General features: G+C 58.0%; 50 protein-coding genes and 5 pseudogenes (2 of these 55 running past the window's edge). 26 read left to right on the top strand and 29 right to left on the bottom strand.

Annotated features, from left to right (window positions below):
- Positions 1–61, bottom strand: the start of a protein-coding gene (locus ACYZT7_RS11680) for a LysR family transcriptional regulator (RefSeq protein ID WP_462041128.1). The gene continues 866 nt to the left of window position 1, outside the view; the window shows 61 of its 927 coding nt (coding positions 1–61); its start codon is at positions 59–61; its stop codon lies off the left edge, out of view.
- Between the two features lie 143 nt (positions 62–204).
- On the opposite strand from ACYZT7_RS11680, the gene ACYZT7_RS11675 reads away from it, so the two are divergent.
- A complete protein-coding gene (locus ACYZT7_RS11675; RefSeq protein WP_462041127.1) occupies positions 205–609 on the top strand; it encodes a RidA family protein in 405 nt (134 codons plus the stop codon).
- A 202-nt stretch (positions 610–811) separates the two neighbouring features.
- On the opposite strand, the gene ACYZT7_RS11670 is transcribed toward ACYZT7_RS11675, so the two are convergent.
- A complete protein-coding gene (locus ACYZT7_RS11670) occupies positions 812–2329 on the bottom strand; it encodes a nucleobase:cation symporter-2 family protein (protein ID WP_462041126.1) in 1518 nt (505 codons plus the stop codon).
- Positions 2330–2582: 253 nt separating this feature from the next.
- Here ACYZT7_RS11670 and ACYZT7_RS11665 point away from each other — a divergent pair, with 253 nt between their 5' ends.
- Complete coding sequence (locus ACYZT7_RS11665) at positions 2583–2864, top strand: BrnT family toxin (protein WP_462041125.1); 282 nt, start codon at positions 2583–2585, stop codon at positions 2862–2864.
- A 3-nt stretch (positions 2865–2867) separates the two neighbouring features.
- Positions 2868–3200 (top strand): BrnA antitoxin family protein, encoded by a 333-nt coding sequence (locus ACYZT7_RS11660; RefSeq protein WP_462041124.1) that lies wholly within the window; start codon positions 2868–2870, stop codon positions 3198–3200.
- A 65-nt stretch (positions 3201–3265) separates the two neighbouring features.
- Here ACYZT7_RS11660 and ACYZT7_RS11655 read toward each other — a convergent pair whose 3' ends face one another.
- The 3 genes from ACYZT7_RS11655 to ACYZT7_RS11645 form a co-directional block, all read right to left on the bottom strand.
- Positions 3266–4093 carry an arylamine N-acetyltransferase family protein gene (locus tag ACYZT7_RS11655; RefSeq protein WP_462041123.1) on the bottom strand — a complete coding sequence of 276 codons (828 nt, stop codon included), beginning with the start codon at positions 4091–4093 and terminating at the stop codon, positions 3266–3268.
- 111 nt (positions 4094–4204) lie between these two features.
- Complete coding sequence (locus tag ACYZT7_RS11650) at positions 4205–4999, bottom strand: exodeoxyribonuclease III (RefSeq protein WP_462041122.1); 795 nt, start codon at positions 4997–4999, stop codon at positions 4205–4207.
- Between the two features lie 98 nt (positions 5000–5097).
- Positions 5098–7668: a bifunctional diguanylate cyclase/phosphodiesterase gene (locus tag ACYZT7_RS11645; protein WP_462041121.1), complete on the bottom strand. Its 2571-nt coding sequence runs from the start codon at positions 7666–7668 to the stop codon at positions 5098–5100.
- A gap of 245 nt (positions 7669–7913) precedes the next feature.
- On the opposite strand from ACYZT7_RS11645, the gene ACYZT7_RS11640 reads away from it, so the two are divergent.
- Positions 7914–8396 (top strand): HIT family protein, encoded by a 483-nt coding sequence (locus tag ACYZT7_RS11640; RefSeq protein ID WP_462041120.1) that lies wholly within the window; start codon positions 7914–7916, stop codon positions 8394–8396.
- A gap of 91 nt (positions 8397–8487) precedes the next feature.
- The gene (locus tag ACYZT7_RS11635; RefSeq protein WP_462041119.1) at positions 8488–8805 is read left to right on the top strand and encodes a hypothetical protein; all 318 of its coding nucleotides are present in this window, start codon (positions 8488–8490) and stop codon (positions 8803–8805) included.
- Between the two features lie 151 nt (positions 8806–8956).
- Here the strand turns inward: ACYZT7_RS11635 and ACYZT7_RS11630 are convergent.
- The 3 genes and pseudogenes from ACYZT7_RS11630 to ACYZT7_RS11620 form a co-directional block, all read right to left on the bottom strand.
- A pseudogene (locus ACYZT7_RS11630) lies at positions 8957–9892 on the bottom strand (DUF1254 domain-containing protein); the annotation flags it as partial.
- A 142-nt stretch (positions 9893–10034) separates the two neighbouring features.
- Entirely contained in the window at positions 10035–11606 is a 1572-nt protein-coding gene (locus tag ACYZT7_RS11625; RefSeq protein WP_462041118.1) for a sensor domain-containing diguanylate cyclase, read from the bottom strand.
- A 66-nt stretch (positions 11607–11672) separates the two neighbouring features.
- Positions 11673–11991, bottom strand: a pseudogene (locus ACYZT7_RS11620) (class II aldolase/adducin head domain-containing protein); the annotation flags it as partial.
- A 51-nt stretch (positions 11992–12042) separates the two neighbouring features.
- On the opposite strand from ACYZT7_RS11620, the pseudogene ACYZT7_RS11615 reads away from it, so the two are divergent.
- A pseudogene (locus tag ACYZT7_RS11615) lies at positions 12043–12228 on the top strand (LysR substrate-binding domain-containing protein); the annotation flags it as partial.
- Positions 12229–12322: 94 nt separating this feature from the next.
- Here the strand turns inward: ACYZT7_RS11615 and ACYZT7_RS11610 are convergent.
- A complete protein-coding gene (locus tag ACYZT7_RS11610) occupies positions 12323–14074 on the bottom strand; it encodes a L,D-transpeptidase family protein (RefSeq protein WP_462041117.1) in 1752 nt (583 codons plus the stop codon).
- An 81-nt stretch (positions 14075–14155) separates the two neighbouring features.
- On the opposite strand from ACYZT7_RS11610, the gene ACYZT7_RS11605 reads away from it, so the two are divergent.
- From ACYZT7_RS11605 to tal, 9 genes and pseudogenes are all read left to right on the top strand, one after another.
- Positions 14156–14857: a murein L,D-transpeptidase catalytic domain family protein gene (locus ACYZT7_RS11605; protein ID WP_462041116.1), complete on the top strand. Its 702-nt coding sequence runs from the start codon at positions 14156–14158 to the stop codon at positions 14855–14857.
- 82 nt (positions 14858–14939) lie between these two features.
- A pseudogene (locus ACYZT7_RS11600) lies at positions 14940–15287 on the top strand (hypothetical protein); the annotation flags it as partial.
- A gap of 24 nt (positions 15288–15311) precedes the next feature.
- Entirely contained in the window at positions 15312–16289 is a 978-nt protein-coding gene (locus ACYZT7_RS11595; RefSeq protein WP_462040127.1) for an IS5 family transposase, read from the top strand.
- A gap of 565 nt (positions 16290–16854) precedes the next feature.
- A complete protein-coding gene (locus tag ACYZT7_RS11590; protein WP_462041115.1) occupies positions 16855–17766 on the top strand; it encodes a hypothetical protein in 912 nt (303 codons plus the stop codon).
- A 209-nt stretch (positions 17767–17975) separates the two neighbouring features.
- The gene (gene dusA, locus ACYZT7_RS11585) at positions 17976–18971 is read left to right on the top strand and encodes a tRNA dihydrouridine(20/20a) synthase DusA (RefSeq protein ID WP_462041114.1); all 996 of its coding nucleotides are present in this window, start codon (positions 17976–17978) and stop codon (positions 18969–18971) included.
- Positions 18972–19008: 37 nt separating this feature from the next.
- Positions 19009–19245, top strand: a complete 237-nt coding sequence (locus ACYZT7_RS11580) for an AbrB/MazE/SpoVT family DNA-binding domain-containing protein (protein WP_462041113.1) — start codon at positions 19009–19011, stop codon at positions 19243–19245.
- Positions 19246–19289: 44 nt separating this feature from the next.
- Complete coding sequence (locus ACYZT7_RS11575) at positions 19290–19610, top strand: hypothetical protein (protein ID WP_008151354.1); 321 nt, start codon at positions 19290–19292, stop codon at positions 19608–19610.
- Positions 19597–19908: a helix-turn-helix domain-containing protein gene (locus ACYZT7_RS11570; RefSeq protein WP_033061895.1), complete on the top strand. Its 312-nt coding sequence runs from the start codon at positions 19597–19599 to the stop codon at positions 19906–19908. The genes ACYZT7_RS11575 and ACYZT7_RS11570 overlap by 14 nt, the downstream gene beginning before the upstream one ends.
- Positions 19909–20116: 208 nt before the next feature.
- Entirely contained in the window at positions 20117–21043 is a 927-nt protein-coding gene (gene tal / locus ACYZT7_RS11565; RefSeq protein ID WP_462041112.1) for a transaldolase, read from the top strand.
- Positions 21044–21170: 127 nt separating this feature from the next.
- On the opposite strand, the gene rssC is transcribed toward tal, so the two are convergent.
- The 3 genes from rssC to ACYZT7_RS11550 all read right to left on the bottom strand — a co-directional run bounded on the left by rssC (position 21171) and on the right by ACYZT7_RS11550 (position 23876).
- The gene (gene rssC / locus ACYZT7_RS11560) at positions 21171–21653 is read right to left on the bottom strand and encodes an anti-sigma factor antagonist RssC (RefSeq protein ID WP_007935262.1); all 483 of its coding nucleotides are present in this window, start codon (positions 21651–21653) and stop codon (positions 21171–21173) included.
- Positions 21650–22834: a two-component system response regulator RssB gene (gene rssB / locus ACYZT7_RS11555; RefSeq protein WP_461964740.1), complete on the bottom strand. Its 1185-nt coding sequence runs from the start codon at positions 22832–22834 to the stop codon at positions 21650–21652. Before rssB ends, rssC begins: the two co-directional genes overlap by 4 nt.
- Positions 22835–23186: 352 nt before the next feature.
- Entirely contained in the window at positions 23187–23876 is a 690-nt protein-coding gene (locus ACYZT7_RS11550; protein ID WP_462041111.1) for an MlaA family lipoprotein, read from the bottom strand.
- 200 nt (positions 23877–24076) lie between these two features.
- Between ACYZT7_RS11550 and ACYZT7_RS11545 the strand changes: the two genes are divergently transcribed.
- Positions 24077–24697 carry an HAD family phosphatase gene (locus ACYZT7_RS11545; protein ID WP_462041110.1) on the top strand — a complete coding sequence of 207 codons (621 nt, stop codon included), beginning with the start codon at positions 24077–24079 and terminating at the stop codon, positions 24695–24697.
- Between the two features lie 110 nt (positions 24698–24807).
- Positions 24808–25071: a DUF4404 family protein gene (locus ACYZT7_RS11540; protein ID WP_462041109.1), complete on the top strand. Its 264-nt coding sequence runs from the start codon at positions 24808–24810 to the stop codon at positions 25069–25071.
- 172 nt (positions 25072–25243) lie between these two features.
- Here the strand turns inward: ACYZT7_RS11540 and queF are convergent, their stop codons facing one another.
- Both queF and copI read right to left on the bottom strand, forming a co-directional pair.
- Positions 25244–26074, bottom strand: coding sequence for an NADPH-dependent 7-cyano-7-deazaguanine reductase QueF (gene queF, locus ACYZT7_RS11535; protein ID WP_462041108.1), 831 nt, complete (start codon positions 26072–26074; stop codon positions 25244–25246).
- 61 nt (positions 26075–26135) lie between these two features.
- Positions 26136–26672: pseudogene (gene copI / locus ACYZT7_RS11530) on the bottom strand (copper-resistant cuproprotein CopI).
- 155 nt (positions 26673–26827) lie between these two features.
- On the opposite strand from copI, the gene ACYZT7_RS11525 reads away from it, so the two are divergent.
- Complete coding sequence (locus ACYZT7_RS11525; protein ID WP_462041107.1) at positions 26828–27508, top strand: heavy metal response regulator transcription factor; 681 nt, start codon at positions 26828–26830, stop codon at positions 27506–27508.
- A complete protein-coding gene (locus tag ACYZT7_RS11520) occupies positions 27508–28854 on the top strand; it encodes a heavy metal sensor histidine kinase (protein ID WP_462041106.1) in 1347 nt (448 codons plus the stop codon). The genes ACYZT7_RS11525 and ACYZT7_RS11520 overlap by 1 nt, the downstream gene beginning before the upstream one ends.
- Positions 28855–28890: 36 nt before the next feature.
- On the opposite strand, the gene ACYZT7_RS11515 is transcribed toward ACYZT7_RS11520, so the two are convergent.
- The 3 genes from ACYZT7_RS11515 to ACYZT7_RS11505 all read right to left on the bottom strand — a co-directional run bounded on the left by ACYZT7_RS11515 (position 28891) and on the right by ACYZT7_RS11505 (position 32143).
- Entirely contained in the window at positions 28891–30135 is a 1245-nt protein-coding gene (locus ACYZT7_RS11515) for a lipoprotein-releasing ABC transporter permease subunit (protein WP_462041105.1), read from the bottom strand.
- Positions 30136–30201: 66 nt separating this feature from the next.
- The gene (gene lolD / locus ACYZT7_RS11510; RefSeq protein ID WP_282377618.1) at positions 30202–30885 is read right to left on the bottom strand and encodes a lipoprotein-releasing ABC transporter ATP-binding protein LolD; all 684 of its coding nucleotides are present in this window, start codon (positions 30883–30885) and stop codon (positions 30202–30204) included.
- 7 nt (positions 30886–30892) lie between these two features.
- Positions 30893–32143: a lipoprotein-releasing ABC transporter permease subunit gene (locus ACYZT7_RS11505; RefSeq protein ID WP_449646010.1), complete on the bottom strand. Its 1251-nt coding sequence runs from the start codon at positions 32141–32143 to the stop codon at positions 30893–30895.
- Positions 32144–32237: 94 nt separating this feature from the next.
- Between ACYZT7_RS11505 and ACYZT7_RS11500 the strand changes: the two genes are divergently transcribed.
- Positions 32238–32819 (top strand): PilZ domain-containing protein, encoded by a 582-nt coding sequence (locus ACYZT7_RS11500; protein ID WP_462041104.1) that lies wholly within the window; start codon positions 32238–32240, stop codon positions 32817–32819.
- A 14-nt stretch (positions 32820–32833) separates the two neighbouring features.
- A complete protein-coding gene (locus ACYZT7_RS11495) occupies positions 32834–33556 on the top strand; it encodes a glycerophosphodiester phosphodiesterase (protein ID WP_461973187.1) in 723 nt (240 codons plus the stop codon).
- Between the two features lie 42 nt (positions 33557–33598).
- On the opposite strand, the gene sthA is transcribed toward ACYZT7_RS11495, so the two are convergent.
- The 3 genes from sthA to ACYZT7_RS11480 all read right to left on the bottom strand — a co-directional run bounded on the left by sthA (position 33599) and on the right by ACYZT7_RS11480 (position 37813).
- On the bottom strand, positions 33599–34993 hold the full coding sequence (sthA, locus tag ACYZT7_RS11490) for a Si-specific NAD(P)(+) transhydrogenase (protein WP_046055269.1): 1395 nt from the start codon (positions 34991–34993) through the stop codon (positions 33599–33601).
- 207 nt (positions 34994–35200) lie between these two features.
- Entirely contained in the window at positions 35201–36181 is a 981-nt protein-coding gene (locus ACYZT7_RS11485) for an FAD:protein FMN transferase (protein WP_462041775.1), read from the bottom strand.
- A 168-nt stretch (positions 36182–36349) separates the two neighbouring features.
- Positions 36350–37813: a glyceraldehyde-3-phosphate dehydrogenase gene (locus tag ACYZT7_RS11480; protein ID WP_462041103.1), complete on the bottom strand. Its 1464-nt coding sequence runs from the start codon at positions 37811–37813 to the stop codon at positions 36350–36352.
- Between the two features lie 362 nt (positions 37814–38175).
- Between ACYZT7_RS11480 and mfd the strand changes: the two genes are divergently transcribed.
- The 3 genes from mfd to ACYZT7_RS11465 are packed head-to-tail and all read left to right on the top strand — an operon-like array spanning position 38176 to position 44916.
- On the top strand, positions 38176–41625 hold the full coding sequence (gene mfd / locus ACYZT7_RS11475) for a transcription-repair coupling factor (RefSeq protein ID WP_462041102.1): 3450 nt from the start codon (positions 38176–38178) through the stop codon (positions 41623–41625).
- A gap of 10 nt (positions 41626–41635) precedes the next feature.
- Positions 41636–42214 (top strand): CsiV family protein, encoded by a 579-nt coding sequence (locus ACYZT7_RS11470; protein WP_462041101.1) that lies wholly within the window; start codon positions 41636–41638, stop codon positions 42212–42214.
- Between the two features lie 11 nt (positions 42215–42225).
- Positions 42226–44916 (top strand): DEAD/DEAH box helicase, encoded by a 2691-nt coding sequence (locus ACYZT7_RS11465; RefSeq protein ID WP_462041100.1) that lies wholly within the window; start codon positions 42226–42228, stop codon positions 44914–44916.
- Positions 44917–45034: 118 nt separating this feature from the next.
- Here the strand turns inward: ACYZT7_RS11465 and ACYZT7_RS11460 are convergent, their stop codons facing one another.
- From ACYZT7_RS11460 to ACYZT7_RS11445, 4 genes are all read right to left on the bottom strand, one after another.
- Positions 45035–48343 (bottom strand): SNF2-related protein, encoded by a 3309-nt coding sequence (locus tag ACYZT7_RS11460; protein WP_462041099.1) that lies wholly within the window; start codon positions 48341–48343, stop codon positions 45035–45037.
- A gap of 45 nt (positions 48344–48388) precedes the next feature.
- Complete coding sequence (locus ACYZT7_RS11455; protein ID WP_462041098.1) at positions 48389–49126, bottom strand: S-methyl-5'-thioinosine phosphorylase; 738 nt, start codon at positions 49124–49126, stop codon at positions 48389–48391.
- A gap of 12 nt (positions 49127–49138) precedes the next feature.
- Entirely contained in the window at positions 49139–50149 is a 1011-nt protein-coding gene (gene nagZ, locus ACYZT7_RS11450; protein ID WP_462041097.1) for a beta-N-acetylhexosaminidase, read from the bottom strand.
- A gap of 158 nt (positions 50150–50307) precedes the next feature.
- Entirely contained in the window at positions 50308–51015 is a 708-nt protein-coding gene (locus ACYZT7_RS11445) for a TetR/AcrR family transcriptional regulator (protein WP_462041096.1), read from the bottom strand.
- Positions 51016–51244: 229 nt separating this feature from the next.
- On the opposite strand from ACYZT7_RS11445, the gene lexA reads away from it, so the two are divergent.
- Positions 51245–51853, top strand: a complete 609-nt coding sequence (lexA, locus tag ACYZT7_RS11440) for a transcriptional repressor LexA (RefSeq protein WP_007933171.1) — start codon at positions 51245–51247, stop codon at positions 51851–51853.
- 10 nt (positions 51854–51863) lie between these two features.
- Complete coding sequence (gene sulA, locus ACYZT7_RS11435; protein WP_462041095.1) at positions 51864–52337, top strand: SOS-induced cell division inhibitor SulA; 474 nt, start codon at positions 51864–51866, stop codon at positions 52335–52337.
- Between the two features lie 93 nt (positions 52338–52430).
- On the opposite strand, the gene ACYZT7_RS11430 is transcribed toward sulA, so the two are convergent.
- The 5 genes from ACYZT7_RS11430 to fadA form a co-directional block, all read right to left on the bottom strand.
- Positions 52431–52664 (bottom strand): hypothetical protein, encoded by a 234-nt coding sequence (locus ACYZT7_RS11430; RefSeq protein WP_140893639.1) that lies wholly within the window; start codon positions 52662–52664, stop codon positions 52431–52433.
- Positions 52665–52817: 153 nt separating this feature from the next.
- Positions 52818–53342, bottom strand: a complete 525-nt coding sequence (locus ACYZT7_RS11425; RefSeq protein ID WP_462041094.1) for a DUF6586 family protein — start codon at positions 53340–53342, stop codon at positions 52818–52820.
- Between the two features lie 140 nt (positions 53343–53482).
- On the bottom strand, positions 53483–56110 hold the full coding sequence (gene topA, locus ACYZT7_RS11420; protein ID WP_462041093.1) for a type I DNA topoisomerase: 2628 nt from the start codon (positions 56108–56110) through the stop codon (positions 53483–53485).
- A gap of 114 nt (positions 56111–56224) precedes the next feature.
- A complete protein-coding gene (locus ACYZT7_RS11415; RefSeq protein ID WP_046047845.1) occupies positions 56225–56461 on the bottom strand; it encodes a DUF1653 domain-containing protein in 237 nt (78 codons plus the stop codon).
- A 100-nt stretch (positions 56462–56561) separates the two neighbouring features.
- Positions 56562–56993: the end of an acetyl-CoA C-acyltransferase FadA gene (gene fadA / locus ACYZT7_RS11410; RefSeq protein WP_462041092.1), read on the bottom strand. 744 nt of this gene lie beyond the right edge of the window; only the last 432 of its 1176 coding nucleotides appear in the window; its start codon lies beyond the right edge, outside the window; it ends in the stop codon at positions 56562–56564.

The following is a 56993-nucleotide window of genomic DNA, read 5'->3' as shown; positions in this document are numbered from 1 at the left end:
TGGTGAAGCTGCCAACTTCCACCACCCGGGCAAATGCCTGCATCGCATCGAAACGGTCCATTACTGCCCCGGATAGCTATCGGATTGTTTGGGGTTTACGAACAGTGATAGCTACAGTTGCTCGTTTATCGGGCAAGCACAAGTCCTTAAAGTCCTTTCATCGTTAGTTCAGGGTCGGTTTTGACCCGTTGATGGAGGCAAGATATGACAAAGCGTGATGTTGTTTTTCCGCCCGGACGCCAGGCGCTTTATGAGCGCAATCGCTATTCGCCGGCGATCCGCTCCAATGGCTTCTTGTTCGTTTCGGGGCAAGTCGGTAGTAACGAAGACGGCTCGCCCGAACCCGACCTGGAGGCGCAGGTCCGGCTCGCGTTCAACAATCTGAACGCGATCCTGGTCGCTGCCGGTTGCACATTTAACGACGTGATTGACATAACCATCTTCATCGTCGATCCCGAATCGAAGTTCGAAGCGATCTGGAAGGTTGTCCCGGAGTTCTGGGGTCACTCGCCGCACCCGACGTTAACCGCCGTCGGCGTAACGTGGCTCTATGGCTTCCAGTTCGAGATCAAGGTGATCGCCAAGCTTCCAGAAACCACCAAGAGCTGATCTGACCAGCGATAGCGACCGCCTGCCGCGCTTTCATGACGACACACACGATGGGCCGGCGATCGCGCTCGATGCATTCCGCAAAGGGCAGACCTCGAGTCCAGGCCGTGCCAGACAGCAATATCGAAAAGCCCCTGAATCGAAAGGTTCAGGGGCTTTTTTGTGGGCGACAGATCTACAGCCCTTTTAGCGAGTGCAGCCGTCAGACATGCTCACTGCTTTTCGAATGCACCGCCCGCGGCTCCGTGGAACCATGGCCCGCCTCCACCACCGGAATCTCATTCCCGTCGCAGTCACGCAGTTTACCTTCGCTGAAGTAATCCCCTTCGCGCAACGCTGCCAGATCCTGATAACGCAGGACGCGTTCAGTACCGGCCGCGAACACCGATTGCTGATCCGAGTTACCGGCGGTGAGGTGGTTGAAGGTCAGGTTGAGCACGATGGCCATGATTGCCGAGGAGCTGATGCCTGAGTGGAAGATCGTGGCGAACCAGCTTGGGAAGTGGTCGTAGAAATTCGGTGCCGCGATCGGAATCATGCCGAAGCCGATGGAGGTCGCGACAATGATCAGGTTGACGTTGTTGCGGTAGTCGACCTTGGACAGCGTACGAATACCGCTGGCCGCCACGGTGCCGAACAGCACGATACCGGCGCCGCCGAGAACAGAAGTCGGTACCGCGGCGATGACCCGGCCCATAAACGGCAGTAAACCGAGGATCACCAAAAACAAGCCACCGGTAGCCACCACGAAGCGGCTCTTGATGCCGGTCACCGCCACCAGCCCGACGTTCTGGGCGAAGGCGCTTTGGGTGAAGGAGCCGAAGATCGGCGCGATCATGCTCGACAGCATGTCGGCGCGCAGGCCGTTGCCCAGGCGTTTGGAGTCGACCTTGGTGTCGATGATTTCACCCACCGCCAGGATGTCAGCCGAGGTTTCCACCAGGGTCACCATCACCACGATGCACATCGACAGGATCGCGGCGAAGTGGAAGGTCGGCATGCCGAAATGGAAGGGTGTCGGGAAGCCGAACATTGGACCCTGGGTGACCGACGAGAAGTCTGCCATGCCGAGGAACACTGCGATCACCGTACCGATGACCATGGCCAACAGAATCGACAAACGAGAGATGGTCGCGCTGCCGATCTTGCTCAACAGCAGAACCAACACCAGCGTCACGGCCGCCAGACCAATGTTCGCCATGCTGCCGAAGTCCGGGGCGTGGCTGTTGCCGCCCATGGCCCAACGAGCGGCTACCGGCATCAGCGTCAGGCCGATGGTGGTGATCACGATGCCCGTCACCAATGGCGGGAAAAACTTGGTGATGCGTGAGAATACCGGCGTGATCAGCAAACCTATCAGGGAGGCGGCAATCACCGCCCCGAGAATCGATTGAAATCCGCCCTCCCCGCCGCTGCTGACAATCGCCACCATCGTCGCGACTCCAGAGAACGACACGCCCTGCACCAGCGGCAACTGACAACCGAAAAACGGTAAACCGAGGGTTTGCAGTAATGTCGCCAAGCCCCCCGCAAACAATGAAGCAGCAATCAACAAACCGATGTCCGCTGGCGAGAGCCCGGCCGCCTGGCCGATGATCAAAGGCACCGCGACAATGCCGCCGTACATGGTCAGAACGTGTTGCAGGCCGTAAGCCATATTCGCGCCGACACCGAGATTTTCGTCCTCAGGCCGTAGGTGTGAAACAGGGGGCGTTTTCATGGTGTGGGGGGTTCCCTGGTTTTTGTTGTGCGCATACTGTATGCAAGAGTCAGGACAAATGTCTATAGAGTTGTATACAACTAGCCAGTCAGATTACGGACACCTGTCCACGCGGTCCTTTACCTGCGCAGCCTCCCCCCCAAAACTTTTGAAATACATCCTTTCTTTGCCTCCTCCCTCGCCCGCTAGTCTTTGGAGTTCCAAGCGACCGTCGGCACGGACGCCTCTCGCTTATACATATAAAGTATGCATAATGAAGCCATTCGAAATTCAGTATCACAAGGCAAAGAACGCAGCTAACAAATTAAAGCATCAAGGAATCAGCCTCGCGGAAACCGAGGCCGTGTTTTATGACGAGAGAGCCCTCTCGTTGCAAGACAACCATCACGATGAGCCTCGGTGGATCATCATGGGGCTGGATGCCAAAGGTCGTTTATTGGTCGTTGCGTACACCTATCGCGATCCGAATTTCGTTCGAATCATTTCCGCGCGCATCGCCACAAAAAACGAGCGCCGGCGCTATACGGAGGTTTGATCAATGAAAGACGAGTACGACTTCAGCAATGCCAAACGCGGAGCAGTTGCTTGCGGCAAAGGCAAAACCCGAATTACCATCATGCTGGATGATGTCGTCATAGAGGCTGCTCGCTCTATGGCCGAGAGCGAGGGATTTGGCTATCAGACTGTGATCAACAACACCTTGCGCCAGGCCTTACTCACCGATAAAGGCAAAACGGCGGAGCCGGATCAGTGCACCGCTGTGGCGAACGCGGGACATTTCAAAGAAGGGATTACGGCCTGCGAATTGCGCAGTCTGGAGAAAAAACTCTCAGAGGTACTCAGCGAAATCCACCGAGTGATGGAGTCTTGATCCTGCCTCATGAGCACTGTCGAGCGATTCACGCCCGCGTGCCACTGTTTGGTAGTAAAGCTGAGCTAGCTTGATTCAATCAGCCCCCCAAACACCCGCTTCAACCCGGCATGCACCGGCACCCGAATTGCGAACTCACGCTCCAGCAACCCGATCAACTCATCCACATTCGCCACTTGCCGTCTTTCAGTCTCACTGCCGATACGATGAATCGCAAAATTGCCGTTATTCAGCGTGCGTCGCCATCCCTCCCCTGTGCGCGCCACCATCAACTGTCTGGTAAAAGATGATTCGGGATGGGTCGAGACGTACCAGTTGCCAACGACGTAATCGATGTCTTCCTGGCGCTGCAAATCGAAAATGTACATCGCCCGCCATTCGCCCGCGACATTGGCAAGGAGGGTGTAGCCATCCTGGTGCTGTTCGATGCGATAGGGTTCGTGAGGTGTGAGCTGTTCAGCCGAGGTATCGAGCATCAGCGGTGCGGTGGGCACCATGCCGCCGAAGCCGACGTCAGTGATGTAGCGCACGCCGTCCAGGGTTACCAGGCTCAAGCGGTGCGTACGGGCGGTCCACGCGCCTTCGGGCTGGCCCATGACCACTCGGCCGGAGATGCCGCGAGCATCGAAGCCCAGTGCCTGGAGCAAGGCCAGAAACAGGTTGTTGAGTTCGTAGCAGTAACCGCCGCGACCGTCGTGCAGGACCTTTTGCTCAATGGACGGCAGGTCGATGAGTACCGGCTGACCCGACAACGTACTGAGGTTTTCGAACGGGAAGGCGCCGGTGTGACGCAGCTGAAGTTGGCGCAGGGTTTCCAGGGTCGGCGCCGGAGGTGCGTCGAAGCCCAGGCGCTGCAGGTACAACGCAAGATTGCTCAGGTGTGGCTCGCTCATTGCTCAGTCCTTATGCTGGGGCCGCGGATTTCTCCACCGATGGGCGCCATGTATAAGGGATAAAGCGGCTCGACTGACAATTGATTTAGCCAATCGCCGCACACGTCAAGATCAACGCCGCTTGCGCGAACTCAAGCGAATCCACGTCGGCGCATGATCGCTGGCATGCGGCTCGTTGCGAACCCAGGCATCCACTCCCGCCTCATGCAGATAAGGGCTCAGCGCCGGGTTAAGCAGCAAATGATCGATGCGCAGGCCTGAGTTTTTCTGCCAGTGCTGGCGAAAATAATCCCAGAACGTATAGAGCCGATCCTCCGGATACAGTTGGCGCAAGGAATCGGTCCAGCCCTGGGCCAGCAGGCGCTGATAACACTCGCGGCTTTCAGGTTGCAGCAACGCATCCTTCAGCCAGGATCGCGGGTTGTAGATGTCCAGGTCGGTAGGCACCACGTTGTAGTCACCGGCCAGCACCACGGGATGCTCACTGGCCTGAAGCGTTTGCGCGTAGTGGATCAGCCGCTCGAACCACGCCAGCTTGTAATCAAACTTCGGCCCCGGCTGCGGGTTGCCATTGGGCAAGTACAGGCAGCCCACCAGAATCCCGTGCACGGCGGCCTCCAGATACCGGCTACGGGTGTCGCTGTCATCGCCCGGCAAACCTCGACAACTCTCCAGCGGCTGTGCACCCCGCGCCAAAATCGCCACCCCGTTCCACGAAGACTGACCTTGCCAGATCGCGCCGTAGCCAGCGGCCTCAAGCTCGGCGGCGGGGAATGCACTGTCGACCGACTTGAGCTCCTGCAAACAGGCAATGTCCGGCTGCTCTCGCTCAAGCCAGGCCAGCAAGTTCGGCAGTCGGGCGCGCATGCCGTTGACGTTGAACGTCGCGATTCTCAGGTTCTTCATGTTCCAACGCTCGCAATGGCGGGTCGATATCCAGTTGTGACCGGGGTGCGCCCCGGCAGTTGCCACCACGAGCGAGACAGGCGACTAAAGGCACGCCCCTACACTGGAAACTCGTCATGCGACGCCTTGAGCAACGGAAGCAAGGCCTGTTTCTCCATAGGCCGACTCAAGTAGAAACCCTGCACTTCATTGCACTGGTCCGAGACCAGGAAGTCCAGTTGCTCCAGGGTTTCGACCCCCTCTGCCGTCACGGTCAGGCCCATGGCCTTGCCCAGGTTGATGATTGCCTGCACCACGGCGCGGTCATTGCCGCCGCTGCTCATGGACGAGATGAATCGCTTGTCGATCTTGATCCCGTCGAACGGGTACGTGCGCAGGTAGCCCAAGGACGAATAGCCGGTGCCGAAGTCGTCCATGTTCAACCGCACACCCAGCTCCTTGAGCGCATTCATGGTCGCCAACGCGCCCTCGACATCGATGAGCATCACGTTTTCGGTGATCTCCAGCTCCAGGCGACTGGCCGGTAAACGGGTTTGGATCAACGCTTCCCTGACGTCCTCCACCACATCGCTGCGGGCAAATTGAACCGGCGACAAATTGACCGACACCATCAACGCACCGGGCCAGGTCAGGGCCGTTTCACAGGCCTCGCGCAACACCCAACGCCCCAAAGGCACGATCAGGTCAGTCTGCTCGGCCAATGGGATAAACGCGTCGGGGCTCAGCAGCCCCTGTTCCGGATGCTGCCAGCGCAGCAACGCTTCCACCGAGACGACCTGCTTGCCGCCCATGTTGTAGCGCGGCTGGTAATGCATCACGAACTCGTTGTTCTGGATCGCCCGGCGCAGGTCGTTTTCCAGTTGCCGACGGTGCTGGATCTGATCGTTCATGTGCGGCGCAAAGTAGCACCAGGTCTTCTTGCCGTTGGATTTAGCCTGGTACAGCGCAATGTCGGCACACCGGATCAGCTCATTGGGAATGTGACCCTGACGCCGACTCAAGGCGACACCGATGCTCGCCCCAATGTGTAGCGTGTGATGCTCGTAATGAATCGGCTGGTGCAGGCTCTCGAGCAAGCGCTCGCAGAACCGGTCGATTTCAGCGTGGCTGTCCATGCCGTTGAGCACCAGCACAAACTCATCGCCACCGAGCCGAGCGACCAGATCAATGTCCCGCGTGCACTCGCGCAATCGGGTGGCAACTTCCAGCAGCACTGCGTCGCCGGCCGGGTGGCCGAGGGAATCGTTGATCGGCTTGAAGTTATCCAGATCGATCATCAACAGCGCCAGCGCCGCCGAATGCTCTTTCTGCGCCAGGGCCTCATCGAGGAAACGCGCCAGTTTGTTGCGATTCGGCAGCCCCGTCAGGGCATCGTGCAACGACAGGTGCTGGATCTGGGCATGGGCGGCGACTTCATCGGTGATGTCGCTGGCCGTCCCGCGATAGCCCAGCACTGCGCCCTTGCGATGGATCGGTCGTGCCGAAACCCGGCAAATACGCTGTTGCCCCAACTGGTCGCGATAGGAGCAGCGCAAATGGCTGACAGGCTGTTCTTCATTGAGCTTATGCAGCCACAGCGACAAGGGAATCGTATCGCAATTGAGCAGTTGCTCGATGTTCTGCCCTATCCATTGCTGATCGGAATAACCAGTGACGGTGGCGAAACGTCCTGACAGATAAGAGATGCAATGTTTGTCGTCGATTTCCCAGATCCAGTCGGAAGCGGCTTCAGCCACTGCACGAAAACGTTCTTCACTGGCTTCCAGCGCCTGGTTCGATAAATCGAGGCTGGTGTAGCTGGCATCCACGTGCCCGGACGTGCGTAAGACATACCGGAAGAAACAAGCCGTTAACAACGCCAGCACCAACAGCGCGCCGCCCAATGGCGGCAGCAGCGACCAGAGCAACTGATGACCCGGTTGTTCAAGTCGGGAAACCAGGCTGTAGCCGGTGCCCGCCAGTGCCACGGCTGGCCTGCCGGGCGCGATGGCGTCATCAGGCGCCAGGTTTAAATCATGCAAACCGTAATCAGTGCTCAGGGCGCTGAGCTTGTCAGGGCTTAATGGGTCGACGAACACCAGCACCGAGGTGCTTTGAGGATCGGCCGCCGGCCTTTCGTCATTGGGGACGATCGCGGCAGCCGTCAGCAATGCCGGTTTGCCCTCGAACAGCGTGAAATGGCTGACGGGATCAATGAGGCTTTCCTGACTCTGGACTGCCTGTATCAGCGTCGCCATCGATGCCGAAAGATAGGTGGTCGCCGCCTCCTGCACCTGAACCCCACGCACCACCGCGTACTTGGTTTGCTGATGATCGACCACGAAGACGCCATCGTAGTGATCGATGCTGAACAAGGTTTTGCCCAGGTTCTGCTCGACGTAGGCCCATTGCACATCGACCTTGCCGTTCAAATGGTCGTAAGCGGTCGTCCAGTTTGCATAACTGGCGACGTAGTTTTTCGAGGCGGTGATGCGGTTTTCCAGCGCACGCTGGGTGTAGAAAGTGGTCTTGGCCAGATCCTGGGCGTCCAGCCGCCCGGCAATGTTGAACAAGGCTAACAAGGCGATCAGCACACCCAGAACAAACAGCAGGCCGACGACAAACACCAGGCTGCGGGTGATCGGCGTATGACGGGGAGCAACGACGGTGGTAACGGCAGTCATATCCATGCACTTGATCCTGTCAATCGATTGCCTGATCGGGATGCGACGCTCGCAATGCTTTTTTACCAGAGCACTCGCCGAACGTTCGCTGACCATAGCAGCCATGCTGGGCCCTGGCGCCTGGATAACGCAAGTCATTGCCGCAATTGAACAACCGCTAACACAACCATTGCAATCGACGGCCGCTGCCCTGTAACTGCACGCATCGCCCGCGAACCTTTTGATGCCGCGCAAGAAAAGGAAGTCATGACATGCCCCTCATCCCCCAGCATTTCATCCTCCATGAAACCGAACACTGGATCGTCAACCACCGCCTCAACTCGGCATTGCCTGGTTACGTGATGCTCGGCGCCCGAGCGAACGTCAGCGCGCTCCACGAACTGCCCGATAGCGCCCTCGCCGAACTCGGCCCGCTACTGGCGAAAACTCAACGGATTGTCGAAACGTTGTTCAAACCCAAACGGCTGTACTTCGGTCGATATGGACATGAGCCCGGCCATCCGATTCACTTTCATGTCATACCGATCTACGACTGGGTCGAGGATTTGTTCTGGCAGGATGAACGCTACAGAGTGCTAGAGACCTTCTCATCCCCCAATCCGGAAAGCATCACCGATGGTGCCGAGCTGACGCTGTTTGTATGGCGTGAGTTTTGTGAACGGCCTGATCCGCCGACTGCACCGGGAATGACAGTAGAAGCAGCGATCAGCCACCTGCGCGAGGCTTTCGCCTGAAACGTACGCCGACCACTCGTCAACCAATCGGCACCAACCGCCCTGCCCTTCATACCGACATCAGGTAACGACTCATCTTTGGAGACGCACCATGATGAGCATCAAAATGACTTCGCTGTTACTGGCTGGAGTGCTGTCCGCCATGTCCGTCGGCATTTTTGCAGTCTCAGGCGATGGCGCTGATGCGACCGGTACCCAATCTGGTTCAATCAGCGGCTCGACCATGGCACCCAACAATAACCCTGGCCAACCCTCGATCGACCATAACGCTGACGGCGGCAATAGTGGATCGGGCTCGTCGAGCGGCGGCAATGGCGGCAATGGTGGAAACAGCGGCTCTGGCGCGGGTGGTGGCACGGGTGCTGCGGGGGGAGGAACGGGCGGTGCCGGAGGCGGGACAGGCAGCTGAACGCGTAGAGACAGCCGATGATGAGAGATCGTCGGCTGCTGTCAGTTGGGTGTTACACACCGGCTTGTGACCGCCGGCAGGTTCCACTTGCCGTTCAACACCTCGGGCTTGAGCCCATACAAACGCGTGGTCAGGTTGAACCTACCCTTCGGCCGTTGACCACGCGCGTGAGTGTTGGAACCTTCCACGTCATCAGCGTCTGCGCGTCTTCGCGCACGGTCTGAAGCGCTGCTTTGATTTCAGGCTCCAGTGCATCCATGTTGAACGATTTTCCGGGTTCGAGACCAATACGCTTCATCTGCGCCAGGATCGGTTGATCGGTGATGTGCGCAGGGTGCTTTTTGAGCAACTGGACGGCGTAGGCGAAGTAGTCGGCCACCGACATGGTGTCGACCTGGATCTTTGGCGGGGTCTTCAGGTCCACGGTCGGGTCGCCTTTCACGCTGGCAGGCTCGGGGCTTTTACCCAGCCGGGACAACGGGGTCACGGTATAACCAGCCTGAATTTCGTGCACGGCCGCGTAGTCCGCCGCACCGTCGGTGTTAGTGCGGCCAATGACCCAGACAAAGGGTGTAGGCGCCGGCAGATGGTTCAGTCCGGCAGGCACCGTCCCGGTCCAGTCCGGCGGTGTCACCAAAAACTGCCCCGCTTGTGTACCCGTGGTGCGCCAGCCCGGTGAGGCGAACACCTCGGTCCACATGTCGAGCATCGGCAGCACGTAAAAACGCCCGGCAGTATCGGGCGCTGCGATCACCAGCGGTTCTTTGGTCAAATCCAGCCAGGCAATGGAATACACGGTGTCGACGTTCGAGCGCACCACCCCTTTGATATCTGCAGGGGGATACTGCGGCACGCTGACAAACTTGTTCATCGGACCGTTACCGAATTCCTTGCCCGGTTCGATTGGGGTGAATTGCTTGCGGGTGATGTCCATGGTCAACAGCGGGTAAAAATAAAGGTAGGCATCCACGCCGATTGCGTGAGCTTCCGTGGCTGTGACTGTCGATTGAGCGTGGCTCGCGAGCGGAAAAATAGCGGTGACTGCGACGGTTAGAGCAACGGCTGTCAATGCTTGAGTTATCAACATTGTGGCGATCGTCCGTGCGGTGGGGAGACTTGCCGGAATCGGCAAAGCTACCGCAACTCTAGACGATCAATTCAAGAGGATCTGACAGGCGGACAGCCGGCTGGCCGAAGTGTTGCACGGGTGAAACACCTCGATCTACACCTCAACGATCCGAGCGCAGCAGTGCCTCGACACCACCTTCCATCGACAGCACCGCCGAGCGGTTTCGCCCCGAATGCTTGGCTTGATACAGCGCCGCGTCCGCTCGTTCGATAAACACTTCCATGCTGTCCCGCCCCGTCGGCACAAACGAATAACAGCCAAGACTGACTGTCACGAATCCCGTGGGTGAACCGCTGTGGATGATGTTCTTGTCCATGACGCTGCGACGAATCTGCTCGGCAATCACCATCGCGCCGTGAATGTCGGTGTCGGGCAGCAAAACCGCAAACTCCTCACCGCCGTAACGCACGGCCAAATCGGCCTTTCGATGGCAGCACCCCTTCACCGCCCGCGCCACCTCAGCCAGGCAATGGTCCCCCGCCACGTGGCCGTATGCGTCGTTGTAGGGTTTGAAGTAATCGATATCGAGCATGATCAGGCTCAGCGAACTCGACTGCCGGGCGCCACGGCCGAACTCGATGTCCAGCGCCCCTTCGAACAGCCGGCGATTGGCCAGGCCGGTCAGGCTGTCATGGGTCGCGATCAGCTTCAGCGCTTCCTTCGCCTTGCGCAAATCCGCCTCAACCCGTTCGCCGAGGCGCACCTGATGAAGGAACACCCAACCGAACAGCCCCACGCCCAGCACCACCAGGGCAACGATAACCGTGGAATGAAACGCGGTGTCGTACCAGTCCTTGAGAATCGATTCCCTGGACGAGGCGGCGGACACTACCAGCGGATAAGTGTCGAGCTGACGGTAGCCATGCAACCGCACAACACCATCGAGCAGTGAGCTGAACATCGCATTACCGGAGGGCGCGTTGGGCAGCAATTTCTCAAAGATCTCGCTCTTGGCCAGTGATGTGCCAATCAGCGATTCCACAAACGGCCGTCGCGCCAGCAGCGTTCCGTCGGTCAACCCCAAAAACATCGAACCGTTGTCATCAATGCTGAAGCTTTTGAAGAACTGATCGAAGTACGCCATCTTGATTCCGGCCAACAAAACGCCCTGAAAATTGCCATTCTTGTCGTTCACACGCTTGGATATCGGAATGATCCACTCGCCATTTTTCCGACTGCGAATCGCCGGCCCGATGTGCGCCAGGGAGGAGACGTTCTGCTGGTGGAACTTGAAATAATCGCGATCCGCCACACCCGGGCCGCGTGGCAGATCGTCGAAAGAGGTAACGACCCACTGCCCCTTCTGGTCGAACAGAAATATCCCGTGCAATTGATTCAGCGCCTGCACCCGCCGGGCGAACGTTTTCTGCAAGCGTGGCTTTTGCAACGCACCGAAACCGTCAGCCTGAATCCAGTCCGCCAGGCTGGTCAGCACCAGATCGGCTTGCATGAAGGTGTCTTCGGCCTGCTGCGCCATGGCCCGCGTCAGGTTTGAAGAGGCCACTTGCGCCAATGCCAGATCGTGCCGCCGCGATTGCTCCAGTTGCAGGTAAAGCAAACCACACAGGCTCAGGCACACGACCGCAATAAACAGCACCGCTGATTTGCGCAGCGGTAACCGTTTCAGGGTGACACCCGTGGCGTTGTGCGGATCGTGAAGAGGGATTGGCAAAAGCTCATCCTGCAAGGGTAAGGCATGGGTAGAAGACCCAAAACCCTTATTTTTTGTGAGCTTAGTCTACGGGGGGGTAACGGGCAAATGTCCTTTGGATAGCCGCCGCATCGCACTCTGCAAATGTGCCTGGGCACTTTCTGCATCCCCCAGGCGCATTTGCTCGTACGCCCGCTGCGCAATCTCATGGGGCACCGGCTTGAGTTCGCGTTGGGTCGCCATCGCCATCAACTGCACTTGGGCGGCACGTTCAAGGTAATACAGATCGTCCCACGCCTCGGCGATGGTGGGCCCGGCGACGTCGAGCGTGGATGTAGAACGCGGTCGCTTCCGGCTGCCCTTCGCCGGCCACGACGTTGCCGTGAAAGTCGCAGACCAGCAGATTCAGAACACGCTGCCAATTCCGTGCAAGCGGTGATGGCAACCTCCGAATCCAGATTTCGATGCCCGGCGCCTGGCGCTGATCCTCGCCGGTTTCAACCGCGCCAGACCGCAAGCGCGTCTGGAAACCATCAGCGGCATGAGCACCGATCTCAAGCAGAAACTGAGCACCGGCGCCCTCGACATTGCATTGGTCAACCGCGAACCGGACAGCGGGCCGTGCTGGGCAGCCTGGCCGGAAGGAGTGCAACCCGCTGACTGATGCGCATGGCCTGTGAAAACAGTTCGGGCTGCTGCCGTATAGGGGACAGACTTACTTAATCAAGCCTGATCCCCTATTGCTGACTCGGCCCCGCCGCCACCACCGAACCCGCCGATGTGTGTAAATCCAGCACAGGCATTTGCGAAGGCCGATTCAATGCGCGCAACACCGGCGCATCGTATCCATACACATCAGGCTTGAACGCCACCCGACCATCACTGCCCAAATCCACCGTCCAGTACGCCAGCAACACCGGCACTTTCACCGGAAGCCGGATGTTCTCGGTCTTGCCGTTAGCCAGTTGCTTTTGAATGCCTTCGCTATTCCAGCGGACCGGGTCATTGAACAACAGCTCCACGAGTTGCAGCGGGTTCTCTACCCGAATGCAGCCCGAACTGGTGGCGCGGACAGTTTTGGCAAACAACTCGCGATGCGGTGTGTCGTGGAGGTAAATCGCATAGTCGTTGGGAAACCGGATCACCACCTGACCGAGCGAGCTGTCAGGTCCGGCGTCCTGACGCAGGGTGAGGCCGCGCGGATTGCTCCAGTCGACGGTCGACGGATCGAGCACATTACCTTCTCTATCAAGCACGCGAATCTGGTTGGCGGCCAGGTAACCTGGATCGTTCTGAACTTTTGGCAACACATCCTGCTTGAGGATCGTCGGCGGCACGGTCCAGGTCGGATTGAACGTGATGTAAGAAATCTCGGCCTGGAATACCGGTGTATTGCGTACCGGTTTACCGACCTGAACCCGAGAACGCCAGATCGGGTGACCGTCGCGATACATCGCAACCTTGTACCCGGCGATATCCACGATGACGAACGTGCCCTGAAGTTTGTAAAGCAGCCAACGCGCCCGCTCCATGTTCACCCGCACCTGATCGATGCGCGCATCAACGGACACATTCAGCGCCGCCAGCGTCGCTGCGCCCGCCATACCATCCGCCCCAAGATATTGCTCGATTTGATACTTTTTCACTGCGGCGGTGACGGCGGCGTCGTAGTTCGTCCCGCGCGTAAGTCGAGGGTCCAGAAAACCGCCTGCGGCCAACCTCGCCCGCAACTGCGCGACAGCGGGTTCGTCCATGCCAGGCTTGAGGGAATGACCTTCAGCAACCTTCTGCCAGCCGTCCATGTCCCGAACCTTGCGCAGTTGCGCCAAGGCTTGACGCAAGCCGACGTAAACCGCTTCCTGGGGCGGCGCTTGAGCAAAGGCACGGGCGACATCATGGTTGTCGAGTGCGGCGAAGAAGTTATTGACGTCGTCGCGGGGATCGACGCCCGACGGGTCGAAATTCCAGTGGATGTCGAGCCGAGAAGGATCGACCTTGCCCCGCCGCAATTGCATCAATGCAGTGATGAAGGTATGAGTCGTCGCCATATCAAAGGCTGCCCGTTGCTCGGGCGTGGCCGACGAGGTCTGCATCGATGACTGAGACCTGACCAGCTCATCGATATGGAAATCCGCCGGGTTCAAACCGTCGGCCTGGGTGTCATTCAGGCTTTTAATTAACTGGCCGACGTCGCTGTCATTCGACCAGGCCGCGCGATAGGCGCGATGCGTATAAAAATCCATCACCAGGCGGCTGACATCCACTCGCCGATGGCGCGGTGAAGTGAGCAACGGTGGAAACGCGGTTTTCAGTGGAGCAAGCGTGGCCTGAATCGCCTGAGCGACATTATCGTCCGCTGCGGCTTCCATAACGGTGCTCGGCGCAATTGTCGACTCAATCGGCGAAGTTTCGGCGATCGCAGCACCGCTGATCAGAAAGCCCATAAAAAAAACGCGGCTTATGACGAATAACCTTGTTAACTGCCCCATGGATAATCCTTAATCTCCCGCATTCAACGGCTAGCTTTCCACACACTGCTAGACTCGAAACTATCATGATGAGACATCTATATGGCGCCAGAACGCTTCGGCCTCCTACTCACGGCACTGCTGCTGACGATAACGTCAGTACCGTCAGCCTACGCCGATTCGCTCGCGGCCGCCCTCATCAAAGCGGCCCCCAATGCAAACGCCAAGGTGATTGGACTGGCCGTACGCGCATCCCAGTGCAGCATTGCTCAAGGCAAAGCACCTGTCCAAAGACTCGCCGTCATCGACTATTCCCTCCCTTCGACCGAACAACGGTTGTGGGTGTTCGATTTAAAGAAGCGCAAGTTGCTGTTTCATGAACTGGTCGCCCACGGACGCAACAGTGGCGAGAACATGGCGGTCAACTTCTCCAACCAGAATGAAAGCTTTGCCACCAGTATCGGCTTGTACCGCACCCAGCAGAGCTATGTCGGACAGAACGGCTATTCGTTGCGCATGGAAGGCCTGGAACCGGGTTTCAATGACAACGCGTTTGACCGGGCAATCGTTATTCATGGTGCACCTTATGTCAGCCCGGTGCTCGCCCGTGCGAATGGACGGATTGGCAGAAGCTTGGGCTGCCCTGCCGTGCGGCCGGCGATTGCTCATCGGCTGATTGATTCGATGAAGGATGGGCAATTGCTGTTTTCGTATTACCCGGATCAGCGTTGGTTGAAGTCTTCTTCGTATATCAATTGCGGCAGCGGCACTGTAGCGGAAGCGTCCGGGCCGAATAAGATCTGATAAAAAAGGGCAACCTATCCGGCCGCCCTTCTTCGTAACGTTACGCCCCCTTATCAAGAAACACCCTGGCCGGGAATCGGGGCTGTTGGCACACAATCTGATCCGAATGCTCATGGCACAATCGGCTCTATTAGCTGACTGCTTACCTCGCGAACTGAGCTTCAAACACAGCCTTCAGCTATGGCTGGCGCTGCGACAATATGGCAGCCCTGAAGAAGAGGATGGCCTGTCAAATTTATTGACGCTGATTGCTCAAAGGCGCGTTGGAAACCGACCTGGTCGTATCGAGCCGCGAGCCATAAAACGAAGACCTCAAGCCTACCCCTTGCTGACCAAATCACGTCGGTCAGCAAGGGCAGATGTCAGGAAAAATGGGCATGCTAAGGAAACTCTGAAGAAGACTTCCAAATCTGGTGAAATACCCGCCTGACACGAACACGATGGTTGAGTCCCGATGAAACAGATGTCCTTCGCCGATGCCGAGTACGCCGGCAAACGTAAGCAGACCCGCCGCGAGCGCTTCCTGATCGAGATGGATCAGGTCGTGCCCTGGAAGGGCTTGGTTACTTTGATCGAGCCGCATTATCCAAAGGGCGAAGGGGGCCGTCCGGCGTATCCGTTGATGGCCATGTTGCGCGTTCATTTGATGCAGAACTGGTTCGGCTACAGCGATCCGGCGATGGAAGAATCACTATATGAAACGACGATTCTGCGCCAGTTCGCGGGCTTGAATTTGGATCGGATTCCCGATGAAACCACGATCCTCAACTTCCGCCGTTTATTGGAAAAACATGAGTTGGCAGGCGGGATTTTGCAGGTCATCAATGGCTATCTGGGCGACCGGGGCCTGCTGTTGCGTCACGGCACGGTGGTCGATGCGACGATCATTCACGCGCCGAGTTCGACCAAGAACAAGGACAGTAAACGCGATCCCGAAATGCACCAAACCAAGAAAGGGAATCAGTATTTTTTTGGTATGAAAGCGCACATCGGCGTCGATGCCGAATCCGGCTTGGTGCATAGCCTGGTGGGCACTGCGGCCAATGTGGCGGACGTGACGCAGGTCGATCAGTTGCTGCACGGTGAGGAAACTTACGTGTGTGGCGACGCCGGTTTCACCGGCGTGGACAAACGTCCCGAGCATCAGGATCGCAAGATGATCTGGTCGATTGCCGCCCGGCCAAGCAGCTATAAAAAGCACGAAAAAAAGAGTCTGATCGGGCGCATGCGACGCAAGATCGAATACGCGAAAGCGCAGGTGCGGGCCAAGGTTGAGCATCCGTTTCGCGTGATCAAGCGCCAGTTTGGTTATACGAAAGTGCGCTTTCGTGGTTTGTCGAAAAACATCGCGCAGCAGACAACGTTGTTCGCTTTGTCGAACTTGTGGATGGTGCGAAAACGGTTGATGGGTATGGGCGAGGTGCGTCTGTAATGCAGGCTGATCGCCCTGAAACAGCGCGATCCGAGGAAAGAACCATGAATTAAGGGCAAGAAAGGTCTGATTTTCGACCGACTTATGATTTTTGAGCCTCAAGTAGCGAGGGTATGAAAAATCGGTGGGTACTTCAGACCTTCCCTAAACATGTTAAGTAAGTGCCATTCAAATCCGTCCCCTTTTCTTTCTCCCCTTTTCTTTCTTTTCTTTGATATAGACAAGGGGGGCAGCTTGATTTAACGACCGATTCTGGCCCAGAGTGTGTAAAAACGTTTTTCAGCGAGATTGGCGCCCAAATCAGAGCTGAAAATCACGCATCTACGCAAAATCCAGGTCTGCCAACCAGCCGATAAATTTCAGATTTCACATAGAAGCGCAGACTTCAATTTTGACTAAGCGTTTTTACACACTCTGGGCCGTTTGCTGCCGCTGCTGACCGGCAGCTATGGGGCGATTGCAGCCCTTCTTGACAAGTAGCTTTGGAGCGACTGGTACCGGTAACACTGGATAGAAACAAGCAACACAAATATCACTAAAACAATTATCGGAAGATTGAATCGAAATGAATTTATATGGACGGCAGGATTTCCAAGGGTTTGTATATTTAGATTTAGATCAGCCATTGGTCGCTTGGAATACAGCAAGAGGCGCTTATTGCTCCGTGGACTGTTTAGGTGCAGGCGAAAGCGAGTCAGCACTATCTTTATCCATGGCTAATATGATGAGAGGCCACTCTGAAGAGCGTCTAAAAAGCGAGATGGCTATCGAGTGTGTCCGGACTAATTTTTTCCCAGACCATGTTTCTAGATTAAGAGGAGTTTTTGTTTTTGATGATATAGATAGTATTTCTAGGTTGTGGTGTGGCGGAGAATGGGGTGAGCACTTCCAAGATCACTTTATGACTGATGTAGGCGTCTCTGCCAACAAATCGTGCAGATTGGATGCTAACTGGATAATGGATATCATGGACGAATCTGGAAAGCTAACGAGTGAATGGTTGGAATGCGCCAAAAATTACTGGCAAGGAGTTCCTCATCCTACCAAACCCCCAATTTGGGAAAGACTAGTTGAGGGTTGGATCACAATCTGGGGTACGGAAATTAAAAATCGAGCCATTGCTGAGATTCATAAATACTGGCCACAATCTTTAAAGCTGCTCGAGTACAGTTGCAATGCTGCAGTGATCCATAGCAATGACGGTCTAATTACTGCCTTCCTCACAACAGAGGAAAACTATATGCATATTGGTTTCTACATTCGCTTGATAGATGCGAACAATAAATCGACATTTGAGAAAATGGATGAATACTTTAAGAGCCATCCAGAAATGCGCGCACTAACTAACGCCGAACTGATATTGCGCCCGTTAGATTTGTCTCATCTGAAGTTAAAAATCCCGTTCACTGGACCGGTTGAATTTTCAATCTGGGAAGATGGAAGAGTGGAAACCAATATTCAGAGTCCGACAAGGTAATTATCACCCAAGAGAAATGTACATCTTATTAACTTCTAGGCAACTGAAGAAATGGGGACCGATTTATTTACTCGTAGCTATCCAGTCGATTTCCTCCAGGCGATAGCTCAGATGCCCTGAACAATTGCAGCAAGACTCGCCTAAGCCCCACAACCCCAATCCTGATAAACTCTCCCCACCTCCCAGCCCCACCCATCTCAGAACCGCCAATGCCCCCAATCACCGCCACACCCGCCCCGCTCTCCCGCCGCTTCTCCGTCGCCCCGATGATGGATTGGACCGATCGCCATTGCCGTTTCTTCCTGCGCTTGCTCTCCAAGCACGCGCTCCTCTACACAGAGATGGTCACCACCGGCGCGCTCCTCAACGGCGACCACGATCGTTTCTTGCGTCACAACGAAGCCGAGCACCCGCTCGCCCTGCAACTCGGCGGCAGCATGCCGCTGGATCTGGCGATGTGCGCGCGGATGGCGCAGGAGCATGGTTACGACGAGGTGAATCTGAATGTCGGCTGCCCGAGTGATCGGGTGCAGAACAATATGATCGGTGCGTGCCTGATGGGGCATCCGCAGTTGGTGGCCGATTGTGTGAAGGCGATGCGCGATGCGGTGTCGATTCCGGTGACGGTGAAGCATCGGATCGGGATTAATGGGCGGGACAGTTACGAGGAGTTGTGTGATTTCGTCGGCACGGTTCGGGATGCCGGGTGCACGAGTTTTACGGTGCATGCGCGGATTGCAATTCTGGAGGGGTTGTCGCCGAAGGAGAACCGCGATATTCCGCCCCTGCGCTATGACGTGGCGGCGCGGTTGAAGACGGATTTTCCGGAGCTGGAGATTATTCTCAACGGCGGGATCAAGACGCTGGAAGCCTGTCACGAGCATTTGCAGACGTTCGACGGTGTGATGCTGGGGCGTGAGGCGTATCACAATCCTTATGTGATGGCTGAAGTGGATCAGCAACTGTTCGGCAGCACGGCGCCGGTGATCAGCCGGGCCGAGGCGCTGGCGCAGTTGCGGCCTTATATAGCGGCGCACATCGATGCGGGCGGCTCGATGCACCACATCACTCGGCATGTGCTGGGGCTGGGCACCGGGTTTCCGGGGGCGCGCAAGTTTCGGCAGTTGTTGTCGGTGGATATTCATAAGGCTAAAGAGCCTTTGGTGTTGTTGGATCAGGCGGCGGAGTTGTTGGAGGGGCGGTAACCGGAAAATCCCTAGCTACGTTAATGGAGTGTCATTGATGGCAACTGCGAGGCTAACGACGCAAGGACGAATTACCATTCCGGCGCAGGTTCGCACCTCGCTCGGGTTGGCCGCAGGTGATCACGTCGAATTTGTAACGTTGCGAGACGGCAGCGTTGAATTTTTCGCCAAGACGGGCTCGGCTCATGCGCTCAAAGGTCTTATCTGCAAGCGGTCCAAGACGACAAGAGTTATGAGCCCGAACCCGTCGCCGGATCTAATAAAAGGCAATTAGCCTCCAATTGTCAGTCACTACGTCAAAGACGTATGATCGCAACCATGCTGACAATCATTGAATCCAAGATATTTACAAAACTCTGGCCGGATTACTGGACTGAAGAAGAACGTGGTGCGTTCATGTCCTATCTGGCGAACAATCCGGACGCAGGCGCAGTGATCCCCGGCTCGGAGGGATGCCGAAAAGTGCGCTGGAGCATGGATGGTCGCGGTAAAAGTGGTGCGGTTAGAATTATCTACATCGCGCAACTTGCCAGCGGCGCCTTGGTCACATTGCTGATCTACGGCAAAGGCGCCACAGAGAACATCCCCGCGCATATACTGCGCAAAATCGCAAAGGAGCTGAATCATGCCCCTAACTGAAAAAGAACTGATGGAACGGGATGCCAAACGCAATATTGGCGAAGAACTGTTGGCGTCGATTCTTGAAGTCAAAGCCGGCCTACACGGCGACGTTCACAAAGTTGAAGTAACAGAGGCTGCAGAGGCCCGAAGCAAAACCGGTCTATCGCAACCGAAGTTTGCGGAGCTGCTGGGCGTTTCCGTACGCACTCTGCAGGAGTGGGAACAAGGACGACGGTCCCCTTCTGGGGCTGCACGATCGCTCCTTCATATCGCCGCTATTCGCCCAGACGTTTTCCGAGATGTATTGGCGAACTGAAGTCATGACTGTGGACCTTCTGGGCGCTAACGGTCACCCAGGTTGAACCTGTGGTCTGATTTGGCATCGTATTTACCGACACCGCGCCCCGCCTTTCAAACAGCCGTTTTCCGGTTGTTGCCGCTGGGGCCATCGATACGTACACGCACCCTTGAGTGGCTGTCAGCGCTCGGGTAATGTCATTAGACCCATAGGACAGAGCACGCCCATGACTTCCAAGCTGGAACAACTCAAACAACTGACCACCGTGGTTGCCGACACCGGCGACTTCGAAGCTATCGCTCGCGTTAAACCGGTGGACGCTACCACCAACCCTTCCCTGCTGCTTAAAGCAGCGGCCATTCCCGGTTATGCCGAGTTGCTGAACGCATGTGTCAGCGACTGCAAGGGCGATGTTGGCCTGGCCAGCGACCGTTTTGGCGTTGCGGTAGGGCAAGAAATCCTGAAGGTGATCCCTGGCCGTATTTCCACCGAAGTGGATGCGCGCCTGTCGTTCGACACTGACGCCGTATTGAAGCGTGCCCACCGTCTGATCGACCTGTACGACAAGGCCGGCATTGGCCGTGACCGCGTGCTGATCAAGATCGCTTCCACTTGGGAAGGCATCCGTGCCGCCGAGACGCTGGAAAAGGAAGGCATCCAGACCAACCTGACGTTGCTGTTCTCGTTCGCTCAGGCTGCGGCGTGTGCTGATGCAGGGGTGTTCCTGATTTCGCCGTTCGTGGGTCGTATCTACGACTGGTACAAGAAGGCCAACGGCAACGACTACACCGGCGCGGATGATCCGGGCGTGCAGTCGGTGACGCGCATCTACAACTACTACAAGGCCAATGACTACAAGACTGTGGTCATGGGCGCAAGCTTCCGCAACCTGAATCAGATCGAGCAGCTGGCGGGTTGTGACCGTCTGACCATCAGCCCGGATTTGATTGATAAGCTGGCGGCGGATACCGGCAAGCTGGAACGCAAATTGGCGCCGGGCCATGCCGGTGAAGCACGTTTGAGCCTGAATGAAGCGCAGTTCCGTTGGTTGTCCAACGAGGACGCGATGGCGACCGAGAAACTGGCTGAGGGTATTCGTCAGTTTGCTCGGGATCAGGAAAAACTCGAAGCACTGCTACAAGCCAAGCTCTGATCCAGTAAGAGCAAACGCAAAAAGGGCGAACCCTCAAGGTTCGCCCTTTTTTATGCTTTGAATTTGGGGCTGCTTCGCAGCCCAACGGGACGGTGCGGCGTTCCGACAAGCTCCCTCGCCACAGAGATCAGTGACGCTCGAGGGCGTTAACCAGATCATGGAATGCTTCACGATTGGAGTCGTTGAGGCCCATGAGGATCTTGTGTGCTTCGAGCACTTTGATCCGCACCACTTCTTCGGACTGATCCTGGTCTGGCAGGTCGGTCAGGCACTCGGGGCACGGGATCGGGCGGTCAACGATGTTGAACACCTGCTCGAAGCCCATGGACTGCAGCAGACGGGTGATGTCTTCGTGGGTGGTGACGACGGTCGGCAGCAAGCCGACCTTTTGCCGCGACAGGATCGACAATTTGGCCAGCAGGCCCAACGTAGTGCTGTCGATGCTGCGGGTTTCGGTCAGGTCGATCACGATCGCATTGAAGTTCAACGCCGTGAAGATCCGCTCAATAGTCGCATCCAACGCCGAACACAGGGTCAGGCGAACTTCACCGACGAACTTCAGGACGAAGGTGCCATCCTGCTCGGCGAACTGGATTCTACCGGTACTCATTGAAGATTCCTGCTCAACACCAACAGGGCGATATCATCCGGCATCTCCCCTAGCGTGGCCAATCCAAAAACCTGCCGCAGACCATCCAGGCTGCCGCCCGCTGCCTTGACCCGTTGAGGCAAAGCCGCTTCTTTTTCTTTGAGTGTAGGTTCTGGCAAAAGGTCCAGGATGCCATCAGACATCAGCGTCAGGCTGAATGTCGGCGGCAGCTCCAGTACGTGGTCTTCGTAGGTGGCTTCATTAAAGAGGCCCACCGGCAGACCACGCCCTTCCAGATAACGAACACTGTCTGGCGTGTACAACACAGGCAACGGCAAATGACCACCGATGCTATAGGTCAACAAACCTGTCTCCTCGTCGATGACTCCACCGACCATTGTGACGTGTTTACCCAGCTTACAACTGATCAGGCCTCGGTTGATATGACCAAGGACCTCTGAAGGCTTGAATTCCGGCAATGTGCCGCTGCGCTTGGACTCGAACAGCAAGCGCGTGGTCATGAACTTCAGCAGCACGGTAACGAAGGCGGAAGAGGCGCCATGACCGGAAACGTCCGCCAGGTAGAAGGCTACCCGACGCTCGTCGACCCGAAAGTAGTCAACGAAATCACCCGACAGGTACAGCGACGGGATGATCTGGTGAGCAAACTGGAACTCGTCGATGGTCCAGGGACTGACCGGCAGCATGTTCATCTGCACCTGGCGACCGGCGTTCTGGTCTTCCTGGAGCAGGTTCAGGCTGGCGGCGAGTTCGCGGTTGGCCTTTTCCAGCTTCTCGCGGTAGCGCTGGTTTTCCAGCAGCAGGCGCGCACGATCCAGGGCCCGGCGCACAGAGTGCTCGAGCACGGCAAGATCTTCGAGAGGCTTGATCAGGTAGTCCGCCGCGCCCAGGCGCAGGGCCTCGACCGCGTCGTTCATCACGCCGGCACCCGAAACCACGATTACCGGGGTTTGTGGCGACAGCCCGGTGACCTGGCGAATAAGTTCGAGCCCGCCCATCTGCGGCATACGCAGATCGCAGATGACCAAGTCGGGCTTGTTTTGCTCGAATACCTGAAGACCCTGCTGGCCATTGCTGGCCTGCAGGACACTGAAACCACTGTCTTCCAAGTAGGCCGCGAGGCTCGCGCGCACTACTTCGTCATCATCGATTATCAGCAGCGTGGCACTGGTTTTTGGCATGTGGGCAAACGGCGCCAGAATTAGGTTGGCGTAGCAGGCAGGGGCTTTGTCCCGGCTCACACTACTGGATTCGCTTTCTAGCCTCTCTACTGCACTGTTTTCGAGCGTTTGCCCTACACACAGGTACACCAGAGGTGCCCTTCTAAGGCGCAGACGGTACTCCCATCCGCGGGGCGTTTCAAGCTCACGCCGATGGTCGCTTGACGTCTTTCCATTTCAAATCACCGGGAGTTATAAGAACAGGCAAAACCGTAACGTAATGGAAGGTTCAAACCCCTGCGTCAAACCGGTCCCGGAGGCTCAACGAAAGAAGGCGGCCAACTGGCCGCCTTCTCGGTTTTACCGGTCGAGATCAAAAATCGTCTTCGACCTGGCCGTCTTTGACTTTGAATTCGCGATTCTGCAAATACGCATTGCGGATGAAGGTGTACTTGTCGCCGCTGATCAGCTTCTCGGCCGACAGCAGGCTGGCGCGGGTATCGACAATGTTCAGACCGAAGATCGAGTTACGCACGGGCACGTCGTGGATGTACGGGTACGGGCCGGTGTAGCCGTCGACATACTTGGACGGCGCGTCACGTAGCGTGCTTGGCCCCAACAACGGCAACATCACGTACGGGCCGCTGCCCACACCCCAGTAGCCGAGTGTCTGGCCGAAGTCTTCGTCACTGCGTTGCAGGCCCATTTTGGTGCCCACGTCGATGAAGCCCAGCAGGCCGAACGTGGTGTTGAAGATCATGCGTGCAGTGTCGACGCCAGCGGCGGCGGGTTTGGCCTGCAAGATGTTGTTGGCAAGGTTGGTGACATCACCGACGTTGCGGAACATGTTGTGAATGCCGTCTTCGAGAAACTGTGGCGTCACGAACTGATAGCCTTGCGCCAAAGGCTTCAGTGCATAGGTATCGACTACGTCGTTGAACGTGTAGATCGGGCGGTTGATGCTTTCCCAAGGGTCGTCTTCCGAGGCTGCCTGGGCAACGAACGGAACCAGCAGTACGCTGGCAAACACACAAAGCTGAGCTAGATGATTGCTCCAGCGCATAGAAAAACTCCTTGGATTGTACTGGTGCGGGCGCATGGCCCAAGCGTAAAGCTGGCTAGTATAAGACGGAAAAGCCGCTTAAGGCAGCACCGTGCGAGGCAGCCTTCAGATCATTCGCGATGATTGTGAGCGATTCACATCAGTGTCACTCAACTGTCACCGTCGCCCCCTAGCCTTGAGGCTATTTCAGGGACGTAGATATGCCGCATGCCGAAGCATTGCCCCACATTGCGCCCAGCCTGACCGCCGTCCTGTTTGGCCTCAGTGGTTGCCTGGTGGATTTCGGCGCACGCACGCGCACGCAAAGCAGCCACTCTGCCGTGCACGCCGAAGCCACGCCCGGTGCGCTGGATAGCCTGCGCAGCTTGCAGCATCAGCAGATTCCCTGTGCCTGGCTCGACGAGCTCCCCCCTGCCCTCAGCCATTCCCTGGCCGTCGCATTGCCTTCATGGATCAAACCCTCGCAACACCCAGAAACAAACAATCCATGGCCGGCACCGCACGCCTGCTGGCAAGCCTTGATGACGTTGAATGTCGAACGACTGGAGGGTTGCGTGCTGGTCAGCGGCGAACCGCGATTGCTGCAAGCGGGGCTCAATGCCGGGTTGTGGACGATTGGGCTGGCGTCCTGCGGCTCACTCTGCGGCCTGGCACCCAACGACTGGCAGGCGCTGACTCAGCAGGAACGGGAATTCAAACGCGGCAAGGCAACGGTGCAACTGTTCGGTCTGGGTGTGCATTCGGTGATTGATCACCTTGGTGAACTTGACACTTGCCTGGCAGATATCAGCCTGCGCCGACTCAAGGGCGAAAAGCCCTGATCGAGATCATGCAGGTTGCGCGCGAGTGGATTAATCTAAAGGTCAAGCCATAGACCTTTGGCGTGCTGCTGCGGTCTATGCCAGTGCCTATCGATAAAAGGAAGAACGCCATGCCTGCCCGCGAACTGCAACAACAGCTCAATACTCTGCGCGAGCAATTGGAACAAAATCCACCGCTGACCGACGCCGAGCGCGAAGAACTGCACGCGCTGATGCAACAGATCGAACTGGAACTTGAGCTCGAAACAAAAACCCAGGACTCCAGCCTCTCCGACAATGTGAACCTGGCCGTCGAGCGCTTCGAAATAGAACACCCGACCCTTGCCGGCACCTTGCGCAACATCGTGCAAGCGCTGGGCAACATGGGAATCTGAACCCGCCGAATACGCAAAAAGCCCCGCTAGTGATAGCGGGGCTTTTTCATATCCGGGATTTGCAATGCAATCCCTGTGGGAGCGAGCTTGCTTGCGAAAGCGGAGTGTCAGTCATCATGGATGTTGAATGTGACGGACTCTTCGCGAGCAGGCTCGCTCCCACATTGGTTCTTTACTGGCGGACCAGGCGATGGTTCGGTAGCTGCGCTTCTTCGGTACTGCGATACGGGTTGATGTCCAACCCACCGCGCCGCACATACCGCGCATACACCGTCAATTTCTCCGGTTTCAGCAACCGTTGCAGGTCGAGGAAAATCCGCTCCACGCACTGCTCGTGGAAGTCGGAGTGCTGACGGAAGCTCACGATGTATTCCAGCAAACTCGCGTGATCCAGCGCCGCGCCACGGTATTCCACCGCCACGCTGCCCCAGTCCGGCTGACTGGTGACCGGGCAGTTGGATTTGAGCAAATGACTGTGCACGCTCTCCTCCACAATGCGCGATTCATCGCAACGCAGCAGTTCCGGACGCGGTTGCTCATAGTTGCTGACGCTGATATCCAGATCATCAATGCACACACCCGGTAACGCCACAACGCCTTCGGCCTCGACGTCCCTGAGCTTGCGAATCCGCACGCCGACCGGTTTACCGGCCGCGGCCGACAGGTCTTTGACCAGCGTCGATTCAAGGCTTGCAGTGTCGGCAAACGGCGTCTGGTTCAGGGAGTTGAGATACAGCTTGAACGACTTCGACTCGATGATATTCGGTGAATCCGCCGGGATGCTGAATTCGCCAATGGCCACCACAGGCTTGCCCGACGGCAATAGCCACGACAATTCGAAGCAGTTCCAGAAATCCACGCCTTTGTAGGGCAGGGTTTCAGCCGTCAGGCCCAGTTCGGCCCATTTCGCGGTGCGCGGGATCGGGAACAGCAACGACGGTGTGTAGATGGCGATGTATTCGCTGGATTTGCCCAGCGGCGAGTGTTCGGCTGCGGGATGCATGGCGGAAACCTGACTGAAGAATCAGCGGATTCTACCAGTCTTTGCTCCCTCCTTTGAGTGCTTACTGACTGACAGTCAACTTGCCGACCATCCCGGCCTGGTAACGACCGGGGATGTTGCAGGCAAATTCCAGGTTGGTCGCCTTGCTGAAGGTCCAGGTCAGCTAGGTTGTTTTGCCCGGCTCGACGAGCACGCTGTTAGGGTCGTCGTGTTTCATGCCATGCCCTTGAGATGAGTGCTCCGTACCGGCCATTGAACCGTAGTCCATATCCGCAATGCCTGTAGGCGTGAGCATGCCGCCCTGCTGCATCTTCATCATTTCCTGCTGATGCCTGGCATGCATCGCCGCGTCACCGAGTTTGAATTCGTGCAACAACTGGCCTTTATTCACCAGCACAAAACGAACCGTCTCACCGGCCTTGATATCAATCGCCTTGGGAGTGAACGACATGTCACCCATGACGACTTCAACGCTACGAGTCGCCTTGGTCGCCGGGGCCGGTTGACCGAAGTCATAGGTCTGCGCAGGGGAAGCCCACGCCGGCGAGCTCAGCGCCAGCAAACAGGCAGCCCGCACCAGGGATTTGCGCAAAAACATAGTCATACTCCAACAAGGTAAGGTTCAGCCTGTGGAAAACTCTAAGCTGCAGCGACTGCCCGCAACCTGACAGCCAGATTACAACTTTGTCAGGTTGGCCTGTATTCACGCCGCCCACGGTATAAAGCATTCGTTCCATTCGCCCCGAGTCGCCCATGAAACTGCTGATTGTCGAAGACCAACCGAAAACTGGCCACTACCTGCGCCAGGGCCTGACCGAGGCCGGTTTCAATACTGAACTGGTGGCGGACGGCAGCACCGGCCAGCAACTGGCGCTGACGGGCGATTACGCCCTGTTGATTCTCGATGTGATGCTGCCCGGTCGCGATGGCTGGCAGATTCTGCAAGCGGTGCGCGGTGCCGGCCTCGACACACCGGTCCTGTTTCTTACAGCGCGAGACGCGGTGGAGGACAGGGTTCACGGCCTCGAACTGGGCGCCGACGATTACCTGGTCAAACCTTTCGCCTTCTCCGAACTGCTGGCCCGGGTCCGCAGCCTGTTGCGCCGCGGTAGCGCCACACCTCAGGAAACCAGCCTGCAACTGGCGGACTTGCGCCTTGACCTGATCCGCCACCGGGTTGAGCGCAGCGGTCAGCGCATCGACCTGACGGCCAAGGAATTCGCCCTGCTGGAAATGCTCATGCGCAGGCAAGGCGAAGTCCTGCCCAAGTCACTGATCGCTTCCCAGGTCTGGGACATGAATTTCGACAGTGACACTAATGTCATCGAAGTGGCGATCCGTCGTTTGCGCCTGAAGATCGACGATGAATTCCCCAACAAGTTGATCCACACCGTACGTGGCATGGGTTACGTCCTTGAAGAGCGCCCCGCCTGATGCGTCGACTTTCGTTAAGCAGCCGTCTGGCGCTGCTGTTTGCGGCGTGCACCGCCGTAGTTTCATTATTCGCCGGGGTGTTGTTCAGCCGGGCCAGTGAAGCGCATTTCGTTGAGCTCGATCAGCAGTTGCTCGACGGCAAGTTGATTGGTCTGCGCCGGGCACTTCATGACATTCAGTCGAGTGAAAGCGAAATCAAACTGGCCGATGAATTGAGCCGACAGGCTGATCTTTCACTGCGGATCACCGGCAGCGACGGCAAGCGCTGGTATGACAGTTCAACGCGCCTGCCCCTGGCATTGCCGGCCCAACCGGGTTTGTCCACGGTGAGCAACAACGGTACTGATTACCGCGTCCTCAACGCTCCGCTTTACCTCGACAAACCCGAATCGCCGCAGTTGACCTTGCTGCTGGACATCACCCATCACCAGCACTTTCTGCAACGCATGCAACACCTGATCTGGCTGACCGTCGGTTTGTCAGCACTGGCCACGGCACTGCTCGGTGCGTGGGCAGCGCGCAGCGGATTGCGGCCATTGCGGCGCATGAGTGCAGTGGCGAGCGGTGTTTCAGCGCAATCACTCAATGCACGGCTGCCAGTAGAAAACATGCCGCCAGAACTCGCGGAAATGGCCCACAACTTCAACGCCATGCTCGGACGTCTTGACGACTCTTTTCAACGGCTCTCGGCCTTCTCCGCCGACATCGCCCATGAACTGCGCACGCCGTTGTCGAACCTGCTGACCCACACCCAGGTCACCCTCACCCGCCCACGCCCCATCGAGGACTATCGCGAAGCACTGCACAGCAACCTCGAAGAACTGCAATGGATGGCGCAACTGGTCAACGACATGTTGTACCTGGCCAAGGCTGACCACGGGTTATTGATGCCCAAGCGCGAACCGCTGGAGCTGGCGGAAGAAGCGGACCTATTGCTGGAGTTTTTTGCGCCGCTGGCGGAGGACGCTCGGGTCAGGTTGAGTCGTGAAGGTAGTGCGCGCATAGAGGGCGATCGCAGCATGTTGCGTCGGGCGCTTTCCAATTTGCTGGACAATGCGTTGCGGTTTACGCCTGCCCAAGGCGAGGTTCGGGTGCGAATAGTCGAGCAAGCCAAAGGGTTGAGTCTGACTGTTGAAAACAGTGGCGACGGGATTGACGGGGCGTTGCTGCCGCGCTTGTTCGATCGCTTCTACCGGGCTGATCCGGCGCGCCAGGAAGGCAGTAGTGAACATGCGGGGTTGGGGTTAGCGATTACTCAGTCAATCATCCGTGCCCATGGCGGGCAGATTCGTTGCGAATCGGATAACGGGTGGACGCGGTTTGTGATTGAGTTGCCGCGAACCTGATCGTTCCCACGCAGAGTGGGAACGATCACCGGTGGCTTACGAATACCGCAACGCGTGAGCCGGCTCGATCTTCGCCGCACGCCATGCCGGGTAAACGGTGGCGAGGAAGCTCAGAATGAAACCCGCCGAGCAGATCAACAACACATCCCCGCCCTGCAGTTCAGATGGCAAGTTACTGACGAAGTACACGTCGGAACTAAAGATGTGCTGCCCACTGACCCGCTCCATCCAGCCCACCAGTTCACTGACATTCAGCGCCGCAATCACGCCGAGCACACCGCCGATCAAGGTGCCGACAATCCCGATCACCGTGCCCTGGACCATGAAGATCGCCATGATTTGTCCCGGCGTGGCACCAATGGTGCGCAGGATCGCGATGTCCGCGCCCTTGTCGTTCACCACCATGATCAGGGTTGCGATGATGTTGAACGCCGCCACCGCGACGATCATCAGCAACAGCAGGCCGATCATGGTTTTTTCCATTTTCATCGCGCTGAACAGACTGCCCTGAGTGTGGGTCCAGTCGTCAGCCTTGTAAGCGGTGCCCAGCCCGCCAGCAATATCGCTGGAGACCTTCGGCGCCGCGTACAAATCCTTCACTGCCAGGCGCACGCTCTGCACCTGATTCGGCGCCCAGTGCTGCATCTGCGCGGCATCGGCCACGTGGATCAGCGCCATGGAACCGTCCAGTTCGGCGCCGACCTTGAACACGCCGACCACGTTCAACCGCTGCATGCGCGGGGTGATGCCGCCCGGTGCGTTGCTGATTTCCGGCACGATCAGGGTGATCTTGTCGCCGACGTTCAAGCGGAAGCGGCGCGCCGTGATCTCGCCGACCACCACGCCGAACTCACCCGGTTTCAAGGCATCGAGACGGCCCTGAACAATGTGCTGGGCGACGATCGATACCTTGCCTTCCAGCGCCGGATCAACGCCGCTGACCTGGATCGGCTGCATCGTCCCCTTGTAGGACAGCATGCCTTCCATCTCGGTGAACGGCACAGCAGCCGTCACTTCAGGGTTCTTCATGGCCGCAGCGGCGACGGGCTGCCAATCATCGATCGGATTGACGCCGACGATCGTCGCGTGAGGCACCATGCCGAGGATGCGCGAGCTCATTTCGCGCTGGAAGCCGTTCATCACCGACAGCACCACGATCATCGCCAGCACGCCCAGGGCGAGGCCGATCATCGAGGTCATCGAGATGAAAGAAACAAAGCGATTGCGGCGCTTGGCGCGGGTATAGCGCGTGCCGATAAAGATCGATAACGGTCTGAACATTCGCTGGGGCACCGTATAAAAATAAAAGACCCGACGCACATTTCAGTTGCGCCGGGTTTCGGCCAATCAGATGGGCGTCAGGCAACCTTCCTGCAAATGCAGGACGCGATCCATCTGGCGAGCCAGGTTCATGTCGTGAGTCACCACCAGGAACGCCGTGCGCATCGAGGTGCTGAGTTCCAGCATCAAATCCTGAATGCCCTGGGCGGTGTGGGAGTCGAGGTTGCCGGTCGGCTCGTCGAGCATCACCAGGCCTGGCTTGTTCACCAGGGCGCGGGCGATGGCCACACGCTGGCGTTCGCCACCGGACAGCTCCGAAGGCTTGTGTTCCAGACGATGGCCCAGCCCTACCCGCTCCAGCAACGCGGTGGCACGCTGACGTGCTTCGGGGATCGCGGTTTTGCCGATCAGCAGCGGCATGCAGACGTTTTCCAGTGCGGTGAATTCGGGCAGCAAGTGATGGAACTGGTACACGAAGCCGAGGGAACGGTTACGCAGCAGGCCACGGTTCTTCTCGCTCAGTGCCGAGAGTTCTTCGCCGTCGAGCCAGACGCTGCCCTTGGTCGGCGTATCGAGGCCGCCCAGCAGATTGAGCAACGTACTTTTGCCCGAACCCGAGGTGCCGATAATCGCCACGCGCTCACCCGGATGCAGTTCCAGTTGCAGACCCGCCAGAACCTCAACCGACTCCGGGCCTTCCTCGTAGGATTTGCCCAGGTTGCGGCAGCTCAAGATTGCTTTATCACTCATGCCCGACTCACTCATAACGTAGCGCCTCCGCAGGCTGGGTGCGCGCGGCACGCCAGGCTGGATACAGGGTGGCGAGGAAACTCAGGACCAACGCGGCGGCGCAGACCATCAACACATCCTGGCTCTGCACTTGCGACGGCAGGTAATCGATGAAGTACACGTCGGCGTTCAGGAACTTGTGCCCGATCAGGCCTTCGAGGGCCGAGATCGCGGCGCTGACGTTCAGCGCGGCGAAGATCCCGACCACGGCGCCGATCAGCGTACCGATCACACCAATGACCGTACCCTGGACCATGAAGATCGCCATGATCTGCCCCGGCGTGGATCCAAGGGTGCGCAAAATCGCGATGTCGCCCTTCTTGTCGTTCACCACCATCACCAGTGTGGAAATAATGTTGAACGCAGCGACGGCGACGATCAGCAGCAACAGCAAACCGATCATGGCTTTTTCCATGCGGATCGCTTGATACAGATTGCCGTGGCTGCGCGTCCAGTCGCGGGCATAAAAATGGTCTTCGCCGAGCTGCTGGGCGATAGTCCACGCGACGCGTGGCGCCTGGAACAGGTCATCGAACTTCAGGCGAATGCCCTGGACCTGATCCGGTTTCCAACGATGCAATTTGGCCAGATCCTGAAGATTGGTGATGCCCAGGTAGCCATCCAGCTCGCCGGCGCCGACGTGGAAGATGCCGACCACCGTAAAGCGTTTCATGCGCGGGAACATCCCGGCCGGGGTCACGGTGACTTCAGGTGCCACAAACGTCAGCTTGTCACCGACCGCAGCGCCAAGCTTGGCCGCCGCCTTGTCGCCGATGACGATGCCGAAACTGCCCGGCGCCAGGTCGTCGAGTTTGCCCTGCTGCATGAAGTTATCAATGATCGAGACCTGGCGTTCCAGCGCGGGGTCGATGGCATTGAGCAGGACTTTGGAGACTTTGCCGTTGTTGGTCAGCAAACCCTGCATCTGGGTAAACGGCGCCACGGCCGTCACCTGCGGGTTCTGCTTGACCTTGGCGGCCAGGCTTTGCCAGTCGCTGATCGGCTCACCGGACTCGATGGTCGCGTGGGGCACCATGCCCAGCACGCGGGTGCGCATCTCATGATCGAAGCCGTTCATGACCGACAGCACAACGATCATCACGACCACGCCAAGGGCGAGTCCGATCATCGAGGTCAGGGAAATGAATGACACAAAATGATTGCGACGCTTTGCACGGGTATAACGCGTGCCAATAAATACGAAGAGAGGTCTGAACATGTCGGGGCTTGTTCGGAGGGAAAAGGAACGTCCTTGTGGCGGGGGTCGATAACCAGCTTTACACTCAGACCACCGCCGCTACCATGGGTTCGCCATGTCGACATTAGATGAAGAAGATCGCCGCGAATACTACCGTATCGAGGACACGATCGCACTGGAAATTCGGCCCCTGTCCGCTCCCGAAGCCGCAGGCCAGGAAGTGTTGCAGGATGCTTCCCCTCTGTTCAACTTGCTCAGCGAACTGCACCTGAGCGAATTCGAGTCACAGCACTTGTTGCGCCAAATCAGTGAGCGCGACCGGAACCTCGCGGCGTTCCTGAAATCCCAGAATAAACGCATCGATTTGCTGAGCCAGGTGATCGCAATCACCGTGCTCGGGCAAATCGGCGAGCCGCAGCCGGTGATCATTTCCGAAGGCGGGATCGAGTTTCAGCATCCGACGCCGATTGCCGAGGACGCACGCCTGTCGGTCAAACTGGTGCTGATGCCGCAAGCCCTCGGACTCTTGTTGCGGGCTCGCGTCACCCATTGCGATCGCAAAGGCGACGGCTACGACGTCGGTACCGAGTTCGAGTATCCCAGCGATGCCCAGCGCCAATTGCTGGCCCGCTACATATTGCAGAAGCAGGCCCAGGAACGACGTCTGGCCCGCGAACAAAACGAACCAAGCATTTAATTTAAGGAAGAACCGTGACTCTCATCTACGGCCATCGCGGCGCCAAGGGCGAAGCACCGGAAAACACGCTGACCAGCTTTCAGCAATGCCTCAAGCACGGCGTGCGCCGCTGCGAACTGGACTTGCACCTGGCCATGGACGGTGAACTGATGGTCATCCACGACCCGACGCTCAAGCGCACCACCGACCGTCGCGGCAAAGTCGTCGAGCACACGGCGGCCGAGCTGGTGACTTACGACGCGCGCAAGGGCGGCCCGGGCTGGATCAAGCCCTGCCCGATTCCAACACTGGAAGAACTGTTCGAGAAATGCGATTTCGAGCACTGGCAGCTGGAAGTCAAAAGCGCTTCACGCACCCGCGCCGCGACGACGGTGTTGGCGATTCGCGAAATGGCTCAGCGTTTCGGCCTGCTCGACAAAGTCACGATCACCTCGAGTTCTCGCGAAGTGCTGAAAGCCGCGCTGGACCTGGTGCCGGACGTGTCCCGCGGATTGGTGGCCGAGTACGCCTGGCTCGACCCGCTGAAGGTCGCGCAAAGCTATGGCTGTGAGATCCTGGCGCTGAACTGGACGCTGTGTACGCCGGAACGCCTGCAGAGGGCGCAGCGTCAGGGGCTGCATGTGTCGGTATGGACAGTCAACGAGCCCGCGCTAATGCGCAGACTCGCCGACTTCGGCGTTGACAGCCTGATTACAGACTTTCCCGGTTTGGCCAGCGCCACGCTCGAGAATTGCTGAAATCGGTCTCCCCGGCCGGCTCAGGCCACCGGCCGGAGCCGCTCAAAAAAGCCGGTTGAGGCCATCGTACGCCGCTACCCGATAGGCTTCGGCCATGGTCGGGTAGTTGAACGTCGTGTTGACGAAGTACTTCAGCGTGTTCAGTTCGCCCGGCTGGTTCATGATCGCCTGACCGATGTGAACGATCTCCGACGCTTGATAACCGAAGCAGTGAACGCCAAGCACTTCCAGGGTTTCGCGGTGGAACAGAATCTTCAGCATGCCCTGAGGTTCGCCGGCGATCTGTGCACGCGCCATGCCCTTGAAGAACGCCTTGCCCACTTCGTACGGCACCTTGGCCTGAGTCAGCTCCTGCTCATTCTTGCCGATCGAGCTGATCTCCGGAATGGTATAGATACCGGTCGGCACGTCGTTGACGAAGCGCCAGCTATTGTTATCAACGATGCTGCCAGCAGCCGAACGACCCTGGTCGTGAGCCGCACTGGCCAGGCTCGGCCAACCAATCACGTCACCGGCGCCGTAGATGTTCGGCTTGCAGGTACGGTAGGCCTCGTCGACTTCGATCTGGCCGCGGCTGTTGACCTTCACGCCGACGTTTTCCAGACCCAGCTGGTCGGTGTTGCCGGTACGACCGTTGCACCAGAGCAAGGCGTCGGCCTTGATCTTCTTGCCGGATTTGAGGTGCAGGATCACACCGTTGTCCACGCCTTCGACGCGGTCGTAGTCTTCGTTGTGGCGAACCGTGATGTTGTTGTTGCTGAAGTGATAGCTCAGGGCCTGGGAAATTTCCGAGTCGAGGAAGCTCAGCAACTGACCGCGGTTGTCCACCAGTTCAACCAGTACACCCAGACCGCTGAAGATCGAGGCGTATTCGCAACCGATTACGCCAGCGCCGTAAACGATGAGTTTGCGCGGGGTGTGGCCGAGGCTGAGGATGGTGTCGCTATCGTAGATACGCGGGTGGTGGAAATCGATGTCCGCCGGGCGATACGGGCGCGAACCGGTGGCGATGATGATGTGCTTGGCCACCAGTTTTTCGACCACGCCGTTGGCGCAGACCACTTCGATGGTTTGCTCGTCGGCGAAGCTGCCGGTGCCGAAGAACACGTCGACGCGGTTACGGGCGTAGTAGCCGGTGCGCGATGCGACTTGTTTGGAGATGACTTTTTCGGCGCTTTTCAACACGTCCGGAAACGAGAACCAACGTGGCTCACCAATGGCCCGGAACATCGGGTTGGTGTTGAACTGCATGATCTGCCGGACCGAGTGACGCAGTGCCTTGGACGGGATGGTACCCAGGTGGGTGCAGTTGCCGCCGACCTGGCGACGGCTATCGACCATCGCCACCTTGCGCCCTGCTTTGGCGGCGTTCATTGCCGCGCCTTCTCCCGCCGGGCCGGAACCCAGCACCACCACGTCGTAGTTGTAGACAGCCATGCGTACTCCTCAGAACAGGCCGCGGCGCCCTCGGCACCTGCGGCTAAATCACGCCGATCTGCGGCGTGAAGGAACAATTTGGGGCCAGTGCAGAACCCGGACACAGTCTATATAAGCGTCAACGCCGGGCACATTAACCCTTGGTCGCGTCGTAGGCTACTTTTGCCTGCACTACAACGCCAGTCTTCGATGCTTGAATCGCCGTCATCACTCGGTTTTTCCGCCACTCAAGCGTTCAAAAGCCTGATTGGTTCGTGTGACGAAACCTGTATCGGCACGAATCACAAAGAATGCACCGATGTCATGCGTTTCGGCATAGTCCCAACCCCTTTCGGGACCCAGAATCAGCAACAGCGTCGATAAGCCATCGGCCATCAATGCTGAAGGATGAATCACCGTGACTGACGCCAAGGTGTGTAAGACCGGTGCCCCGGTGCGGGCATCGAAGGTGTGGGAATAACGCCGACCGTCCTGCTCGAAATAGTTGCGATAGTCGCCGGAGGTAGAAACGCCGTAGCCGTCGACAGCGATGATGCGCTCGGCCACTTGCTGGTCGTCGCGGGGTTCTTCCAGGGCGATGCGCCAAGGCGAGCCATCGAGCTTTTTACCGGCTGCCTTGAGTTCACCGGTGGCTTCGGCGAGGTAGTTGTGGATGCCCATTGCTTCTAGTTTTGCGGCAATCGTGTCGACTGCGTAGCCGGCGGCGATGCTGTTGAAGTCGACCTCGACCGCGGCGTCCTTGCACAGTTGATCGCCATCGATACGCAGGTGCTGGTAACCGACTCGCTGCCGCACTTCGGCCAGCGCTTGGGCCGCGGGGATTTTTTCCTCGCGAGCCTGCGGGCCGAAACCCCAGAGGTTGAGCAGCGGTTCCACCGTCAAGTCGAAGGAACCTTCGCTTTGTTCCGACAGTTGCTCACCGACGCGGACCAATTTGAGGATCGGTGCGGGCATTTTCTGACAGCGGTTGGCGGGTAGATCGTTGAAGCGTTCGATGTCGGAGTCGCTGCGATAGGTCGACATTTGTTGATCGACTTCAGCGAGGATCTTTTCGACCTGGACACGGACCTCGGCCGGGACGGGAAGACCGGCATGGCGCAGGTACTTGATCGAATACGTGCTGCCCATGGTCGGGCCGCTGAAGCTTTCCATGGAATCTCCGTTTCCGCAGCCTGTCAGGGCGCCCATCAGGACCACAAAACCGCACAGCCGCCATTTCAACAATCCTGCATCCCCTGGAGAGTCCCATGACACAACGCCAAGGCTCGCCATTATGCGGTAGAAGAGTGGGAGCGAACACCGCACAAACTAAAACGCCCCGACCAAAGTCGGGGCGTTTTCATGTGCAGCTAATGCTTAGCGCGGGAATGCTGGCGGGTTTACACCGGCCATGTCTTCCATCACGCGAACCACCTGGCAGCTGTAACCGAATTCGTTGTCGTACCAAACGTACAGAACAACGCGGTTGTCTTGGGTGATGGTTGCTTCAGCATCCACAACGCCTGCGTGGCGCGAACCAACGAAGTCGGTGGAAACCACTTCCTGCGAATTGACGTAGTCGATTTGCTTATGCAGATCGGAGTGCAGCGCCATGTAGCGCAGGTACTCGTTCATCTCTTCACGGGTGGCGGCTTTCTCAAGGTTCAGGTTGAGAATGGCCATCGACACGTTTGGCGTCGGAACGCGGATCGCGTTACCAGTCAGCTTGCCGGCCAGTTCAGGCAGTGCCTTGGCAGCAGCGGTGGCAGCACCGGTCTCAGTGATAACCATGTTCAACGCGGCGCTACGGCCACGGCGATCGCCTTTATGGAAGTTGTCGATCAGGTTCTGGTCGTTGGTGTACGAGTGAACGGTTTCGACGTGTCCATTGATGATGCCGAACTTGTCGTTAACAGCTTTCAGCACCGGCACGATGGCGTTGGTGGTGCAGGAAGCGGCAGAAACGATCTTGTCATCAGCGGTGATTTCACCGTGGTTGATGCCGTGAACGATGTTCTTCAGCTTGCCTTTACCCGGCGCGGTCAGAACAACGCGATCGATACCCGGGCAAGCCAGGTGCTGGCCCAGGCCGTCGGCGTCACGCCACACACCAGTGTTATCCACCAGCAGCGCGTCTTTGATGCCGTACTGGGTGTAGTCGACTTCGGTCGGGTTTTTCGCGTAGATAACCTGGATCAGGTTGCCGTTGGCGGTGATGGTGTTGTTGGCTTCATCAATGGTGATGGTGCCATCGAACGGACCATGAACCGAGTCGCGACGCAGCAGGCTGGCACGTTTCACCAGGTCGTTCTCGGCGCCCTTGCGGACGACGATGGCACGCAAGCGCAGGCCGTCGCCACCACCGGTTTTCTCGATCAGGATGCGCGCCAGCAAACGGCCGATACGACCGAAGCCGTACAGAACAACGTCGGTGCCTTTGCGGGCGGAAATGTTTTGCTGACCAACGACGTCAGCCAGTTCTTCACGGACGAACTGCTCGGCAGTGCGGCCATTGCCTTCGGCCTTGAACTTGACTGCAAGCTTGCCCAGGTCTACCGAAGCGGCGCCGAGTTTGAGCTCGCTCATGGCTTTGATCAGCGGGAATGTTTCGTGGACGGACAGCTCGCTGTCGTCGGACTGGCGATGGCGGGCAAAGCGGTGGGCTTTGAGAATCGCAATGACTGAACGATTGATCAGGCTGCGGCCATAGATCGAGCTCACCACGTTGTTGTTGCGGTAGAGCTGACCGATAAGCGGAATCATCGCTTCTGCGAGTGCTTCACGGTCGATCCATTCACCAAGACACTGGTCGGGCTTCTGAGTCACGGGAACCTTCCACATGTAGGGGCAGAAAAAAGGGGCTACATTATGCCGCCGAGTGCCTCCCGTAGCAATGCGCGCCTGTCGCGCGGCCAGTAACAAAATCCTCTTCAAAAAAACAACGCACCGCTAAAGCCCAATAAAACCGGGGCCTCCAGCGTCGTCAATTTTTTGGGGACAGCGCAGCGTTATCCGTAACCATCCGTAACACCTGTCCGTTTTGCCACTACATAATCGGTAATTTTCACCAAAAAACGGCCGGATTTTGTCTTTACCACTACATTTCGCCCAACCCGCGTAATAGACATATCTGCAACTGACAGCCGGCACCTGAGACCGCTACAATTACCGACTTTGTCGCAACGCTTGGAGCTCAACCTTCCGTGCCCGTTCTGCGTCTACCGCTACTCCCTGCCGCGGCAGGTAAACAGCACTGGGGCAATCTGCCCGGTGCCGCCCTGAGCCTGGCCATCGCCGAGGCCGCCAGCGCTGCCAAGCGCTTTACCCTGCTACTGACCGCCGACAGCCAAAGTGCCGAACGGCTGGAACAGGAGCTGAGCTTCTTCGCCCCGGATTTGCCGGTGCTGCATTTCCCGGACTGGGAAACCCTGCCCTACGATCTGTTTTCGCCGCACCAGGACATTATTTCCCAGCGAATTTCCGCGCTGTATCGATTACCGGAGCTGAGTCATGGCGTTTTGGTCGTGCCGATCACCACGGCCCTGCATCGCCTGGCGCCGACCAAATTCCTGCTCGGCAGCAGCCTGGTGCTGGACATCGGCCAGAAGCTCGATGTCGAGCAAATGCGCACCCGGCTTGAGGCCAGCGGCTATCGCTACGTCGATACCGTCTATGAGCATGGCGAATTCACCGTGCGCGGCTCGTTGATCGACCTGTTCCCGATGGGCAGCAAATTACCTTTCCGCATAGACCTGTTCGACGACGAAATCGAGACCCTTCGTACATTCGATCCGGAAAACCAGCGCTCCATCGACAAAGTGGAAACGGTTCGCCTCCTGCCAGCTCGCGAGTTCCCACTGCAGAAAGATGCGGTCACCCGCTTCAAGGCGCGCTTCCGTGAGCGTTTCGATGTGGATTTTCGTCGCTGCCCGATCTTTCAGGATTTGAGCAGCGGGATTACACCGGCCGGTATCGAGTACTACTTGCCACTGTTCTTCGATGAAACCTCCACGTTGTTCGATTACCTGCCGCAGGACACGCAAGTGTTTTCGTTGCCGGGCATCGAGCAGGCGGCGGAAAACTTCTGGAACGACGTGCGCAATCGCTATGAAGAACGCCGCGTCGATCCGGCTCGTCCTTTATTGCCGCCAGCCGAGTTATTCCTGCAGGTGGAAGATTGCTTCGCTCGCCTGAAGAATTGGCCGCGCGTGGTCGCCAGTCAACAGGACGTGGAAACCGGCGTCGGCCGCGAGCGCTTCCCTGCTCGAGAACTGCCGAACCTGGCCATTGAAGCCAAGGCGACTCAACCGTTGGCGGCGCTGGCGGGTTTCCTCGACGAGTTTCCCGGTCGCGTGCTGTTTACCGCCGAGTCCGCGGGCCGTCGTGAAGTGTTGCTGGAGTTGTTGGAACGCCTGAAGCTGCGACCGAAAACCGTCGACAGCTGGCCGGACTTCGTCGCGAGCAAGGAGCGCCTGGCGATCACCATCGCGCCGCTCGACGAAGGCCTGGTGCTCGACGACCCGGCGCTGGCCCTGGTCGCCGAAAGCCCGTTGTTCGGTCAGCGCGTGATGCAGCGCCGTCGCCGCGAGAAACGCGCCGACGCCAACAACGATGCCGTGATCAAAAACCTCACCGAGCTGCGTGAAGGCGCGCCGGTGGTGCACATCGATCATGGTGTCGGGCGTTACCTCGGGCTGACGATTCTGGAAATCGATAGTCAGGCTGCCGAATTCCTGACCCTTGAATACGCCGAAAACGCCAAGCTTTACGTGCCGGTGGCCAACCTGCACCTGATCGCCCGTTACACCGGCAGCGACGATGCCTTGGCCCCACTGCACCGTCTCGGCTCCGAGACCTGGCAGAAAGCCAAACGCAAAGCCGCCGAACAAGTGCGTGACGTCGCCGCCGAGCTGCTCGACATCTATGCCCGCCGCGCAGCTCGTGAAGGTTATGCGTTCGCCGACCCGAAAGCCGATTACGCGACCTTTAGCGCCGGTTTCCCATTCGAAGAAACCCCGGACCAGCAAACCACCATCGAAGCGGTGCGCACCGACATGCTCGCGCCGAAACCGATGGACCGTCTGGTCTGCGGCGACGTCGGTTTCGGCAAGACCGAAGTGGCGATGCGCGCCGCGTTCATCGCGGTGCATGGCGGTCGTCAAGTGGCGATTCTGGTGCCGACCACCCTGCTCGCCCAGCAGCATTACAACAGCTTTCGCGACCGCTTCGCCGATTGGCCGGTGAGCGTGGAAGTGATGAGCCGATTCAAGTCGACCAAAGAAATAAATGCTGCGGTCGCGGATCTCGCCGAAGGCAAGATCGACATCGTCATCGGCACGCACAAGCTGCTGCAAGACGACGTAAAAATCAAAAACCTGGGGCTGGTGATCATCGACGAAGAGCACCGTTTCGGTGTCCGCCAAAAGGAACAGCTCAAGGCCCTGCGCAGTGAAGTCGACATCCTCACCCTGACCGCCACGCCGATTCCGCGCACGCTGAACATGGCGGTCTCGGGCATGCGCGACCTGTCGATCATCGCCACGCCACCGGCCCGTCGCCTGTCGGTACGGACGTTCGTCATGGAGCAAAACAAGAGCACGGTCAAAGAGGCCTTGCTTCGTGAGCTGTTGCGTGGCGGTCAGGTCTATTACCTGCACAACGACGTGAAGACCATCGAGAAGTGCGCCGCCGACCTCGCCGAACTGGTGCCGGAGGCGCGGATCGGCATCGGCCATGGGCAGATGCGCGAACGCGATCTCGAACAGGTGATGAGCGACTTCTACCACAAGCGCTTCAACGTGCTGATCGCCTCGACCATCATCGAGACCGGCATTGACGTGCCGAGCGCCAACACCATTATCATCGAGCGTGCCGACAAGTTCGGCCTGGCGCAGCTGCACCAGTTGCGCGGCCGGGTCGGTCGCAGTCACCACCAGGCTTACGCTTATTTGCTGACGCCGCCGCGCCAGCAAATCACGCCTGACGCCGAAAAACGTCTGGAAGCGATCGCCAATACCCAGGACCTCGGCGCGGGCTTCGTGCTCGCCACCAACGACCTGGAAATCCGTGGCGCCGGCGAATTGCTCGGCGATGGCCAGAGCGGGCAGATCCAGGCCGTCGGTTTCACCCTGTACATGGAAATGCTCGAGCGCGCGGTGAAGTCGATCCGCAAGGGCGAACAACCGAACCTCGACCAACCGCTCGGCGGTGGTCCGGAAGTCAATCTGCGAGTACCGGCGTTGATTCCCGAGGACTATCTGCCGGACGTACACGCCCGACTGATTCTCTACAAACGCATCGCCTCGGCCACCGACGAGGAAGGCCTCAAGGACTTGCAGGTGGAGATGATCGATCGTTTCGGTCTGCTGCCGGAGCCGACCAAGAACCTGATGCGCATTACCGCGCTGAAATTGCAGGCCGAGCTACTGGGCATCAAGAAAGTCGACGGAGGCCCACAAGGCGGCCGAATCGAGTTCGCGACGCAAACCCCGGTTGACCCGCTGACGCTGATCAAACTGATCCAGAGCCAGCCCAAACGCTACAAATTCGAAGGCGCCACGATGTTTAAATTCCAGGTGCCGATGGAGCGCTCGGAAGAGCGCTTTAATACTGTAGAGGCGCTGTTTGAGCACCTCATTCCAAAAACTGCTTGAAGGACGCCGCATGCGCCTGTTTCGCTTACTGACCTTGTTGACAATGTTAATAACAGCACTGGTCACCCCTACCGCATTTGCCGATGACTTGTATCAGATTGAAATGATTCTGGTCCGCCAAAACGCCGTGCCCGCTATCGTCAGCCGCGCCGCGCCGGAAGACTGGGCTGCCGGAGCTCAGCCCATCAGCCCCGACAGCCTGCGCACACCGAGCCTCAATGCTGAAGTGGAAAAACTCACCGCCAGCAATGAATACACGGTGTTGCTGCACAAGGCCTGGCAACAGACTCTCGGTGAAGAGGCCAGCAAAGTCGCGATCAGCGAGGGCAAAGAACAGTTCGGCCAGTTCCCGATCGAGGGCACGCTGAGCATGAAACTGGGACGATTCACCGATGTGGATGCAGACTTCTGGGTCAACCAGATCGACGCCAACGGCATGGTCACCGCCAGCGAACGCATGAAGCAGGAAAGCCACACCAAGAACGGCCAGCTGAACTTCCTCGACAATGGCCACCTCGGCTTGCTGATCAAGATCACCTCGCTGACTGCCCCTGCGCCTCGGCCAGTCCCCGATGAAATTCCGGACTGATTGAAGTCCTTATGCCCCCGACCCTGAGCAAACCCCTGGCATCTTCCTGGGTCAGCCGATTCAAGGAACAGAGCCTGGAGCGTGGCCGCCGCTACGCGCTGGAGAACCGCGTCAGGATCGTCGAGGCCGGCGACGCCACGATCATCGCCGCCTGCGAGGGCTCTGGCGGTAACGTTTACCGCCAGACCATTCGCCTGCGCGAGTCAGCCAAAGCCACCTTGCTGATGATTGACGCCACCTGCACCTGCCCGGTCCACAGCAACTGCAAACACTGCGCGGCGGTGCTACTGAAAGTGCAGGAAACCCTGGCCTACCCAGCCGCCGCGCAAGACGCCGAGCTACTCGAGAAACTGCAAGCCGTACTGGAGAACCGTAGCCCGAAGGCACCGCCGCAAGTGCTGGTGGATAACGTGCAACCGGTGCCACGCTTGTGGCTGGCGAGCATCGAGTTCAGTGCCTTCGAACCGCGCAATGGCAAGATGCAGCGTTATATTCAGCATCGCGCGGCGCTGTCATTCAGCTATCTGGATGAGTACGTTTCCGGGCAGAAGAACGCCGACATCCTGATTCGTCAGGAGACGCAAACGTTACGGATAAAACGCCACCCGGAAGTCGAACAGACCTACAGGGAGCAGCTGCGAATCCTCGGCTTCAAAATTGCCACCCGGCAAAGCAAAGCCTTGCCGGAAAGCGCCGGCGAACTGTTCGAGATGGTCAACGATAGTGCCTGGCTGACCTTCACCCTCAATGAACTGCCGAAGCTGCGTACCCAGGGTTGGGAGTTGCAGATCGACGAAGACTTCGGTTTCGACCTGACTGCCGTGGACGATTGGTACGCCACTGTCGAACAGGCACCGGAGCGTGACTGGTTCGATCTGGAACTGGGAATCATCGTCAACGGCGAACGGCTGAGTCTGCTGCCGATCCTGTTGAACCTGATGCGCTCCCACTCCGAGATCCTCAACCCGGAACGCCTCGCACGACGTCGCGACGACGAGTTGATCCTGGTGAACATCCCCAATCGCCCGAACTCCGAGTACGGCCCGCTGCAAGTCGCCCTGCCCTTCGGCCGATTGAAACCGGTGCTGGCGACCCTCGGCGAGTTCTACCTGCAAGGGCCCGGCGAAACGACGCTACGCCTGAGCAAAGCCGATGCCACGCGATTGAATCCGCTGGAAGACCTGCCGTTGCTCTGGGAGGGTGGCGAGCAAATTCGCACCTTTGCCCAGCGCCTGCGGGACATCAAGGACTTCACCACGACCGCACCGGAAGGCTTGAACGCGACCTTGCGCCCGTATCAGCTGGAAGGCCTGAGCTGGATGCAGTCGTTGCGGCAACTGGAAGTCGGCGGGATCCTCGCGGACGACATGGGTCTGGGCAAAACCCTACAGACTCTGGCGCACATTCTCAGTGAGAAGAACGCTGGACGCCTTGATCGGCCGTGCATGGTGGTGATGCCTACTAGCTTGATTCCTAACTGGCTCGACGAAGCGGCGCACTTCACACCACAACTCAAAGTGTTGGCGCTGTACGGTGCCAGTCGCAAAAAGCATTTCGACAATCTGGCCGATTACGACCTGATCCTGACCACCTATGCGCTGCTGCCCAAGGACGTCGAACGTCTGGCGGCGCAGCCTTTGCACGTGCTGGTTCTGGACGAGGCGCAATACATCAAAAACCCCAACAGCAAGGCCGCCCATGCTGCCCGCGAATTGAATGCTCGTCAGCGTCTGTGCCTGAGCGGCACCCCGCTGGAAAACCACCTGGGTGAGCTGTGGTCGCTGTTTCACTTCCTGCTGCCCGGCTGGCTGGGTGATGTGAAAAGCTTCAACCGCGATTACCGCGTGCCGATCGAAAAGCGCGCCAGCGAAGTACGACTTCAGCACCTCAACGGCCGGATAAAACCATTCCTGCTGCGTCGAACCAAGGAACAAGTGGCGACCGAGTTGCCGCCGAAAACCGAAATCATCCATTGGGTCGAGCTCAACGAAGCCCAGCGCGACGTGTACGAAACCATGCGCTTGGCCATGGACAAGAAAGTCCGCGACGAGATCACCCGCAAGGGTGTGGCGCGCAGCCAGATCATCATTCTTGAGGCGCTGCTGAAACTGCGTCAGGTGTGCTGCGATTTGCGCCTGGTCAATGACGCCGCCCTGCCCACTCGCGGCAGCACGTCCGGCAAGCTCGACAGCCTGATGGAAATGCTAGAGGAATTGTTCGATGAAGGTCGGCGGATTCTGCTGTTCTCGCAGTTCACTTCGATGCTGTCGTTGATTGAAGATGAGTTGAAAAAGCGCGGAGTCGATTATGCGCTACTGACCGGGCAGACCCGCGACCGGCGCGCACCGGTAAAAGACTTCCAAAGCGGCAAGCGTCAGATCTTTCTGATCAGCCTGAAGGCAGGTGGCGTTGGCCTGAACCTGACCGAAGCCGACACGGTGATTCACTACGATCCGTGGTGGAATCCCGCGACCGAAAATCAGGCGACTGATCGGGCGTATCGCATTGGTCAGGAGAAGCCGGTGTTCGTCTACAAGATGATTGCCAGAGGCACGGTAGAAGAGAAGATTCAGCACTTGCAGAAGGAAAAATCCGACTTGGCGGCCGGCGTGCTGGATGGGCGCAAGACCGGGGACTGGAAGTTGCAGAGTGATGATATTGAAGCGTTGTTTGCGCCGCTGCCGGACAAACTCGAAAAATAGCGGCGATTACTAAATCGCCATCGCGAGCAAGCTCGCTCCCACAGGGTCAACATCAACCCTGTGGGAGCGTGGCTTGCTCGCGATGGGGTCAGCTCGGACTCACTGCAGTCACGCTTTATCAGGACTTGGGATCAGGCAATGGCGCAAACAACGCCTCAATATCACTCTGCTCAAGCTTCCATCCACCCGACGTCCCACCTTCCAGCACCGCCCCGGCCAGCGCCGCCTTCTCCTGCTGCAGCGCCTGTATTTTTTCTTCCACCGTGCCGCGCGCAATCATCTTGTAGACGAACACCGGCTTATCCTGACCGATACGATAAGCACGGTCCGTCGCCTGGTTTTCAACGGCAGGATTCCACCAAGGATCGAAGTGGATCACCGTGTCCGCCGCTGTCAGGTTCAGTCCTGTCCCGCCTGCCTTGAGACTGATCAGAAACAACGGCACCTTGCCGCCCTGAAAGTCTTTGACCGGTGTGCGCCGATCCGTCGTTTCACCCGTCAACAATGAATAACCGATCCCTCGCCGCTGCAATTCTTCCTCAATCAATGCAAGCATCGACGTGAATTGCGAGAACAGCAAAATCTTGCGGCCTTCGCTGAGCAACTCTTCGAGCATCTCCATCAGGCCGATCAACTTGCCGCTGCCCGCACGAAGTGCTTTCGCCGTCAGGGGCATTTTGATCAGCCGTAGATCGCAGCACACCTGACGCAGCTTGAGCAAGGCATCGAGAATGATGATCTGGCTACGCGCAACGCCGCTTCGGGCAATTTCGTCACGTACCTTCTTGTCCATCGCCACACGCACGGTTTCATAGACATCCCGTTGCCCATCGCTGAGTTCGACCCAATGCACAATCTCGGATTTAGGCGGCAACTCGGTGGCGACCTGTTCTTTCTTGCGACGTAGCAGAAAAGGTTTTATCCGAGCCGTCAGGTGCTGCATCCGTTCGATATTGCCGTGCTTCTCGATCGGGGTACGGTAGTCACGATTGAAGGTTTTACTGTCGCCAAGCCAGCCGGGTAACAAGAAGTGAAACAGTGACCACAACTCGCCAAGGTGATTTTCCAACGGCGTGCCGGACAAGCACAAACGCTGCCGAGCTTCCAGATCCCGGGCAGCTTGAGCGGCCTTGCTGAGCGGATTTTTGATGTTTTGCGCTTCATCGAGAATCAGCACGCTCCAGACCTGTGGTTGCAAAACCTCAAGATCACGCGGCAGCAACGCATAGGTCGTCAGCACCAGATCATATTCGGCAAGGTTGATGAAGTCCTTTTGCCGAGTGGCGCCATGCAGTGCCAGGACTTTCAATTGCGGAGTGAAGCGTGCCGCTTCGTCTAGCCAATTGGGAATCAGGCTGGTCGGCATCACCGCGAGCGCCGGCCGATCGAGTCGACCCGTCTGCTTTTCCAACAGCAGATGAGCCAGGGTTTGCAGGGTCTTGCCCAAGCCCATGTCGTCGCCGAGGATACCGCCGACCTCCAGCTCACGAAGGGTTTGCATCCAGTTCAGGCCTTCAAGCTGATAAGGCCGCAGTGTGGCGTTGAGGCCTTGCGGAGCAGCAACGTTTTGCTGAGTTGATTCACGCAAGCGTTTCGCGAAACTGCGCAAGCGTTCGCCGCCCTGCCAGACCAGCGGCAGCCCCTCCAATTCACTCAAGCGCGCTGCATCAGGGGCGTTCAAGCGCAACGAGGTGCCGCTGCTCACACCCATATACAATTCGCCGAGCGTAGCCATCAGCGGCTTGACCCGCCCCAGGGACAGCGCAACTTTTATACCTGGCTTGGCACCCAACTGCCCACTATTGAGATCGATCAGCACGTGATCGTCATCGTCACGCGAGGCCAGTTCTGCCAGGTTCAACAGTTGCGGTTGCCTGCGCATCAATTGCAGCAGGATTGGCAGCAAACTGTGGCGCTCGCCGTTGACCACGATACCCAACTGCAGATCGAACCACTCCCGCCCCGGAGACTCCTCGACGTCGGCATACCATTCTTCTACGGGCTGCAAATTGAAATGAAAATCGTCGTTGATACGGATCTGCCAATTGGCGTCTCTGAGCGCCGCTACACCAGATTGCACAAAAGCCAGCCACGCCGAGTCATTCGGCAACCCAAACATTTCACCTGCGCTATCGGGTAACGCATCACTTTTACGGGTGGCTTTTTTGAAACCTTGTTTTTGCAAGGCCAGGCGCAAGGCTTTTTCAGCCGCGGGTTTGCGTTGAATGCGTTGGGTTTCGGTGCCGGACAGAATCAGTAACTCCGCGGATTTCTTGTCCGCCGCCACATGGCCGTTGTAGGTAAACGCCAACGCGGCGCGGTGCTCGGGCTCATACTTCCAGCGCTGATTTCTTTGCAAATAGCTTGCAAGTGTCAGGTGGGCTTGGGGTTCAACGTCATCAATAACCCTCTCGGTCAAAGCGTGCGGAGGAGAAACGACTCGCGTCGCCGCACTCATCCGATGGCTGAACTGCATCGCCTGACGTGCCGGAATGTCAGGGGCCAATGACAGGTGGCACGCCAGTTTCTCATCTAGTTCACTGAGCAGCGGTCCAACCTCCATCCGCTGGCGGTCCAGGTAGTACAAAGGTTCCAGCGCCAGAATCGTTTCTTCAGACGCTTCGTCACTATGCCACTGAGGACGGAAACTGCCACAGGCTTGCTCGGCCCAGGAAAACTGCGCAGACCTGCTCATTCCAGGTGCCAGGGGCTGCAATTGTTCGAAGTCGAGAAACAACCGCGAAGTTTTCAATGCCAACTGAAGGACTTCAGCCCCACTGCTGCCTTGCAGGGGGTAACCGCTGTAAAAAGAATGATAGGAGTGGATCGCGACCAGCAACCTGGCGATTCGCAGGTCAAGCTCGGATAGATAGCCAGGCTCTCGCATCAATGCTTCTGACGGCGAGAACACAGGTTTGATGTCCTGCAAGCGGCCGTCCTTGAGTTGACGAGCCTTGCAGATTTCCAGCAACCATTTGCCTGCAGTCGACGTTGCTTTGAGTTTGTACACCCAGCACGTGCCGGTGCTCCTGGCAGACTCATCGAGATCTGCAACGTCGCGAGGAAGATCATTGAGCCAGCGCTCCAGGTCGCGATTCAGCTGAACTGGGGCAGTACTTTTGAAAGAGTCTATGGGGAGTTCTTGCAAATTATAAAGCACGGTCGCGCAGTGCTTGCAGTTGACGACTACAGGGCACGAACAGCAGCACACCAGTTCAAACTCGCCGTTAAAGTCTTCGATGAGTTCAATGGTTTGCTCGTAGATATTCCCCTCGGAACCTTTGCAGCTTGCGAGAACGAGGACGTCCTCCATTTCGCGGATCTGCACCCGATTTTCCACAGCGTATCGGCGAGCCTTATCCAGAGCGCGATGACTGAACTCATCCGCCCACGGTAGCTCATGGAGCTGTTCAATTATTGTCAGCATTAGATCCAACGCTTCTGAAAATTGCTGGAGTCTGGAGCGTCAAGATCAGCTTTTCAACACCCGAGCCAACGTCGACTTCACCGTGCCCATCCCGTCATGCAACGCTTGCTCGATCTCGGCCATGGTGATCACCGAAGTGGACTTGCCCGCTGCCGGGTTCACCACCAACGCCAGACAGGCGTAATCCAGTTCCAGCTCGCGAGCCAATGCCGCTTCCGGCATCCCGGTCATGCCGACGATGTCGCAGCCGTCGCGCTCCAGTCTCGCGATTTCAGCGACGGTTTCCAGCCGTGGCCCCTGGGTGCAGGCGTACACGCCTTGGCTGGCAAAACCAACGCCTTCAGCCGCCAATGCCGCGATTAGCTGCTGACGCAGGGCTTCGCTGTAGGGATAGCTGAAATCGATGTGGGTAACTTGTTCGAGATTATCGGCGAAATAGGTGTGTTCGCGACCACTGGTGTAGTCGATCAATTGATCCGGTACGCAGAAATATCCGGTGTCCATCACGGCATGAATCCCACCCACGGAATTGACCGCGAGAATCGCTTCGGCACCTGCCTGCTTCAGCGCCCAGAGGTTGGCGCGATAGTTCACCTGATGCGGCGGAAAACGATGAGGATGACCATGGCGCGCGAGGAACAGCACTTCTTTGCCGGCGTACTCACCGATCTGCACTTCTGCCGAAGGCGCGCCGTAAGGGGTGTCCACCGCCAATGACTGACGAATGCTCAGGCCTTCGAGTTGAGTCAGGCCGGTGCCGCCGATAATCGCGTAAACCGTCATAACAAAAAGTCCTTATTCGATCAATTGAGCTTCTTTGAGCGCGCCGACCGCTGCGAGCCAGCGCGGGTTCTGACGGTACTCGATGTTGGCGTATGACTGGCCGCGCATCCGCGCGATGCGCTCGGACGGTTTGACCTTCAGGCGCTGGGCGGCGCTCAGGGCCAATTCGGCAGCCGCGCGATCGTTACACACCAGGCCCATGTCGCAACCGGCCGTCAGCGCCGCTTCGATCCGGCTGGCAGCATCGCCGACCACGTGGGCACCGGCCATGGACAGGTCGTCGCTGAAGATGACGCCGTCGAATTGCAGCTCGCCGCGCAGAATGTCCTGCAACCAGCGGCGGGAGAAGCCGGCGGGTTGGGAATCGACTTGCGGATAGATAACGTGGGCCGGCATGACGGCGGCCAGCTGTTTGCTCAATTTGGCGAACGGCACCAGGTCGTTGGCGCGGATCTCGTCAAGGCTGCGCTCGTCATTAGGGATTGCGACGTGGGAGTCCGCCTCGGCCCAACCGTGACCGGGGAAGTGCTTGCCGGTTGCGGCCATACCGGCGCTGTTCATGCCACGAACAAATGCACCGGCCAGCAACGCTGCGCGCTCGGGGTCACCTTCGAATGAACGGGTGCCGACCACGGCACTGCGCTGATAATCGAGGTCCAGTACCGGAGCGAAGCTCAGGTCGAGGCCGACGGCCAGCACTTCAGTCGCCATGATCCAGCCGCACTGTTCGGCGAGGTACTCAGCATTCGGGTTGTCAGCGATGGCGCGCATGGCTGGCAGTCGTATAAAGCCCTGACGCAAACGCTGAACCCGGCCACCCTCCTGGTCGACTGCCAGTAGCAGATCAGGGCGAATGGCGCGGATTGCTGCACTCAACTCGCGCACCTGGCGCGGATGTTCGATATTGCGGGCGAAAATGATCAGGCCACCCACTTCGGGCTGGCGCAATAATTGGCGATCTTCAGCCGTCAGCCAGGTACCGGCGACGTCCACCATCAACGAGCCTTGCAGGCCAGCAGTCATAGAGATTCCTTGATAACGATAAACCCGGCTCGCACGAATTCACCGTCACGGGCTGTACCCGGCAGGTCGGCGACATAAATGGGGAACAGGTTCAGAACGAGAGTCGGCATGGGCGGCTAGCTTAGCGGATGTCAGCTGCCGCGCCCACCCGTGTGCGGTTAAACCTTGGCGGCAACCGGGGTCGATTTGCTGCGCGGCCGCAACTGCGCAGTGGCCATGGCCGTGTCGGTGACGCCGGTTTCGGCACGCATGCCGGCAGCCAGGAACGGTACCATCAGGCGCATGACCTGCTCGATGGAGGTGTTGACGCCAAAGTCGGTCTCGGCAATTGCGCGCAGGGCTTTGATACCGGACATGCTAAACGCGGCGGCACCGAGCATGAAGTGCACGCGCCAGAACAGCTCAATCGGCGGAATACGCGGTGCAGCTTCGTTGACCAACATCATGTAGCGGCGGAACACCTTGCCGTACATGTCTTCCAGATAACGCCGCAAGTGCCCTTGGCTCTGACTGAAGGCCAGACCCAGCAAACGCATGAAAATCGACAGATCGTTACCGCTGCGTGGTTGCACCACCAGGGCTTGCTCGACGAGGATTTCCAGCAGTTCTTCAAGTGTCGGCTTGTTCTCTGCCTTGGCCTGACGCCGCTCCAGCTCCTTATCAAGGCTTAAGCAGAACGGCCCAAGAAAGCGCGAGAAAACTGCCTGGATCAGCGCCTTCTTCGAGCCGAAGTGATAGTTCACCGCCGCCAGATTGACACCGGCCTTGCTGGTGATCAGACGCAATGAGGTTTCAGCGAAACCTTTTTCCGCGAACAATTGCTCGGCAGCATCAAGAATGCGTTCAACGGTTTCCGACTGGGCCATGGCTACTCCGCCTGACAAACACTTGTTTGAAACATACGTTTCAGCCTGTGCATTGTCAAGCCTGCCGGTTCGTTTTGGGAATGGTCGGTCAGCTATTTAACCATACAACTCCCGAGCGCGAATCAGCAGGCTGATCGACCGTCTGGCGGTCGGTAAAAAAAGGGGCATTGCCAAGACCGTTTCACTGTATATAATCCCAGTCACTGTATAAAAAGACAGAGCGATCAATATGCTAAAGCTGACGCCACGCCAAGCAGAGATTCTGGCCTTCATCAAACGTTGTCTCGAAGACAACGGCTACCCGCCAACCCGTGCGGAAATCGCTCAGGAACTGGGGTTCAAGTCGCCCAACGCCGCGGAAGAACATCTCAAGGCGCTGGCTCGCAAGGGTGCGATCGAGATGACGCCCGGCGCTTCCCGTGGCATTCGCATTCCCGGCTTCGAAGCCAAGGCTGACGAGTCCACCCTGCCGATTATCGGCCGAGTGGCTGCCGGTGCTCCGATCCTCGCCCAGCAACATATCGAAGAGTCCTGCAACATCAACCCGTCGTTCTTCCATCCTCGCGCCGATTACCTACTGCGGGTTCATGGCATGAGCATGAAGGACGTGGGCATTTTCGACGGTGACCTGCTGGCAGTGCACACCACCCGTGAAGCCCGCAACGGTCAAATCGTAGTGGCGCGGATCGGCGACGAAGTGACCGTCAAGCGCTTCAAGCGCGATGGCAGCAAGGTCTGGTTGATTGCGGAAAACCCTGAATTCGCCCCTATCGAAGTGAACCTGAAAGATCAGGAACTGGTGATCGAAGGCTTGAGTGTCGGCGTCATTCGCCGCTAAAGGAGGCTTTATGCAGTTCCCACACACATCACAGCAAGCCCAACTGCCGTTGTTCGAGGCTTTCATGGTGCAGCCGTTGGCGCCGATCCTGAAAGACGTGGTCGAGTCACCCTGGAGCGCCGAGCCCGAAGTCTTCAGTGAGCTGTCGCTGCGTGGTGCAGCCGGGAACTGCCTGAACCTTCTTGCGCCGATCCTCAGGGAGCTGAGCCAGGAACAGGACGCGCGCTGGCTGACGCTGATCGCCCCGCCCGCCAGCCTCACCCAGACCTGGTTGCGGGACGCCGGCCTTAACCGCGAACGCATCCTGCTGCTGCAACCACGTGGCGCTCAGAGCGCACAGCAGTTGACCTGCGAGGCCTTGCGCCTGGGCCGCAGCCACACGGTGGTCAGTTGGCTCAACCCATTGAGCACAACTTCACGGCAACAGTTGATCAGCGCCGCCCGGACCGGGGACGCACAAAGTCTGAATATTCGATTGGGCTAACTGACAAACAATACGCGCTTTGACCAGCGCGGGGCTTCTCCAAGAATAGAGAAGCCGATCTGTAGCGATACCAGAAAAAACCGACGAGCGGGATCAATGAAGAACCCGCGACCCCTCGTCTGTATTGAATTCGCCTTCAACCAGGCGCCCGGCCATCTGAACGCCGACGCTCAGCATCGCCTTTGCGACCTCAACGTGCTGGCCTTGCAGGAACGCTTTGGCATCCTCGGAGAAATCCAAAGTAACCAGAGACCCCTCGTCCTCGGCCCTGCGCAGCTCGATACGACCGTCTGGTAACTCGACAATTTCTAGAAAGGACGTTGGCATAAAGGTCTGTTCTCCACGAAAGGCGGGGATTATATAGGCATCGGCTAGGCTTCGCTCGGGATCTTCACCAGATGCACTACAAAGAGAAATTTCCGACAGTGCTCATCCCTGAGCGGACAACCCACCGGGTCATCCGCTATTCCGCTCGATCCTTCAGCATTCGTTCAGACCTTCGCGAAAGCGAATTGCCAAGCCTTTGAGGTTCTGACGCCAGCTCTCCAACTCTTCCCGGCTCAGCTCTTGCGGAGCCTCTTCTTCATCCAGGTTAACGGCCAGGATCAGCGGTTGCGTCACGTCACCCTTGGGTTTGTGCGGCGCCCGTGGCGGCTGAAACAGCGCAGCATGGGCCGCGAGCAGTTTGGCCAGCCAGGTTTCAGAATTATTGGCCAACTCGACCATCTCGGCCATTTCTGGAATCGCGATGGCTTCCAGTACTTCGCAAGTCAGCAGCAACTCGGCCCGAGGTGCATTGGCCTGAGGCAAGCGATAGAAACCGGCGATTTCATGGCACAGCCCCAGCAACGCACCGTACAGGTGAAACAACGCCGATTCGCGTCCGGCCTGAATCAGCGCCAGGGAGTTCATCGCACGCCCCTCTTCGGCTCTGGCGAGCGCTTCCAGCGATAGGCCGGCGAAGTAAATCTTCTGGTTGGTACGGGTATAGAGTTCGTGGGCCATGACGGCAGCCTCCACAACGAAATAATTGCTTCACGCAGGTCAGACAGTGTCGTGGATCACCCAAGCTCCCCGCAAGCACAAAACAAAAGGCCGCATGAAAACCCGAGGGTTGTCATGCGGCCTTTTGTGTACAGCGCCTTTTAAGCCTTGGCTGATGGACGCTTATCTTCAACCTTCCACTTGCCGCCGTCGTAGTACGCCTTCCAGCCAGTCGGCTTACCGTCGACCTCAGTCTGCACGTACTGCTCTTTGGTCTTGCGGCTGTAACGGATCACGGCGGGGAGGCCGTCCGGATCTTTCTTCGGTGCTTCGCAAAGGAAGTGGTACTTCGGATCGATCTCATCCTTGTGCGGCACAATTTCCATGACCAGCGGAGCACGCGTCTCGCGGTTTTTCGGGAATTGGCTGGCCGCCAGGAACAGGCCGGAAGCCCCGTCGCGCAGGATGTAGGTGTCGTTGACCTTTTCGCATTTCAACTCAGGCATCTTTACCGGATCCATCTTCGGCGGCGCTGCATCACCGCTTTTCAGCAGTTTGCGGGTGTTCTTGCACGTCGCATTAGTGCAACCGAAGAACTTGCCGAAACGACCGGTCTTGAGCTGCATCTCGCTGCCGCACTTGTCGCATTCCAGGCTCGGACCTTCATAGCCTTTGATGCGATAACTGCCCTCTTCGATTTCGTAGCCTGAGCAATCCGGGTTGTTACCGCAGATGTGCAGCTTGCGCTTCTCATCCAGCAGGTATGCGTCCATCGCTGTGCTGCAGATCGGGCAGCGGTGCTTGCCACGCAGCACCAGCGATTCCGATTCACCCTCGTCGTCCGCCGCGATTTCGTCGCCCGGCACCAGGTTGACGGTGGCCTTGCAGCGTTCTTTCGGCGGCAGGCTGTAGCCCGAGCAGCCGAGGAACACGCCGGTCGATGCTGTACGAATCTGCATCGGACGACCGCACAACACGCACGGAATGTCAGTCATCACCGGCTGGTTGGCGCGCATGCCGCCTTCGGCGCTTTCGGCTACTTCGAGTTTCTTCTTGAAGTCGCCGTAGAACTCGTCGAGCACGTTTTTCCAGTCTCGTTCGCCTTGGGCCACGTCATCGAGGTTCTCTTCCATGCCGGCGGTGAAGCCGTAGTCCATGAGATTGGAGAAGCTCTCGGCCAAACGCTCGGTAACGATGTCACCCATCTTTTCCGAGTAGAAACGACGGTTGTGCAGCGCTACGTACCCACGATCCTGGATGGTCGAAATGATCGCCGCGTAGGTCGAAGGACGACCAATGCCGCGTTTTTCCATTTCTTTAACCAAGCTCGCTTCCGAGTAACGCGCCGGCGGCTTGGTGAAGTGCTGGGTCGGATCAAGCTTGATCAGCTTCATCGCGTCGCCCTGAGCCATGTCCGGCAACACGTCGTCATCGCCAGGCTTGGCAATTTGCGGCATGACGCGGGTGTAACCGTCGAACTTCAGGATGCGGCCTTTGGCGCGCAACTCGAAGTCACCGGCACCGACGGTGACAGTGGTCGACAGGTATTGGGCCGGCAGCATCTGGCAAGCGAGGAACTGGCGCCAGATCAGCTCGTAGAGGCGCTCAGCATCGCGTTCCATGCCCGACAGTTTGCTTGGCTCGGTATTGGCATCGGACGGACGAATCGCTTCGTGAGCCTCTTGTGCGCCTTCCTTGCTGCTGTAGACGTTCGGGTTTTCCGGCAGGTACTTCTTGCCGAATTCGCCTTCAATATAAGTACGCGCCATCGTCACCGCATCAACCGAAAGGTTGGTGGAGTCGGTACGCATGTAAGTGATGTAGCCGGCTTCGTAAAGACGCTGGGCCATCATCATGGTTTTCTTCACGCCGAAGCCCAGGCGGTTACTTGCGGCCTGTTGCAGAGTGGACGTGATGAACGGTGCCGAAGGCTTGCTGCTGGTCGGTTTGTCTTCGCGCTTGACGATGCTGTAGCTGGAAGCCTTGAGCTTCTCCAGCGCGGCCATGGCCTGGGCTTCGTTAAGTGGTTTGAAGGCTTCGCCTTTCTCGCGAGCCACGTCAAAGCGCACGGTTGCGCCCTTGGCGGTGCCGAGGTCGGCGTGAACTTCCCAGTACTCTTCCGGGTTGAACGCGCGAATTTCACGCTCACGCTCAACGACCAGCTTCACGGCAACCGATTGCACGCGACCAGCGGACAGGCCACGAGCGACCTTGGCCCACAGCAGTGGCGAAACCATGTAACCCACCACGCGGTCGAGGAAACGACGCGCCTGCTGGGCGTTTACACGATCGATGTCCAGCTCGCCCGGCTTGGAGAAGGCTTCCTGAATCGCCTTCTTGGTGATTTCGTTGAACACCACGCGCTTGTAGCGGCTGTCGTCACCACCGATGGCTTCGCGCAGGTGCCAGGCAATGGCTTCCCCCTCGCGATCCAAGTCGGTTGCGAGATAGATGGTGTCAGCATCTTTGGCGAGCCGGCGCAGCTCTTCGATGACCTTTTCCTTGCCCGGGAGGATCTCGTACTTGGCTTTCCAGCCATGATCGGGATCGACACCCATGCGCGAGACCAGCTGCTTGCGCGCCTTCTCTTTCGGCGTGAGCACCGGACCTTCACCCGCGGCAGCCTTGCCGCGCTTGGCGGCTGGCTCTTTGCTGGCGCTAGCCGAACCGCTGGTGGGCAGGTCTCGGATATGGCCGATACTCGACTTCACCACGTATTGGTTACCCAGATACTTGTTGATGGTCTTGGCCTTAGCCGGGGATTCCACAATGACCAGCGATTTGCCCATGGATCAGAAAATTCCTGAATTCTAGAAGTGAAAGGCGGTTGGCGCCTGACGCGGCACCGCTATATATAGTGGCTACAAGGTGAGGTCAAGCGCAGGGTCTTGCGCGCACTCAGCTTATGGCTTGGAAAAAAGGCTCGGTTCGGCTTGCACCAAAGCAAAGCGTGGCACCTGTTCGCCGTCAACCTCGACCGACTCCAGGAACATGCTCAAGGGACGCACCCAAAAGCCGTAATCGCCATACAGGGCTTGGTAGAAGACCACTTCTTCTTCGGTTTCCGAATGCCGCGCAATACTGAATACACGGTACTGCGGACCTTTGTAATGTTGGTAGAGCCCAGGTTGTATCGGCATGCTTTGGCCCTCGCTCAAATCTTCTAAAAATAAAAACAAAAAATAAATTCAGAAAAACAAAAACCGGGGCACTTGGCCCCGGCTTCCTTCGACGAAACGCTTAAACGCGTTCGAAGACGGTGGAGATGCCTTGGCCGAGACCAATGCACATGGTGGCCACCCCGAAGGTGCCGCCATTTTGCTTCATCACGTTCAGCAGAGTGCCGGAGATACGCGCACCGGAGCAACCAAATGGGTGACCCAGGGCGATCGCGCCGCCGTGCAGGTTAACCTTCTCGTTCATCTTGTCGAGTACTTTCAAATCTTTCAGCACTGGCAGGGCCTGCGCGGCGAAAGCTTCGTTGAGCTCGAAGAAGTCGATATCGCTAATGCCAAGACCCGCGCGCTTCAGTGCTTTCTGCGTAGCCGGTACTGGACCATAGCCCATGATTGCCGGATCCACACCAGCCACCGCCATCGAACGAATCACTGCCATAGGCTGAATGCCCAGGTCCTGTGCACGCTGCGCTGACATCACGATCATGCACGAAGC

It is taken from the genome of Pseudomonas sp. RT4P38 (assembly GCF_054897765.1).
This window is presented reverse-complemented; position numbering and strand designations above follow the sequence as displayed.

What these genes read in the sequence shown, in the direction of transcription:
- ACYZT7_RS11675 (WP_462041127.1), top strand. Translation starts at nt 205, where the DNA reads ATGACAAAGCGTGATGTTGTTTTTCCGCCCGGACGCCAGGCGCTTTAT.
- ACYZT7_RS11670 (WP_462041126.1), bottom strand. Translation starts at nt 2,329, where the DNA reads ATGAAAACGCCCCCTGTTTCACACCTACGGCCTGAGGACGAAAATCTC.
- ACYZT7_RS11665 (WP_462041125.1), top strand. Translation starts at nt 2,583, where the DNA reads ATGAAGCCATTCGAAATTCAGTATCACAAGGCAAAGAACGCAGCTAAC.
- ACYZT7_RS11660 (WP_462041124.1), top strand. Translation starts at nt 2,868, where the DNA reads ATGAAAGACGAGTACGACTTCAGCAATGCCAAACGCGGAGCAGTTGCT.
- ACYZT7_RS11655 (WP_462041123.1), bottom strand. Translation starts at nt 4,093, where the DNA reads ATGAGCGAGCCACACCTGAGCAATCTTGCGTTGTACCTGCAGCGCCTG.
- ACYZT7_RS11650 (WP_462041122.1), bottom strand. Translation starts at nt 4,999, where the DNA reads ATGAAGAACCTGAGAATCGCGACGTTCAACGTCAACGGCATGCGCGCC.
- ACYZT7_RS11645 (WP_462041121.1), bottom strand. Translation starts at nt 7,668, where the DNA reads ATGGATATGACTGCCGTTACCACCGTCGTTGCTCCCCGTCATACGCCG.
- ACYZT7_RS11640 (WP_462041120.1), top strand. Translation starts at nt 7,914, where the DNA reads ATGCCCCTCATCCCCCAGCATTTCATCCTCCATGAAACCGAACACTGG.
- ACYZT7_RS11635 (WP_462041119.1), top strand. Translation starts at nt 8,488, where the DNA reads ATGATGAGCATCAAAATGACTTCGCTGTTACTGGCTGGAGTGCTGTCC.
- ACYZT7_RS11610 (WP_462041117.1), bottom strand. Translation starts at nt 14,074, where the DNA reads ATGGGGCAGTTAACAAGGTTATTCGTCATAAGCCGCGTTTTTTTTATG.
- ACYZT7_RS11605 (WP_462041116.1), top strand. Translation starts at nt 14,156, where the DNA reads ATGGCGCCAGAACGCTTCGGCCTCCTACTCACGGCACTGCTGCTGACG.
- ACYZT7_RS11595 (WP_462040127.1), top strand. Translation starts at nt 15,312, where the DNA reads ATGAAACAGATGTCCTTCGCCGATGCCGAGTACGCCGGCAAACGTAAG.
- ACYZT7_RS11590 (WP_462041115.1), top strand. Translation starts at nt 16,855, where the DNA reads ATGAATTTATATGGACGGCAGGATTTCCAAGGGTTTGTATATTTAGAT.
- dusA (WP_462041114.1), top strand. Translation starts at nt 17,976, where the DNA reads ATGCCCCCAATCACCGCCACACCCGCCCCGCTCTCCCGCCGCTTCTCC.
- ACYZT7_RS11580 (WP_462041113.1), top strand. Translation starts at nt 19,009, where the DNA reads ATGGCAACTGCGAGGCTAACGACGCAAGGACGAATTACCATTCCGGCG.
- ACYZT7_RS11575 (WP_008151354.1), top strand. Translation starts at nt 19,290, where the DNA reads ATGCTGACAATCATTGAATCCAAGATATTTACAAAACTCTGGCCGGAT.
- ACYZT7_RS11570 (WP_033061895.1), top strand. Translation starts at nt 19,597, where the DNA reads ATGCCCCTAACTGAAAAAGAACTGATGGAACGGGATGCCAAACGCAAT.
- tal (WP_462041112.1), top strand. Translation starts at nt 20,117, where the DNA reads ATGACTTCCAAGCTGGAACAACTCAAACAACTGACCACCGTGGTTGCC.
- rssC (WP_007935262.1), bottom strand. Translation starts at nt 21,653, where the DNA reads ATGAGTACCGGTAGAATCCAGTTCGCCGAGCAGGATGGCACCTTCGTC.
- rssB (WP_461964740.1), bottom strand. Translation starts at nt 22,834, where the DNA reads ATGCCAAAAACCAGTGCCACGCTGCTGATAATCGATGATGACGAAGTA.
- ACYZT7_RS11550 (WP_462041111.1), bottom strand. Translation starts at nt 23,876, where the DNA reads ATGCGCTGGAGCAATCATCTAGCTCAGCTTTGTGTGTTTGCCAGCGTA.
- ACYZT7_RS11545 (WP_462041110.1), top strand. Translation starts at nt 24,077, where the DNA reads ATGCCGCATGCCGAAGCATTGCCCCACATTGCGCCCAGCCTGACCGCC.
- ACYZT7_RS11540 (WP_462041109.1), top strand. Translation starts at nt 24,808, where the DNA reads ATGCCTGCCCGCGAACTGCAACAACAGCTCAATACTCTGCGCGAGCAA.
- queF (WP_462041108.1), bottom strand. Translation starts at nt 26,074, where the DNA reads ATGCATCCCGCAGCCGAACACTCGCCGCTGGGCAAATCCAGCGAATAC.
- ACYZT7_RS11525 (WP_462041107.1), top strand. Translation starts at nt 26,828, where the DNA reads ATGAAACTGCTGATTGTCGAAGACCAACCGAAAACTGGCCACTACCTG.
- ACYZT7_RS11520 (WP_462041106.1), top strand. Translation starts at nt 27,508, where the DNA reads ATGCGTCGACTTTCGTTAAGCAGCCGTCTGGCGCTGCTGTTTGCGGCG.
- ACYZT7_RS11515 (WP_462041105.1), bottom strand. Translation starts at nt 30,135, where the DNA reads ATGTTCAGACCGTTATCGATCTTTATCGGCACGCGCTATACCCGCGCC.
- lolD (WP_282377618.1), bottom strand. Translation starts at nt 30,885, where the DNA reads ATGAGTGATAAAGCAATCTTGAGCTGCCGCAACCTGGGCAAATCCTAC.
- ACYZT7_RS11505 (WP_449646010.1), bottom strand. Translation starts at nt 32,143, where the DNA reads ATGTTCAGACCTCTCTTCGTATTTATTGGCACGCGTTATACCCGTGCA.
- ACYZT7_RS11500 (WP_462041104.1), top strand. Translation starts at nt 32,238, where the DNA reads ATGTCGACATTAGATGAAGAAGATCGCCGCGAATACTACCGTATCGAG.
- sthA (WP_046055269.1), bottom strand. Translation starts at nt 34,993, where the DNA reads ATGGCTGTCTACAACTACGACGTGGTGGTGCTGGGTTCCGGCCCGGCG.
- ACYZT7_RS11485 (WP_462041775.1), bottom strand. Translation starts at nt 36,181, where the DNA reads ATGGGCGCCCTGACAGGCTGCGGAAACGGAGATTCCATGGAAAGCTTC.
- ACYZT7_RS11480 (WP_462041103.1), bottom strand. Translation starts at nt 37,813, where the DNA reads ATGTGGAAGGTTCCCGTGACTCAGAAGCCCGACCAGTGTCTTGGTGAA.
- ACYZT7_RS11470 (WP_462041101.1), top strand. Translation starts at nt 41,636, where the DNA reads ATGCGCCTGTTTCGCTTACTGACCTTGTTGACAATGTTAATAACAGCA.
- ACYZT7_RS11465 (WP_462041100.1), top strand. Translation starts at nt 42,226, where the DNA reads ATGCCCCCGACCCTGAGCAAACCCCTGGCATCTTCCTGGGTCAGCCGA.
- ACYZT7_RS11460 (WP_462041099.1), bottom strand. Translation starts at nt 48,343, where the DNA reads ATGCTGACAATAATTGAACAGCTCCATGAGCTACCGTGGGCGGATGAG.
- ACYZT7_RS11455 (WP_462041098.1), bottom strand. Translation starts at nt 49,126, where the DNA reads ATGACGGTTTACGCGATTATCGGCGGCACCGGCCTGACTCAACTCGAA.
- nagZ (WP_462041097.1), bottom strand. Translation starts at nt 50,149, where the DNA reads ATGACTGCTGGCCTGCAAGGCTCGTTGATGGTGGACGTCGCCGGTACC.
- ACYZT7_RS11445 (WP_462041096.1), bottom strand. Translation starts at nt 51,015, where the DNA reads ATGGCCCAGTCGGAAACCGTTGAACGCATTCTTGATGCTGCCGAGCAA.
- lexA (WP_007933171.1), top strand. Translation starts at nt 51,245, where the DNA reads ATGCTAAAGCTGACGCCACGCCAAGCAGAGATTCTGGCCTTCATCAAA.
- sulA (WP_462041095.1), top strand. Translation starts at nt 51,864, where the DNA reads ATGCAGTTCCCACACACATCACAGCAAGCCCAACTGCCGTTGTTCGAG.
- ACYZT7_RS11430 (WP_140893639.1), bottom strand. Translation starts at nt 52,664, where the DNA reads ATGCCAACGTCCTTTCTAGAAATTGTCGAGTTACCAGACGGTCGTATC.
- ACYZT7_RS11425 (WP_462041094.1), bottom strand. Translation starts at nt 53,342, where the DNA reads ATGGCCCACGAACTCTATACCCGTACCAACCAGAAGATTTACTTCGCC.
- topA (WP_462041093.1), bottom strand. Translation starts at nt 56,110, where the DNA reads ATGGGCAAATCGCTGGTCATTGTGGAATCCCCGGCTAAGGCCAAGACC.
- ACYZT7_RS11415 (WP_046047845.1), bottom strand. Translation starts at nt 56,461, where the DNA reads ATGCCGATACAACCTGGGCTCTACCAACATTACAAAGGTCCGCAGTAC.